This window comes from Mucilaginibacter gynuensis, assembly GCF_039541195.1.
GTDB classification, from domain to species: Bacteria; Bacteroidota; Bacteroidia; order Sphingobacteriales; family Sphingobacteriaceae; genus Mucilaginibacter; species Mucilaginibacter gynuensis.
This window is the reverse complement of record NZ_BAABFT010000004.1, coordinates 173,015-230,685: the sequence shown is the minus strand read 5'-3', so window position 1 is coordinate 230,685 and position 57,671 is coordinate 173,015. Positions and strand designations below refer to the sequence as shown.

The following is a 57,671-nucleotide window of genomic DNA, read 5'->3' as shown; positions in this document are numbered from 1 at the left end:
ACCCTTTATTGATCGTTTCTTTTTATGGATAAACTATCTGTTATGCGGCGCATTGCTTTTAAGTTACCTGGCGCCTGTTGTTAACCCATCAAGCAACTGGATCATCGCGTTTTTCGGGCTGGCTTACCCGCCGCTGTTGCTGCTCAATATCATCTTAATTATTTACTGGGTATTGCGCAAGCGCATATATTTCGCCCTGTCGCTCATTAGTATACTCGTTGGGTATAATGTATTGTTCAATAATATAGGCTTCCGTTTTTCGGGCGATAGTAAACCGCAGCCCGGTGCCATAAAGGTAATGACCTACAACGTGCACGATTTTAAACCCTTCGGCTACCAAAACGATGTAGTTACCAAGCACAACATGCTTAAGCTGATAGAAGCGCAACAGCCGGATATTATCACCTTTCAGGAGTTTTATACCCGCGCCCATGGGGAGTATGCCATGATAGACTCTATGAAGAAGCTGATGAACAGCAGCCATTATTATTTTGAGCCTTTCCGTTCAAGCGCCCAGGAGGCTATCGGTATGGCTATCTTCTCAAAATACCCTATAATAAAAACCGGCCTCATTAAGCTGGTGAACGATTTGAGCGATAACCAGTGCCTTTATGTAGATGTAAAAAGAAATAACCGGATATTCAGGGTATATAACGTGCACCTGCAATCCATCAGGTTTGATCCTGTCGATTATCGTTACCTCGATACCATATCGCAAAAAGGCAAAACCAGTTTACGCGCCAGCCGTCGCTTAGGCAGCAAACTAAAGCAGGCATTTATTAAACGCAGCAAGCAGGTATTTACCATACGCGAGCACACCGCGCAATGTACCTACCCGTTTTACATAGCCGGCGATTTTAACGATACGCCATCATCGTTCGCGGTAAATCAAATGTGTAAGGGCTTAAAAAACGCGTTCCGCGAAAAGGGAGCCGGTTTGGGGCGTACCTACAACGGGAATTTCCCTAACTACCAGATAGATTATATTATGGCGAGCCCGCAGTTTGAAGTGGCGGCTTACCGCATCATCGAGAAAAAATTATCAGACCATTATCCGTTATATACTGAATTATTGTTAAAGTAAACCTCCGGCCAACAGAAGGGCACTTTTATAATATGAGTATAAAAAGTAAGCACCCTTTGGCAAGATTTAGAGGGGGTTTCGTAAGTTTGCGCACATGAAACAAAATTTATTTGTTTATAATACCCTTACAAGAAAGAAAGAAGAATTTAAACCGCTGAACGCGCCACACGTGGGCATGTACGTTTGCGGTCCTACAGTTTACAGCGATGCCCACATGGGCAATTGTCGTACCTATATATCATTCGACCTTATTTTCCGTTACCTTACTCACCTGGAGTATAAGGTGCGTTACGTACGTAATATTACCGATGCCGGTCACCTTGAAGGTGATGCAGATGAAGGTGAAGATAAAATATCAAAGAAAGCCAAGCTGGCCAAACTGGAACCTATGGAGATTGTACAAAAGTACACCGTTGGTTTCCACGAGGTGATGGCGTTGCTTAATATTTTACCGCCAAGCATTGAACCTACCGCTACCGGCCACATTATTGAGCAGATAGAGCTGGTAAAACTTATACTGAAAAGCGGTTTTGGTTACGAAGTTGACGGTTCGGTTTACTTTGATGTGGAGAAATACAATTCTACACAAGATTATGGCATACTAAGCGGCCGTAACCTTGATGATATGCTGAACAATACCCGTGCGCTGGGCGGTCAGCAGGAAAAACATGGCAAGCTTGATTTTGCCCTTTGGATAAAAGCCAAGCCCGAGCACTTGATGCAATGGCCATCGCCATGGGGCAACGGCTTCCCGGGCTGGCATTTGGAATGTTCGGCCATGAGCCATAAATACCTGGGCGACCAGTTTGATATTCACGGCGGCGGGCTCGATCTGATCCCTACCCACCATACCAACGAGATAGCTCAAAACGTAGCATCGTGCGGTAAAAACCCGGCTAATTACTGGATCCATACCAACATGCTTACCGTTAACGGGCAAAAAATGTCGAAATCGTTAGGGAACAGTTTTTTGCCGCACGAGCTTTTTTCGGGTAATAACCATATCCTTAACAAGGCTTACAGCCCTATGATGGTGCGCTTCTTTATGTTGCAGGCGCATTACCGCAGTACGCTCGATTTTGGTAATGAGGCCATGGAAGCATCAGAAAAAGGCTTTAAAAGGCTGATGAACGCTTTCTCGTTACTTAATGAATTGCAACCATCGGGCAGTACCGAGGTGCAGATAGCACCGCTTATTGAACGTTGCTATGAGGCCATGAACGATGATTTTAACAGTCCGGTACTTATTGCCGAACTTTTTGAGGCTTCGCGTGTTATCAACTCCGTAAAAGATGGCAAGCTGAAAATAGATGCCGAAAATCTCGACTTGCTTAAAAGCATGATGAACACTTTTGTGTTGGATGTGCTGGGTTTAAAAGATGAGCAGGCCGGTAACGATGAGCTGCCAAACGTAATTGATTTTATAGTGAAACTGCGCAACGAAGCCAAAAGCAACCGCGACTATGCCACATCTGATAAGATACGTGATGGATTGCAAAAAGTAGGCATTCAGCTAAAGGATGGTAAAGAAGGCACCAGCTGGAGCAAAATTTAGAATGGATATGAATTAACACACCATATAATTAATATTACCTTAGTACGTTTAAAAACAGGTTAATCCCTAATACAACCAGGCAATAAATTTGATTTACATTGCCTTGCACACATCACTAACATGAAAAAAATATTATCCGCCGCTGTTATTTTAATAGGAGTAAGTACTGCAACCTTCGCGCAAAAAAAGGCTGCCGAAGTTAAAACTGTTGTTGACGCCGAAGAAAACTTCAACAAAATAGTTGCCCGTAAAGGTATTAAAGATGGTTTTTTAGCCGTTGCCGATGTTGAAGGTATTGTATTTAAACCCGACGCGGTTAAAATAGTAGACTTTTACGCCAACATAGCCAAGCAACCGGGTGTTTTAAAATCAGAGCCTAAGTTTGCCCGCATATCTGCCAATGGCGATCTGGGGTTTACTGCCGGCCCTTACACTTACCAAAACGGTAAAAAAGAAGAAGATAAGGTATATGGCGAGTACGTATCCGTATGGCGTGCCGATACCGAAGGCAAATTAAAGCTGTTACTTAACCTGGGTATACAACACCCTGAGCCGGAAAAAGAGGTTACTATAGATTTTAAAGAACCCGATTCAGCTAAAGTGATAGCGGCAAGTAAAGACCCTTTCAACGGTAAGAAGATCATTATTGATACCGATAAATCATTCAACGCGGCGCTTACCCGTTCTACCGTTGGCAGCTATAAAGAATTTTTAAGTCCGGAAGGCCGTTATTATTTCCCGGGTTTTGAGCCGATGACCGGTACAGACCGCATTATGCGTTTCGTAGCCAACGAAGCCATCAGCATCACCGCCGAAACCACCAACGCAGGCCGCTCAACCAGCAACGACTTAGCTTACAGCTACGGTAAAGCCCGCATCAAAAAAGGTAACATAGTAAGCAGCTTCAACTACGTACGCATTTGGGAAATAGACAAAGATTTCAAATGGAACATCCTGCTGGAAATATTCTCGGCAGTTGAAAATGAATAATTTGGTCATTGTGTCAATGGGGCATTATGTCATTGGCTTTGTTGGTCATTAGGCATTGACTATTGTTCGACGAGAAAGCCATAATAATTTATAACAAGAAAGGGTTCTGATCTTATCAGAACCCTTTCTCTATTTAGAACATTGCCAATGACTATATCCAATACCCCATTAATGACCTAATGCCACAATGACTAAAGTAATGACTAAAACAATGACTAATAAAGCTGTTGAATAATATCATTAGCCGATAATCCTTCGGCTTCGGCGTGGTAGCTGCGAACTATGCGGTGACTGAGGATGGGTTTGGCTACGGCCTGCACATCTTCTATATCAGGCGAATACTTGCCGTTGATCACCGCGTGGCATTTGGCGCCAAGCACCAAAAATTGCGATGCCCTCGGGCCCGCGCCCCAGTTAAGCAGCCTTTTTATTTGCGGTGTGGCAAACTCGCTGTCGGGACGGGTTTTTGAAACCAGTTTTACAGCGTATTCAAGCACATTATCGGCCACGGGGATATTGCGTACCAGTTGCTGAAAATAAATGATCTGCTGGGCGTTTAATACACGGTGTACTTCTGTTTGTAAAGTACTGGTGGTGTTTTTTACTACCTGTAATTCCTCGGCAAAGCTTGGGTAGTTTAGCGTTACGTTAAACATAAACCTGTCCAGTTGTGCTTCGGGCAGCGGATAAGTACCTTCCTGTTCTATCGGGTTTTGGGTAGCCAGTACAAAAAATGGCTGTGCCAGTTTATGAGTGACACCGGCCGCGGTAACCGCTTTCTCCTGCATGGCCTCTAACAAAGCGGCCTGTGTTTTAGGCGGTGTACGGTTTATTTCATCGGCCAGTATGATGTTTGAAAACACCGGGCCGGGTATAAATTTAAAGTTGCGGTCTTCACCCAATATCTCCGAACCTATAATGTCCGAAGGCATCAGGTCGGGAGTGAACTGTATGCGTTTAAAATCCAGATCGAGCGCCTGCGCTATAGTTTGTACCAGCAGCGTTTTAGCCAAACCCGGTACACCTACCAGCAGCGAGTGTCCGTTGCTGAATATCGATATCAGCACATATTTAATAACCTCATCCTGGCCAATAATTACTTTGCCAATTTCGGCACGTAGTTTCTTGTAGGCCTGCCCAAGGGCATCGGCCGCTTCCACATCAGAGGTATACTGCATATTGTATTATTACGGTTTGGTTTGCGCTGTAATGGCAGCCGATGGCCATCCTTTCAGCTGCGGACAAGATAAGTAGTTTTCGTCAACCCTGATGTAGGTTTCTTTACGTCTTTTTTCAAACCACTCGCTTATGGTGCGGTTCACCTTGGCATCGTAAGTAGCTTCTTTCAGTTTCGGGAAATCTGTTTCCAAACTGGCCTTGTGCGCGTCGGTAACCGATTTAAGGTATAAGATCTTGTATGATTTTTTACCGGTTTCTTTTTCGGTAAATACTTGCGGGGCAGCTGTAGCGCCAACCTTCATGGTATCAACCACCAGGGCTACCTGCGGGTCTAACTTATCGGTAGGGATATGGGTAGTACGGGTTTGAACGTTATCAAGGTTCAGCATCATACCGCCGTTGTATTTGGTTTCTTTATCGTCAGAGTAGTAAGCTGCCGCTGCCGAAAAATCTATCTTTTTATCTTTCTGTAAAATGGTGTAAACGCTATCGGCCATGTGCTTAGCCCTTTCCAAACTGGCCTCTGTAGTTACAGGGACTATCAGTATGTGGCGGGTGTGCACCTGCTCACCGCGGCGCTCCAGTACCTGTAAAAAGTGGAAACCGTAATCGCTTTCAAATACCGGTGAAATTTCGCCGGCCTTCAATTTAAACGCTACTGCCGAAAACTCTTTTACGAAGGAGCTGCGATCTGAAAAACCCAGATCACCACCTTCAGGCGCCGAACCCGGATCCTGCGAGTATAAACGTGCCAAAGCCGCGAAGTCTTCACCGTTTTTGATACGGGTACGCAGGTCTTCGGCTTTTTGCTTGTATAGTGATTTCTCTTCCTTGGTCAGCTTAGGCTGAAATACGATCTCGCCTACTTCAACTTCTTTGTTGTAAGTAGGTAAGCTATCTTTAGGGATGTTTTCGAAATAAGCCTTAACATCCTGCGGGGTAACATTCAGTTTTTCGATGATCTTACTACGCATGTTCTGCGCTATCATCTGCTCTTTAATATCACTGCGAATCTCGTCTTTATACTGAATAACGGTACGGCCCAGGAAACCTTCCAGCCTGTCTTGTCCGCCGGCGCGTTGTATCATACCGCGCATACGGCGATCAACCTCGTTATCAACATCTTCGTCTTTCACCTGCACACTATCAATAACGGCTTGTTGTACAAGCAATTTCTGGCTTAGTAAACTTTGCAGTATCTGGCATTTAACATCAGCATTAGGGGCGTTACCCTGTATTAAAAACTGCGCGTATTGCAGTTCAATATCTGATTGCAGTATGGGGCTGTTGCCCACTACGCCGGCAATATTATCCAGCATACGTACTTTCTCTTTAACCGCGGCAGGTTTAACGGTACTGTCCTGCTGTGCTTGCGCGCTGGCAGTGATGAATAAAATCAATGTTAAAACTACTGTCCCTATCTTTCTCATGTATCTTTAAAATGCTAATTATGTTACGGATAGCTGTTCCGTAAAAAGTCCGAATTTCGGTAAAATTTATCAATTATAGCAGCACAAATAAATTACCGGCTATATATTATGCGAATATGCCGATAAAGCATCAAACCGTTTAGTTACTTTTGTTAAAAATTGTTAAAGTGAAAGTTGAAAACCCGGCCGCTTTTCGTTTTATACTTGATGACGATATTTACCTGTTAAATACCGACAAGCAAGGCTATGTGCAAACTAAAAGCGAATCCATAACTGAGCCTGTTACCGAACCCGCGGCCGTTGCCCCTCCTGTTGCTGAAGAAGTTAAACAACCCATTGCAGTACCACAACCGGTAATTGAAACGCCTAAACCAGTGTTTAAGTACCTCGGCCGCAACAAACAACGCTTTTTAATACTGGTTAACTACGCCGATGCCGATTTTATGCAGGCCGAGCATTTATCCGCGCTGGAAAATACCATAAAACGCAAGGCCCTTACCATGGAAGACGTGATAGTGACCAACCTGGCCAAATATCCAGGGGTAACCATTACCGAACTCAGCGCGTTTTTTAAGCCTAAAAAGTTATTGGTACTTGGGCAAACGGCCATGCCGGCAGCAATTGCGCCGCTTACGCTGAACCAGCCGGAAACCATTAACGGCATACCTGCCCTTTTAACTTTTAGTTTTAACGAGATGATGACCAATAACGACTATAAAAAAGCGTTTTGGGAACAAGTGAAAAACTTCTAAATAATACTATGCAGCAATTAGTTTTTGCAACCAATAACCGCCACAAACTTGATGAAGTGGCCGCTAAAATCAACGGACAAATAGCACTGCTTACCCTTGATGATATTGGCTGCCACGATGATATTGAAGAAACCGGTACTACCTTCAGCGCAAATGCCTCAATAAAAAGCCACCACATTTATAACAAGTACCATGTTAACTGTTTCGGTGATGATAGCGGACTGGAAGTTGATGCCCTCAACCTTGAGCCCGGCGTATACTCGGCACGTTACGCGGGCGAACACGGCAATCATGCGGCCAACATAAAAAAGGTATTGGAAGGCCTTGGTGATACCCCTAACCGTAAAGCACGTTTCCGCACGGTGATTTCATTACTGTGGAACGGTGAGGAACATTTTTTTGAAGGAACGGTAGAAGGCACCATTCGTTATGAAGTAAGCGGCGAGGGCGGTTTTGGTTACGACCCTATTTTTCAACCCGATGGATACAACATCACCTTTGCCGAAATGACCATGGAAGAAAAGAACCGCATCAGCCACCGGGCAAAAGCGATGGATGGATTGATCGCGTTTTTGAATAAGGTGTAACTAAACTTACAATGTTTAAAAGATCATTACTCTTTTTAATTTTCATTGGTTTGATCTCCTGTTCAAATGGGTACAACAAAATACCTCAGGAATTAAGGGATGTTAATAGACTTGTTAAAAATATAATCCCATTTAAGAAATGTGACTATTGGTGTTATGCAGAGGGGCATTTTGCATCAAGCTCTGATAAAATTGATATTATATATCAAGTAGGAGAAAAACCAAAATCATTAAAATTCAAAGATCCGGGTCCGGGTTTATTTGTTGGATGCGCTCCTTTATTGTGTTATAAATATATTACTTATGTTAACGATGGGAAGGTAATCTACGTTAACAACGCTGATGATTTGAAAAAATTTATTGGCCCCGTTGATAATATTGAAGAAGCCCTGTTAATCGGCTTGTCAGATGGTCTTGAGATTGACAATGACACTCGTGGCGGCACTTACAAGGTAACAGATCAGGGATATGAACTATTGTTAACACACTTTATAAATTGCCCGATAACAAAAGAATCGGTATATCTTAAATTTAACAAAAGCGGATTAATTGAGAAAACTCCACAAAGCGTATTTCATAAAGAGAAAGGGTGCATTGTATATTGAGAAATCTAATAATTCATCTCATCCAGCGTAACCCCTCTTTTAAAGGTCATAACACAAAGGTGATATAACTTCAGCTAACAGAGCAACTATAACTGCAACGATGTTTGCGACTTAAAGCTATGTAAAGTATTACTTAAACCCGGAACCCCAAGCCTGAAACCTGGCAATTGAATCTCTTACATCTCCGCTTCAATATCCCGGTATAAATTTTCGGTGCTTGAGGGGCGCTTGAACTTGTTGATGATCTTGCCTTCTTTGGTTATAAAAATGTAGTGGGGAATACCGCTTACGTTGAATTCTTTAAATAGCGTGGCGTTTTGTTCGGTATTTAAAAAGTAATGTTCGGCTTTAAAAGGGAGCTTCGCTATTATTTCTTTAAAGGTTTGCTCGGGCGATCTGTTACACAGGAAAACAAAGGCCACCTTATCGCCAAACTTATCTATCAACTGCGGATAGTAAGTAAACTCATCGCGACATGGGGCGCACCAGGTTGCCCAAAGATCAATATAAATGCCTTTACCCGGATACTTTTTCACCAGCAGCTTTATCATATCTGATTCTGTTGCTTTGGTGTAAGATATATTAGCGGGTGTTTTTGCACGGAGCACGTTAGCTTTAACATAAGCCGCAACAGCCGGATTATTAATTTTTTTGAGCAATTGCGGTGCTTCCGCTTTTATGAAAGGAGAAAGGTAATATCCTTTAATGGTGTTCCCGATGGCAATATCGCTCAACTCGGGCGGCAGGGTAGCTTTATAGTAATTGCAGGTAATGGAGCAGGTGATAGAATCGGCCGCGTCCATCGCTTTCGGTTTTTTTCTGAACCGGTCTTCAATAACGGCCAGCTCTACCGAATCGCGCTTATCGGTTCTGTTCTCTAAAAACTTGTTAACAAGTTCTGTTTCGTAAGCGTTTAAAACGAGGTGCGGGTTGTTCATGATCCTGGCTTTCATGATCTCTTTTTCTACATATCCAGGTAAAAGATCCTGCATTCTTTCTGCCGCGTAAAAAAACTCGCTGCTCTGATAATTGCTATGCGGAAATTTGATCTTACGGTAATCCAAAGGCTTTCCGCTATTGTTGGCGTTTATAATAGCTTTGGCTATAAGCTTGTAAGATAAATAAGATACCGCCCAGTCGTGTAGGTTGATCTCCTGATTTCCAGCGTTATTGATGCCTGTATTTTTTAGCATTAGCGGGACATCCATAAGTCTCGCATCAGCATTACCTGCCTTAAGCGAGGGTTTTGCCGTTGCTGCCGGTTTGGCATTCGCACCACCTGTTTTAAACTGATCAATAGTTTTCAATAGTGCTGGCACTTCCGCCAATGCAGTGTTTAGCTTGTCCTCATCTATTCTTATCGTATCGGCAACTACCAGTTTGCCCAAGCTTTCGTAAAGCCGTGAAATCTCATTTTGTATCTCGGCCCCTTTGCCATAAAATGGCTTGGTAAAATCGGGCTGATAATGCGGGTTGGGATAACCCTCATAAGCCTGCGTGATTTTGCGAACCGGTAGCTTTAAATTTAAAGATGCCCCCGGCTCAACAACAGCCATGGTGTAGTATCCGCTCGCTCCCAAAGTGATATAAATACTTTGTGTTTTCAGCACATAAAACGAAAACTGAAACGAGCCATCGGGTTTTATTTTGGCATATACCTTGTCTTCTGAACCTGTTGGCAAATTGTACCGCAACGACAAAAACTTATCTATATAAACCTTCTTATCCAACTTTGTATAACCGGGGATATAACCCTTTATGATAACATTGTTAGATGTTTGAGCAAAGACGGAACCGATCGTCAGAATTAGTAACACCGCTGTAATGTTTAACTTGATCAGTAAAAAGAAGGGTTTATTTTGGGGCATTATAATAGGTTATTATGCCATAAAGATGGGGATTTAATGTGATGATGCAAGGATGTAGCGTTGATCTTTAAAGAAGTTGTTATTGATATATGCAAAACCATCTACTTAATTGTGGATTGTACTGGTATCAACGTAAGTCTGCTCTTGGGCGCAGTGCCCCATTACTTTTGAGGGCAAAAGTAACAGACTGAGCGAAGCGATCTCATGAGCACCTATAAAAAACAACAGCGAATAAACCCTTGTCCAGCAAAAGGCTTCTTGCCGCACATGGCCTCTGCGCTGCAAAGCGGGCAGAACTGAGGGCTGGAACTTTTGCCCCGCCGCTCATTCCTTCCCCACATGCAACAAGCTCCTATGCCCGCCTTTACGCTCTTGGCCGCCAAAAGTTCTGCCCGCTTTCGCCCGAAGCTATTTGCTGACGGAGAAGGAGGCATCTTAAAGCCCTCTCCCATGGAGAGGGTTGGGTGAGGCGAATAGTTTACTTCTGCTTCCCTGTAGTATCCTTTTTAACCGGCGGATTGGCGCCCGGTTGTTTTACGTTTGATGTGTCTTTCGGCTGTACCACCGCTGGTAATATTACCGGCGCGGTGTTCAGCGTGCCATCGGCAACACGGTTGCGGTTAACGTTGGCCTTTTCCGGATCAATGGTAATTACTTCTTCTTTATCGGCCGGGTCGGTTTTTGTGCTGTCGCGCAAGGCCGGTTTATTTCTTAAGGACGAATCACCGCTCATTTTACTGCCGCCTACCTGTTTCAGCGCGGTTTTACCCGGTGGTGGTAGTTTGGATGCCGCCGCGGCACGGGCAGCAGCCCTGTTGGCCGCCTTTCGCTTGTACGAGTTAATGATGGTTTCTTTGGAGAGAGGCCGCTCTTTAGGCTTCCATATAAAGTTTTTCAGCATCCGGTCGTCCTCCTTAAATAAGTGTGGCGGTGCGTAACGTGTTTCCGGTTTGTTCAGGAAAGCCAGTACCGACACCCCACCGTTCTTCATCTTCAGGCGCAGCCTCGTACTTAACGAGCGTTCTATACCCTTAATGCGTTTGGTGGTGCTATCGCGATTATAATAAATGGTTTCCGAGTTACCGTCGACAAACAATACATCCAGCTTACCCGATTTAAAGAAACCCCGCATCTTTTTACCACCCACCTGGTTAAAGTGCACAGAATCATCTTTCTCTACATTCACCGCGAAGGAGTTGTAGTAGATATCCATGTTGTCGAGCTTTTTATTCTTCATCTGCAAATCGATGGTATCGCCCGATAGTTGCGAACCCTGTGTCCACAGCATCGGGTTAATATAGCAGCGGATGGTTGAATCGCTGTAGCTAAAGAATATAGAGTCGGCCTTGGCTTGCAGGTCTGTTTTAAAGATCTTGGCATCATGGTAAGCCATAATGGTACGCACACGGGCAGTATCGCTTAGTGTTACCAAAGTTTTGGCATATACCGGGTCGGTTTTCATTTGCTCATTGGCACGGTTAATACTATCCTGCCTGGCCTTTTTAGGGTCAATCTTGGCAATATTCTTCAGGCCTTTTTTAGTGGTATCAATACCAACCGGTTTAGGTTTACCAAACAATAACGGATTAGTGGCACCGGTATCGCGGCGTATCCCTACCTGCAATGCAGGGTCGAGGTGTTTGGGCGATGTTTTATATACTATAGGGGCGGGCTTTTGTGGCTTTTTGGCGATGGTATCGCCCATGTTGGCCGTTCGCATCTTTTCCTTCAGTGCTTTGAGCTTACCGTAGGTCATTATCTGCGTTTCGAGAGTATCAGCACTCATATATACCGAATCTACCTTCATTTTTTGTTTTGGCGGCGCAATGGTAATGGTAGGTTTAGCTATCGCTTTGCTTTTGTCTGTGGTTTTCAGTTCTGGCTTTTTAACAGCCTTGGCGGCATCTTTAACCGCGGGTACAGCAGCTTTGGCCGCATCCGTTATCGCTTTGCCTGTACTGTCTTTTTTAAGCAGCGGTACATCTTTTACCGTGGTGTCAGTAGCAGTGGTGTCCTTTTCCTCGGTAATAAAAATAACGTAGGCATTTTCGGTTACCACGGCGCGTTCCTGGCTTTTATAATAAGTACCCAGATCGCCCTTCAGGGTAACCTTTTGTTCGGTATCGGTAAAGGTGATGTGCTTAACCGCCCTGCCAAAGCCCACCAGCCTGTCGTAAAACAAGCTATCGCCTTTTAACGATTTGGTGCCCTGTTTGTACAAGTTGTTCTTGCTAAAAAAGGCCTGCTCGGTAACGGTATTGTATAAACCTTTGTCAGTATACAATGTATCCTTATCTTTTGCCTTGCCATAAATATTGGTAGGCCCGTAAAAGTAGGCGATTCGGGTACCGCTATTATAACGAAGGGTATCGGTTTTAATCAGCGCGTCGATAGTATTCAGCACCACATCATACCTGAAATAAGCATCGCGCGATTGCGCGAAGTACCAGCCGTTCTTACTGGTAAGCGTATTATCTTTATTTACCAGCTTGCCCCCGCCGGTGTAAGTACCTATACGGGCTGCCGTATTATAAGTAAGGTAATTGGTGGTAAGCGTGGCGTCTTTATCTACCATTTTAACGTTGTCGGTTAATATGGCAATTTTGGTGTTCCCGTTATAGTTCAGCTTATCCGAAAAAATATTAAGCGTATCGCCCTGCGATATGTTCACATTGCTAAAGGCATCAAAGGCATTATCCTGCGGATAAAAATAGGCGCTATCCGACCGCAGGATGGAGTAATCCTGCTGAAAGGTGCCGTTGTAAACCTTTATTACATCTTTACCGTTACGTTTAATGCCCTCGCTGCGGTCGGACTTGATGAGCCGCACCTGCGACTTTTTTTGCTGGGCCATAACCGTCCCCATCACTAATATAAAACAGAAGCTTAAAAGGCATTTTTTCACGTAGGCAAAATTAGTTTTTTGTCGGGCTTATTTAAATTAATAGTTTTGATGTTATGCTCCCCGTTAAAAGCTTTACTGAATTTGTTGTACAAAATAGCCTGTTTACCGCTAACAGCAAAATTTTAGTTGCCGTAAGCGGTGGTATGGATTCGGTTGTATTAACGCATTTATTTAAAGCAGCCGGGTATAATTTCGGCATAGCGCATTGCAATTTTCAGCTGCGCGGGGCCGAAGCCATTTCCGATCAGCAGTTTTGTAATCACCTTGCCCAACAACTCGGGGTGCCTTTTCATACCACCAATTTTAACACCCAACAATACGCCAGCGATAATAAAATATCAATACAAATGGCTGCGAGGGAGTTAAGATACGAGTGGTTTGAGCAAATAAGGCAGCAATACAATTACGATGCAATAGCGCTTGGCCATCACCAAAACGATACTATTGAAACAATATTGTTGAATCTTACCCGCGGTACGGGCATTGCCGGCCTGCATGGTATTTTACCGCGCAACGGCGTACTGGTGCGCCCATTATTGTTTTTAGGGCGCGATGACATTAGTCGCATTATTACCGAACAAAATTTAGCTTATGTGGAAGACAGCTCAAACGCGTCTGTCAAGTATGCCCGCAACAAGCTGCGCCACGAGGTGATCCCTAAATTAAAGGAGCTGAACCCCAACCTCGAAAATACTTTTGATAATAACCTGCGCCACTTTCGCGAACTGGAGACAATACTGGAACAACGTGTAACGGAGCTAAAACAACAGGTGTTCCGCTATCACGATGATGAAGTTCACCTGTCGGTAGAGGCCGTAAAGGCACTGCACCCGCAGCATTTGTTACTGTATAAACTACTGCAACCCTATGGCTTTACAGAGGTTGTGGTTGATGATATTATTTCGTCGTTAAATAAACATGCCGGCAGGCAGTTTGAATCCACGGTGTTTAAGCTGATTCTTGACCGCGACAAGCTGATCATCGCCCCAAAAAGCAATACTACATTTAACCCTGTTCAGTTAAACATGGGTGATTCCGAACTCGATTTTGCGGGATATAAGTTGAATATATTGCATGATGATACGCCGCTGATTGTAAAAGACAACCCCTTGGCCGTATCCATCGATGCCGACCTGCTGCAATACCCTTTAACCATTCGCCCATGGCAGCAGGGGGATGTTTTTTACCCGCTGGGGATGAAAACGCGTAAAAAACTCAGCGACTTTTTTATTGGCGAGAAAGTGCCTCTGCATAAAAAAGATAGCATCCCGCTGATTGTTAATGGCAACGGTGATATTATATGGATAGGCGGCTACCGCCCCGATAACAGATATAAAGTAAGCCGTAACACTAAAAAAGTTACTATATTCGAATTGTATAAAGTATCATGAGCGCTAAAGTTGATAAAGCCGTATTTGTAGAGAAACAATACCTGGGCAGGGAGTTTATTCCGCTTACCATACGCCTTGTTTTGGCGATGTCGTGCTTTGCGGCTTATATTTTTACGGATGAGCGCGAACGCAACGGTGATCTGCTGATCGTGGTAGGTTTCGGCATTATCATCATCTCAATTATTATGGGCTTTTTACTGCATTTTCGTACCAGGGTGCAAAATAAAAGCGTTTACCTCGATGGCCTTTGGACCACCCGTATTGTAAAAATAGACCTCAACAGTATTATCAAGGTAGAAAAAGGCACCTACAGCCGCTACCTGTTCAACAACCCGGTATATAACCTGCACACGAAGGGCACCATCCGCTTTTATGCCGGCGGCAACGATGCCATTCACCTCACCGACCGCGACGGCCTGCTTTATATCATCGGCACCCAACACGCCAATGAGTTTTTACGGGCTATTGAAGGGGAAATGAGGTAGTTTTTTGAGTTGCCGGGATCGAGGTTTCAGGTTTCAGTAAGATCAGGTTTGACGGTTTTGGGTCGAGGGGCGTGTAATCACATCCTGAAAATTCATAACAATGACAATCTGACTATAGCAACACCATCCCTAACCTGAAAAAACAGGCCACCCGCGCCTGAAACCTCGAACCCAATTACTCCGGCCACCCGAACCTGAAACCCCGAACCTGAAAAAAAACTACTTCTTCAATCCGATCTCTCTCAACCTTTCATCAAGGTATTCGCCGGCGGTAATATCGGTGTATAGCTTAGGGTGCTCGGCGTCGATGCACGATTCGAGGCTTGTTAGGTCCATGTCTGATTTTGGGTGCAAAAAGAAGGGCACCGAGTAGCGTGAATTCTTCATCAGTTCGCGCGGCGGATTAACTACCCTGTGAGTGGTTGATTTCAGTTTGTTGTTAGTTAACCTTTGCAGCATATCGCCTACGTTAACTACCAAGTCTTCACCGTAAGCCTTCACCGGGAACCAGGTATTATCGCGGGTAAGCAGTTCCAGGCCATCTGCGCTGGCGCCTATCAGCAGGGTGATCAGGTTAATATCTTCATGCGCGCCGGCACGTACGGCATCGTCAGTCAAAGCATCCGGATCAGTTATCGGGAAATAGTGCAGCGTACGCAGTATGGAGTTGCCATTGTGCACTTTATCATCAAAATAAGTTTCGGGCAGGTTTAAATAAACCGCTATGGCACGCAGCAGGTATTTACCTACCGTTTCCAGCTTTTTATAAACTTCCAGTGTGGTGAGATTAAATTCGGGCAGTTCATCTACCTTAATATTATCGGGGTACAATTCTTTAACCGGGTCGTTATCTTCTACTGTTTGGCCTATCTGCCAAAATTCTTTCAGGTCGGGTTTGGTGAAGCCTTTAGCGGTTTCCTTCTCTTTGCCCGTATAACCACGCTGACCGGCAAGGCCTTCTATTTCATACTTATCTTTCACCTCATCGGGCAACGAAAATAACTCTTTTACCTGCTCGTACAGCTTGTCAATCAGTTGTTTGCTTAAACCATGATTAGTGATGGTTACAAAGCCCGTTTCGTTAAAAGCTTTGCCAATATCGTTAGAAAATTGCTCTTGCTGCGCAAGGCTTCCGTTCACATAATCGTTTAAATCAAGCCTTGGGATGTTTACTGTGCTCATGGTAATACGGTAAAATAGATGTGCGTAGAATGCTTTAAAGGTACAAGTTAAAGTAATTTTAGCAAAGGCATTTGTAACCTTTAAGTGATATAACTGTTAATAAGATATATTGATTTAAACGTTTTGAATTTTATTACGTCAAAACCGGTATAGAGCAATTATACTTACCATTATGAGAGTGTTTAATAAAATATGGGGCCTTGGTTTAATAGCGCTGATGATAGCGTTGGCCTCTCCGAATAAAAGCATGGCGCAGGGCGGATATGTGAGCGATCAGGAGTTTTACGATGAACTTGAACCCTATGGTACCTGGGTTGACGATGCCGACTACGGTAATGTTTGGGTACCCGATGTTGACCAGGGTTTTCAACCTTACGGCACTAACGGCCACTGGGTATTAACCGCCTACGGTAATACCTGGGTATCAGATTACGACTGGGGCTGGGCACCGTTTCACTACGGCCGCTGGAGGTTTGACAACTATTACGGCTGGACATGGATACCAGGCTACGAATGGGCACCTGCATGGGTGGCATGGCGCCAGGGTGGTGGTTACTACGGCTGGGCACCTTTATCACCGGGCTTAAGCATTGATATATCTTTCGGTAACTATAATATACCCGATAATTATTGGGTGTGCGCGCCGCAGGCTTATATTAACAGCCCTAATATTTACAACTATTACGTGCCTTACCGCAACAGGGTGACCATTATACACCAAACCACCTATATTAATAACGTTTATACTTATAATAACAGGAGGTACTACAGTGGTCCGCGTACCAGGGATATTGAACGTGCTACCGGCAGACCGGTGAGGGTTTATAATATTAACAATGTAAACCAGCCTACCATACGTGGTACCCGTGGCGAGAACAGCGTAAATATTTACAGGCCAACCATACGCCGTAATGATAACGCGCGCCCTGCAAGGGTGGTTGACGGCGCGGCTTACCAAAGGGAAAACCCTAACCAACGCATTGCCGACAGAACAAACGGCATTAACCGTAACAACGCGCAAAGGCTGGCCAACGTTGCCCGCAGCGAAAACCCTAACAGCAGCGTAGTACGTGTAAATAACGACAGGCCTGATATTCGGAACGGAAACCGTGGCGACAGGGGCGACCGTAATAATAACAACGGTAATAATAACGCAAGGCCGACCGATAACCGAAATGGCAGGGGCAATACCCCATCTGACCAAAACCCGGCCGCTGTAACTAACGAACGTGTACAACGCGACCAAGGCAATCAGATAAGGCAACAACGTCAGCAACAGAACGACGCGCAAGGGCAGCAAACCGATGCCCAACGTCAGCAGGCGCAACAACAGCGTGAGCAAGTAAGACAACAACGCCAACAGCAGAACGACGCGCAAGGGCAACAAACCGATGCCCAACGTCAGCAAGCACAGCAACAGCGCGAGCAAATAAGGCAGCAACGCCAGCAGCAGAACGATGCGCAAGGGCAACAAACCGATGCCCAACGCCAGCAGGCGCAGCAACAGCGTGAGCAAGTAAGACAGCAACGCCAACAGCAGAACGACGCGCAAGGGCAGCAAACCGATGCTCAACGTCAGCAGGCGCAACAGCAACGTGAGCAAATGAGGCAGCAACGTCAGCAACAAACTGAACAAGCCCAACAACAGCAGCGCCAGCAGCAAGCCGATCAACAAAAACAACAACGCGATCAGCAGTTGCAACAACAACGTCAGCAAGCCGAGCAGCAGAAACAGCAGCAGCAGGAACAACAAAAGCAACAGGCTCAGCAGCAACAAGAACAACAACGCCGTCAGCAGCAGGAGCAGCAGAAACAACAACAGGAGCAACAACGCCAGCAACAGCAGGAACAACAAAAACAACAGCAAGAGCAGCAACGTCAGCAACAGCAGCAGCGCCAACAGGAGCAGCAGCAAAAGCAGCAGGAACAACAACAGCGTCAGCAAGAGCAACGCCAACAGCAGCAGCAACAACAACGTGAGCAGCCTCGCGAAACCCGTCCGTCATCAGGTGGTGGCCGCAGGGGTTAATTGGCGGCAAACAAAAACAACATATTATACATTTATAAAAGCACAATTATCTTTCAGGTAATTGTGCTTACTTTTATATCATATATGAGAAGATCAGCATTAAAACTAATGGGCGGCTTATTTATGCTGCTATTAACAACAGCGCCGCTATTGAGCCGGGCGCAAAGCACAAAAGGGATAGTTTTTATGGAAGATGCCTGGACCGCAGCCCTTAAAAAAGCCGCTCAACAAAAGAAATACGTTTTTGTAGATGCTTACGCTACCTGGTGCGGACCATGCAAGATGCTAAAGAAAACCACGTTTGTAGATAAAACCGCCGCCGCCTTTTACAACAAGAACTTTGTAAACCTGGCCATGGATATGGAAAAAGGACAAGGCCCCGCCCTTGCCGCGCAATGGGCACTGGAAGCTTACCCAACATTGCTGATATTTGATTCGAAAGGTAAGCTGGTATTAAAATCCGTAGGGTTTATACAAGCGCCCGATCTTATAAAATTTGGCAAGCAAGCCTTAGCCGCTAAAAAATCATAGGTAAAGGTTCTTCACTATTCAATAAGGTGATTATCATTAAGAGAATCGGTGAAATCACTAAAAATCTGTGTAATCCAAAGAAATAAAATAAAAAAAGGCCAGAAAACTCTCGCAGTTTCTTGGCCTTACATCTACCTATGAAAAACAAACCCTTTGAGAAGGGATATTAAGATATAGCCAAATGCAGTGCCAAAATCCTAAACCTGCTTTAAACCTATAATTAAGGTGTTTTTAACTGGTAGCCCAAAAATGGATGTGTAATACATTCCCCATAGGTGGGTGATATTTCTTCGTTTGCGGTTTTTAAATGAAAGGTTAAATGGTATAGCGATGATTTAACCGCTGAGTTCGGGGAGTTTTTGCGCCGAGATACGCGGAGATTCTCTTTTCTGTCATGCTGAGGAACGAAGCATCTATCATCCCAGGACGAGAACAATGCATAATAGATCCTTCACTACGTTCAGGATGTCAGTGAAAGGGGATAGACTAAGATTATCTGTGAAATCATTCTCCCGATCGGTGGCATCCCACTCAATCGGTGAAATCCCCACTAAAAATCTGTGTAATCCAAAGCAAATAAAAAAAGGCCAGAAAACTCTCGCAGTCTCTTGGCCTTACATCTACCTATGAAAAACAAACCCTTTGAGAAGGGATATTAAGATATAGCCAAATGCAGTGCCAAATTCCTAAACCTGCGTTAAACCTATAATTAAGGCATTTTTAACTGATACCTCAAAGTTGTTGAGTAATCCACTCCCCATACCTGGGTAATATTTCTTCATTTACTATAGAGGCCTAATAAAACTTTTCCCGTTTAATGATGAGCAACTATAAATTTTCGGCCTTAATAAATATAGCTTGGTTAAGCGAACTACTTAACCAAGCCGACAGGTTTACTCATTCCTTACCTGATAAGTAATTAAATTGCTAATGGCGTAGTTAAAATAACTTCCCGAGCCTCAAGCAGCGGAATTATTTTGCCAATAACTATTGTTTGAAAATGATCTGAATTACGGTGTTCTGCAAGCGCTACTTCATCTTTATATCCTTCAAACAATATCAGTGTATTGGCATCCGAATTATCCTGAAGTAGGTTATAAAATAAGTTACCATCTTCTGAACTGCTTTTTTTAACAACTTCGGGCAGTAAATTTAATACAGTATCTAACTGGCCTTCTTTAACCTGCCATTTGGCAAATACATGAATGGGTTGTTTCATCTTTATATATTTTTATATAGTGTATGTAGTGTTCAACATTATGTTACTTAAGCGATATTTAAATCACTTATGCTTTAGCGGCTTCTAAAAGGGCGACTACCTTTTCGCCTACGCCTTTGGCAGAGGCCGGGTTTTGGCCTGTTACCAGGTTACCATCCTGAATACTATTATCAGACCATGGTGCGGCAACATGATATATGGCTCCTTGCGCGGCTAACGCGGTTTGCAGGTCAAAAGGCACATCGGGTCTGGCGTAATTATCTTCCTCTTCGGTAGTAAAAGAAGCTATGTTTTTACCGCTCACCAAGTAAGAGCCATCGCTCAGTTTTACATTAAGCAGCGATACCGGGCCATGACAAACGGCGCTTACTATGGCTCCGCGTTCGTAAGTTTCTTTTATTACTTGCTTTAGCAACGGAGCCTCGGGCATATCTACCATAGGTGCAAGTCCGCCGGGTATAAATATGGCATCATAAGCGCTTACATCTACACTGTCCAGCTTTACGGCCTTTTGCATATCTGCCCATCCGTTACCGGTAAGAAACTTCAGGTTGGCCGGGTCATCTACCAGGTTAAGCGCATCCAAATAAGGAGTATCGCCGGTTAAGCTGGCAAAATCAATTTGGAGGTTTGCTTTTTCAAACTCATAATAAGGATGAGCTACTTCCGGTAAAAAATTACCTGTTCTTCTGTTGTGCGGGCCAATAACATTAGCGTTTGAAACGATAATTAAAATTTTCTTTTTCATGGTTTTAAGATTTAATATGATTGTTAATGAATAATGTATTACTGTTTGATTTACATTACAAATTTGCATCGTTTGCTACCCCCGATACAAGGAGGCAAGTCACAGAAAAAGTGTGACCGAAATCACACTGCTTTATATTACTTAAAACTTTTAGATACAAGTTTGCCGGGAGCAGGCTACGGTATTGCAGGGTACAACACTTACTACTGCACTTGTGAGGAGAAGGTATGCAACAAAAAGAAATGATAAGAAATAACAGATTCCGGCTTACCTGGAGTACAACCTGCTTAGCGTTTCGCGGCTAACGCCAAGATATTCGGCAATATACTTTTTAGGGATCTTTTGCATCATATCAGGATACAACTTACCAAACTCTTCGTAACGTTGTTGGGGTGTGCTTGATAGCAATGAAATGATCCTTCGTTGTTGGGCTACATAGCCCTTAGTAAGTTTAACCCTAAAAAAGTGTTCCATTTTATGAATATCGGAAGAGAGGGTTTCCCTGCCGGGGAGCGTTGTACATAACACCTCGGCATCTTCCATGCATACAATATTTAAGGTAGCCTGTTTTTGGTTAAAGTAAGCCTGATAATCGGCCATCCACCAGTTTTCACCGGCAAATTGTACAATGTGCTCCTTCCCTTCGCTATCCAGGTAAAACATCCTGAAAATACCCGACAAGATAAGGTACTCATGAGTTGCCTGATCGCCCTCCTGAACTAAATATTGATGTTTTTTAACCCGTTTTAACGTGAAGAATGTTTTAACATGTTCAAATTCGTCATCGTTTACCGGCGTTATCTGCTCAATGTGTTTTCTTAATCTATCCATCAATATAGCCCATGTTTAACGGGCAATTAAAAGTAGATAAAAGTAATTTTATAGAGAATACGTCAACAAGATAAAATAATCAAATACACGCTGCTTAAAACAAAACTGTTAGTCTTTATTGGAAGTACTTTTCAGCATATACAGGGACCTTTTAATTTACGATTTTATCACTAAAGTTGATAGAAAACACCGCCCCGTTTCCTTCGCCACCTTTTAGTGAAAAAGCGAAACCGTGCTTAATCAAAATTTCCCTTACCAGGGTTAAGCCTATACCCTGCCCTTCTTTTTTGGTACTGAAGAATGGGGTAAACAATAATTCGCTTTCTGTTTCTGAAATTCCGCGGCCGTTGTCCTGAATACTGATACTGCGTGCATTAGTGTTTAAAACAATGTTGATCTCGCCGTTTTCTTCAATGGCCTCTATGGCATTTTTAATAATGTTAACGAATGCCTGCTCCATCAACTGTTCATCAGCCATGATGTAGAATGGCGTTTCCGGATGATCGAATTTTAATAAGATATGCCTGTCTGCCGCTGTAATTCCCATTAACGTTAGTACGTTTTGCAGCAGTTTACGCAGGTCTGTTTGGGTTTTACGGGGCTCGGGCAATTTCACGAGGTCGGCAAAATTGCGCATGAAAATATTAAGATTGTAATTGCGCTCCATGGCCACCTGTAACGCATCGTGTAATGGAGTTGTGCCCGGTACCTGCCACAGCGCATCGGTGGCCATTGCCGATTGTATAATGGAATTTACCGGCCCTATGGTATTATTTACTTCATGCGCCATCATTCGGATCACTTTGCCGTAAGCATTCTTTTCGGCAGCGATGATCTCGGCCGTCATTTCCTCCATCATCACAAAATGGCGCGGAAAGCCCCTGTCTATAAAATGTGAACGCTGCAGCTTAATAGTGGTATGCCCGGCAAGCCTTATGGTTTTTGTTTCTCCTGTTTTTAGTAAGGCAATATGCTGAAATATCGCGTCGGGCAGGTTGTCAATTTTATGCTTAAGTAATCCCCGCTCTTCCAACTGTAATAGTTGTAATGCCTTGGGATTTATTTGTTGTATATGGTTGTCAAAATCGAGTATTATGATGCCCGTAGGTGAAGTATTGATCAGCTTTTCGAGGAAGAAATGCTGTTGTTCCTGTATGGTTCGTTCGGCACGCAATTGGGTGATCATTTGGTTATAAACCCCAATCATCTGATCAACCTCGTACTTACCTGTGGGTAAAAACTCAATATTGAAATCCTGGTCCTTTATAGCCTCAATGCCTGTCATTAAAAACTTTAAAGGTTGTATCAACTGCCTATACAAACTCCACGAAATTACCAACGATAGAATAACGAATACTTCTGCAAGTATAAAGTAGGTTTTATTCTCCTTAAATATATAATAGGTGAGCGCCAGCGTAAGCACATGTATAATGCCTACAAAAAGGATAAACTTAGTCCTCAGTTTCATCATAAGGAATATTGTATTTATCCAGTCTGCGGTACAACGAGCTGCGGGTTAACCCCAGCGAACGCGCCGCTTTGCCAATTTTATTGTGATGATATTCCATTGCCTTCCTGATCATCTGCACTTCCATTTGTTCGAGAGTGAGGTCGCCAACACCCGGCAGGCGGGTACTATCCTTTTTAACGGGTGTGCCTTCTATTTGCGCGCTGATCACATCAATATCAAGTTCATCGCTTTTACTTACCAGTACCGAGCGTTCTACAATATTTTTAAGCTGACGAATGTTACCCGGCAACGGTAATTGCTGTAACCATTTCATGGCAGCCGGAGTAATAGTAAGGTTGGGCCGATTATATATTTCTTTCAGGTTGCTGATAAAGTAATTCACCAGCACAGGTATATCGCCGGATCGTTCGCGCAAGGCCGGCAGATAGATAGTGATGAGGTTGATACGGTACAACAGATCTTCCCTGAAACTGCCTTTAGCCACCATTTCATTAAGGTGTTTGTTAGTAGCGCATACCACACGTACATCAACCATTTTGGTGCGGCTGCTGCCCAAAACCTCGTAAGTACGGTCCTGCAAAACACGCAGTAGTTTTACCTGGCTTCCCTGGTCCAGGTCGCCTATTTCATCCAAAAAAATGGTGCCTTTATTGGCCAACTCAAACCGACCGGCACGGTCAAACCGGGCATCGGTAAACGCCCCGCGCACATGGCCAAACATCTCGCTTTCAAATACCGAGGTGGCTATACCGCCCAGGTTCACCTTAACAAAGGGTTTACCACGGCGCTTACTGTTCTGGTGTATGGCCTCGGCAATCAATTCTTTACCCGTACCACTTTCGCCCATAATTAATATAGAAGCATCGGTTGAGGCTACCCGGCCAATGGTTTCCAGTATGGCCAGCATTTTTTCATCGTGCCCTATAATGTGCTGAAAATTATACTGACTGTCTAACTGTCTGCGGGTATGTTTTTGCTTGCCCGCCCCTTTGAGCGACAAAAGCGTTTTAACCGACTGAAGCAGGTGATCATTATTCCAGGGTTTGTTAATGAAATCGCTTGCGCCCAGTTTCATGCCCTGTACGGCAAGCTCAATGCTGCCCCAGCCGGTTATTAATATTACAGGCAGGGCAGCATCAATTTTACGGATACGGCCAAGCAGGTCGAGCCCTTCCTCGCCGGAGGTATCTATGGAGAAATTAAGGTCGAGGATAACCAGTTGCGGCCTCTCTTTTTTAACAATAATTAATGCTTCAACAGGGGTAGCAGCCGCCTGCACATCATACTGTTCGCTTTTTAAAAGCAACAGCAGCGAGGTACGTACGGCTATATCATCATCAATTATCAATATCATAAGCAAAGGCTAAGGTCGTAATTATTCTTCGTGCAGGGCAACAGCAGGGTAAATATTAGCAGCTTGCCTGCCCGGATAAAGCGCGCAAATAAGCACCAGCAAATAAATAAAAAGCATGGCTAAAAGCAATGCTATAATATAAACCATTGCAGGCAAATCAAATACGTTAAGCAACGGAAATTGCACGGCAAAGAATGAACCTATCAGCAACGAAAAGGTAGCCAGTATTAATGATTCGGCAACCAACTGGCCCGATACCGAATTGCCCGATGCGCCAACTGCCCGTCGTAAACCAATTTCGCCGCGCCTTTTGCTAATGTTATACCAAAGTACGCCAAACAAGCCCAATGCCACATTGATAATAAGGAATGCCGCTATTATTGAGGCGATAATTAATGGCACCAGCGTTATTTTGTTCACGTTCACAATTTTATCAGTAAGGTGCTTTATCTCGATGTTTGAGTTCTTAAGTGAGTTGATCATGGTTTTGTACAGCTTACCTTCAAACGCGGCGTCAGATCCCGGCTTTACCTTTACCATCATGTTACCTGTCCATTTGTAGGCCGCGGTATCCAGCAAATAATACATTCCTTTTGCAGTAGGCAAAAAATCGCCGTTAAACTTAATATCATCAATTACGCCTATTACTTTTATTTTCTCTTTACCACCGTAATTGTGCAGGTATTTACCAATCGCCTGGCCCTTGCCGAACGAAACTTCTTTCAGGCTTTTGTTGATCACCATTTTCCGTTCGCCGGGTAAATAGTCGTCTTTGGTGTACCAACGCCCTTCCAGCATTTTGGCATTAAGTATTTTAATATAATCCAAATCGGCGTTAAACTGATTCACATTACTTATCGCTTTACCCTGGTAGCTTAGGCCGCTGCTCATCATATTGCCCGAAAACGGGAAGTTGTTGCTGCAATAGCCGGCCTCAATAACATTGGGCAATGCCTTAACGTTGCGTTTAAGAGTTTCATAAAAAAGGGTAACCGAATCGGCATTGGTGGAGTTTGCCGGATTGTTATAGTTGATTACCCACACATCTTCATAATCGATCCCCATGGGTTTCATGTAGTTCTTGTACGAAAATACACCGAAGCTAAATACGGCGAATATCACGATGAATGATATCAATATTTCGGTAAGCAATAAAAAGTTTTGTTTCTTTTTATTCCATATCAGTTTAAATAAATGCTTTACCATTTTATTTTTATTTTAGGTTGACAGATGTTATTGAGCTTTAAGCGCCGTTACCACGTTTAACCGCGACATACGCCAGGCCGGGTACACACCCGAAAGCAAGCCGAAGAATACGCACATGATGAGCGCGCAAAACAGTACCGTAAAGTTTAAACCCAGGTTGAGGTTGGCAATTAATTGCGCATCGTTAATTAATTTTAGGCTGATAACCGATAGTACAACACCGATAATACCGCCAATAAACGTGAGGATCATGTTCTCGATAATAAACTGGTAAACCAGCGTTTTTGACGATGCCCCGAAGGCCTTACGTACCCCTATCTCTGACGAACGCTCCATAATACGGGTAATATTGATATTCACCAGGTTAAGCGTAGGCAATATAGTTACCAGTAAGCCGAACGATACAAGCGCTATAATGGCATAGGCCATACCCGAACGCTGTTCATTACCGGTACGTACATAGCTCTCCAGGTAAGAATCGGCGTGGATATTCAGGTGATCGTACTGCTTATCAGACATCGGGATCTTTTTAGCCATCTGGTCAAACTCCTTTTTCATTTTGGGCACATCTTCTTTACTGGCAGCAAGCAAGATGACCGAAAAAGGGCCGCCATAATCTTTATTTTTATAGCTGGATTTTGATACGGTATAAGGCAGGTAAATATCACTGAAAAACTTATGCGCGGTTGAGGGCACGCTTTTCACCACACCGCTGATACGGTATTTTACGTTATCAGCCTCTATATATTTACCTACAACCGGTCCAGCATCAACGCCAAAGTACGCTTTCTTCAAATCGTCTGATATTACGGTTACGCGCTCGGCATTATCAATTTGCTGTTTGGTAAAGGCCTTACCTTCTAAAAAATCGTATTCCAGTATTTCCCAATACTCGTTGTTTACATATTTATAGCTGATGGCTATTTTTTTATCGTTAATATAAGTATTAGTACCATCAGACGATGTTGAGAAAGCCATTTTAACCGGAGTTTTTATACTGCCTATAAAGTGCGTAAGAAAATAATACGATAAGGAGCTGCCATTCATTGATTCTTTTCCTCGTTGTTCGAGGCCGCTGATGTACAGCGAACGCTCGCGTTTCCTGTCGGGGTAATTGTCGTTAACCAACTTATCAATAAAGGCGGCAGTCACCATTAAAATAGTTAGGGTGAAACTGATACCAAACAGACTGATGAAGGTGAAAAACTTTCTGCGCTTGAGCACAGCTATGGCTATTTTGAAATAATTTTTAAGCATGATTTAGGATTTAACCGATAAATTACTGAACCTGCGAACCATCAAACAGCCTCACCAAACGATGCGTTTTGCGGGCCATATTTTCATCGTGCGTAACCATTACTATGGTGGTGCCTTCGTTTTGGTTTAAGCCCATCAGTATATCCATAATTTCGTTACCCATAGCGCTGTCGAGGTTACCGGTAGGCTCGTCGGCCAAGATAATTTCGGGCCTCCCCACAATGGCACGTGCGATAGCCACACGCTGCCTTTGCCCGCCCGATAGCTGTGTAGGGAAATGCTTCATGCGGTTGCTCAATCCTACTTTCTCCAATGCTTCCGTAGCCAGTTCGCGGCGTTGTTTGGCGGTGGTATCCCGGTAAAGCAGCGGCAGTTCTACATTATCAAGCACCTGCAAATCGTTTATGAGGTGATAACTCTGAAAGATAAAGCCCAGCTTTTTATTTCGGAAACCGGCCAGCTGTTTATCGCTAAAACCACCGGTTTGCTGATCATCAATTTTAATGTTACCTTTTGATGGCGCATCAAGCAAGCCCATAATATTCAGCAGGGTGCTTTTGCCGCAGCCCGATGGCCCCATGATAGACAGGAACTCGCCCTTGCCTACTTCAAGGCTGATATTGTTTAAGGCCTTAGTTTGGATGGTATCTGTACGGTATACCTTTTCAATGTTTTGTAAAGAGATCATCATTATTGAATTTACTATTTAATAAGTTATTTTCTGTTTTTTTTCAAAGTCGTATAGCGAGAGGTAACGCAGTTGATAATAGGCTCCCCAAAAATCGCGCAGGGCATTCACGTAATCGCGCTTGGCACGGTCATTCTCCTGAAAAGCGATACTCAAATCGGTAATGCTCAAATTACCCAGCACATACCTTTCACGGGCTATATGGTATTTTTCGCCTGCAATACTGTCTGCCTCAGCTGTTAAGGAAATCTGCTCCTTAAGCATATTAAAAAGCGTTACCTGTGTGAGTATTTCCTGCCTGAAGGTTTGTTTATCCTGCTCAACGGCATACTCGGTAAACTGCTCGTTGGCCAGTGCCGTTTTTGTGCGCGATTTGGAGCGCCCCCAATCCAGCAAGGGTATGGCAAACTGCAATTGCAGTAACTGCTGGTTTTGCGGCGACCGGTAAACACCGCCTATATTACGGGCACTGTTTGAGAAACCAAGATTTGCCGTTAATGTAGCTGTTAAACCACTTTGGCCCTTCGCCTTGGCAACGTCGCGCTTAGCCTCGGCCAGCTTCCGTACAAAAGCAATAGCGTCCGATCGGTTGGCAAAGGCTTCGCTTAAAACCTTTTCGGCATCTACCTCCATACGGCTGATGGTTTGGGGCACAATCAATGCCAACTGACTATCAGTATCCAGGCCCATGTAACTGCGCAGCGTGAGCGTGGCAATTTCAATATCTCGCTTAGCCACCCCTACCGATTTACGGGCGTTCAGCAATTCCAACTGTAATTGCAGTAGCTCGTTCTTTGTGGTTTTGCCCAGTTCAAACCGCGTATTGGCAATGCGCAGTATGCGTTCGGTATTGGTTAAGTTGGTTTCGGCAACACGCAGGCTCACCTGGGCCAGTAACAGGTCGAAAAAATAGCCTTCAACTGTAACGGCAATTTGCTCCTGGGCTTCAATAAACGCCTGGGTACTTTCTTTATACTTAAGCGGCTCTATCTTTTTATCCCACTTAAGGCTGTTGTACTGAAACAGGGGCTGACTATAACCAACAGCATAAGGTACGCCGTTGTATAAAACCGTATTGCGGTCGAAATCACTAAAACGTTGCAACTCTGTGGTGCCATAAACGGTACCACCTGTTGCGGTGATGCTTTGGCTAAAATCCATCGTTAGTGATGAGTTGTCATTGTGGATCTGCTGGAAAATAATAGAGCCATTGGGTTGCATTATCGGGCTTGATGTTTTGCTGTAACCCGGCAAGTTGCCGCTAAGCGATAACTGTGGCTGATAGTTAGATTTAAACGTACGCCATTGCCAGTATTTGGTTTCCTTTTCTGATATGGCCTGTTTAGCCGCAATGGAATTTTTACGTGCCAGTTCTATTACCTCGGGCAGTGTAAGGCGGATGGTATCGCCCGGCGTTTTACAAAAACCGGCAGATGCCATCAGCATGAATACAAAAATGAGTAAGTATCTGTTGTTCATATCACTCAATCTTTAATTTGTATCTCTTTTGCGTTTTTGTACTCGCTCATGTCGGTTATGATCACTACGTCACCAGGTTTTAGTCCGTCAACAATTTCCACATAATCGAAATTGCTCATACCCAGTGTAACCGTACGGCGTGTGGCCTTGCCTTTGCTTACCACAAAAACATCTTGCTTGCCCACCCCTTTTACTGCCGCGCCATTTGGCAGGCGCATTATTTTGCTGTGCGCGTCGGTCACTAAATAGGCATCAACTTTCATGTTGGGGCGTAGTTGTTTATTGTTGCGCTCATCTAACTGCACATCAAAACTTACTATACCGTTTTGTACCGATGGATATACGTTGGCCACATGCCCGCGTAAAGGCATATCATTAACCCGGATAATAACAGGCATACCGGCGTGTAACTGGTTAAGGTAATTATCGCTAACGGTACCCGATACCTTAAAGCTACCCAGATCGGCAATACGCACCAGCACATCGCCCTCGTGTACCGAAGCGCCTATGTTTTTGTTGATGTAAGTAATAACCCCTTCGCGGGTTGCCGATACATTGGCCAGTTTCAGTTTACGCTCGAGTTCGGAAAGGTCATTTTGCTGAATAGCCGATGCCAGCTCGGCTTCCTTTACCTCTACCTGCATGGTTTGCTGTTTACTTTTAATTTCGTTTTCCAGCTGCTTTTTTTCCAGCAGGGCTACCTTGAGGTTTAATTCGGCCTGTTCAATATCTTCGCGGGTAGCACCGCCTGCCTTAAACAACCGTTTGGCATTTTCTACGGCATCCTGAAGGCTACTGATACGTAATTGCTTAATGGCGTTGTTTGATTGCATATCGAAAAAGCTTTTGTTCAGGTCGAGCTTTAGCTTTTTTATCTCGTTACGCTTGGTTTCCAGCTGAAATTTCAGTTTGGTATATTCATTTTCGGTAGACGATTTATCAAGTACGAGGATGGGTTGACCCGACTTTACCTTTTTACCGGCATCCATCAAGGCGGTTTTAATGGCGGCATTTACCGGACTGGTTATTACCTCTTCAAACTCGGGCAATACCTCACCGCTGGCGCTAATGGTATTTTCGATATTGCCTATCTCAACCGTACCTGTAGTAAAATCGGCCTTGCCTATAGTTGAGCCGAAAATGCTGCGTACCAGCAACAGGCATACAATGAGTAATACTATTGCTGACGCGACCAGGATGATATTCTTTTTGTTTCTTTTTTGTATGACTTCGGCCTCGATAAGGGTATCCATGTGTAATTGTGATTTGGATACCTTTTTGCAAGCACCATACCAAACACAAACATTTGAATATCAATAAATTAAATATTATTAGGATTTTAAAAATATCCGATATCGGACAAAACATCCGTTATGGAACAAAATGCTGTGAAGAATATAATCATGGTACAAATAAAGTAACTGATTTTTCGTTCAATGGCGGGAGGTCAACGTTAAAAATCCCGGCCTGTTTAAGGCCGGGATCAGTAATGTATGTAATCTTGTTTTCAGTACTGCCCGAAAAGCAGAAAAGCTTGATTCCTATTCTTTGAATGGACGTACCGGCAGAATTATGTGTTATAAGGCTGCATACGCTTGAATATGCAAGGTTAAGCTATTTCTATTTACAATTGTAAGTAAAAGCATTGGTGCCCACTCCGTTTATTGCCATGCTAACCGGTAAACCCTTATCGTTGTATTCATAAGTAAGCGTGGCATCAACGTTCGCAACTACAGTGCTGGCGGTAGTTATCAGTTTGCCGGTAATTTTAACAGGGTTATTCTTGCTCAGTATTGCGCAACGGCCTGCCCAAAAACGAACCTTGTCAAGGTTATATGCACCAAAACCATTAAAATCCGCGCCTATAAATTTCCAATATTTTGAAATGGCGACATATGGGGATATCTTATTGTCATAGGTAATGTTCAGCAATTCATCAGACTTCTGTATATAATCGAACCGGCTCTCACCAGAGGGGAGAACAGTTACCTTTCTTGAGAAATCGTAAACTATTTTTACCTGCGTAACGTTCTCATTAACATCGTAAGTAAATTGGAGTTCATACCTAAAAAAAATAAAGCCGTCGGCATCTGGGGTACCACCGCCACGTGGTATTAAAACATTGGTTAGGTGTTTTTTTGCGTCATACTTGAACTGAAACATTGAATCTGTTCTTAATGCAGTCCCGGAGATTGAACTGGTAAACAATTGATGCAGAAATTCAGGGTTACCATCATAAATGTTTCCGCTACCTCCGCTATAATTATAAGTAATGTCAATATTACCATAGTAATGATTCCCATTTCCATCAACCGATGAACTCGGATAGGTGTCAACAGCTTTAGTGGCTGTAATGGTTCTAACAAAAGGTCCATAATAGTAATTAGGCCCCTTCATTTTTATAAGCAGGCCTTTATCATCATACTCAAAATTACGAATTCCAAGTGCCTGATCTATATCACTCGCAATAACGCAACCTGTAGGATTTTCTACGGTGGGCGGCGTAGGGTTATCAGATGGTTTTCCGCAACCACATAAAGTAATTAACAAACCACATATAAAGAATATGGCGAGTTTGAAACTTTTTTCGGGCCATATAGAGGGAGTTGGCATCCGTTTAAATGTAAAGCGGTTTTGAAGAGTTTTCATTTCTGGTAGATTTTAAGGTAAATGATTGTGAGTTTATAAAATGCTTAAAAAATAAGGAGGGAAATATTTCTCTTCTCACTGCCGATATATCGGAATTAACTAAGCATGATTTTCATCACAAATAAACATCTACCTGCATGAAAAACACTTTCGCGTTTGTTGCAAATCCTTTCGTTTTTGTTGCATTTAGTGTTAAAAAGCAACAAATAAATCAAAAAGTTAAACTGGTAATTAAAATTTACACCTCAGGCACCTTGCTTGGCGTGAAACCAAAATGACGCGAGAAGCTGGCAGAAAAACTGGCGGGACTGCTGAAACCAATCATGTAAGCCACTTCGGCTACAGTAGCTACGCGACGTTCTAAAAGGTCGTGCGCGTACTGGAGGCGTACAATACGTATCAATTCGCCGGGGGCTTGTCCGGTAAGGGCCTTTAATTTGCGGTGTAATTGTGTTCGGCTTAAACTGAGCTCAGTGGCTAATTGGTCGGCACTATAACCCTCTTCATTCAGGTGACTTTCTACAGCCTGGCGTACACGGGTTATAAAATCCTGTTCGATTGACGGCAGCGATGAAGTTTCCTTAAACCAGGAATCATGCCGGCCATAAAGCTCACGTAATTGGGTGCGCACAGCCATCAGGTTTTCTATATGGGCAAATAGTTCGCGTTTGTCAAAGGGTTTGCCAAGGTAGGCATCGGCCCCGGTTTCAATACCTTGTACCCTGCTGTCAATATCGGCCTTCGCGGTTAATATAATGATGGGGATATGGCTGGTTCTTTCGTCGTGCTTTAGATTAGTGCTTACTTGGTAACCGTCGAGCCGGGGCATCATTAAATCGGTTATAATTAAATTGGGCACATGTTTAAGGGCGAGCGCTATTCCTTCTTCTCCGTCCTGTGCGCATAAAACACGGTATTCGGGAGCGAGCGATTGGCTAATAAAATCCCTTAATTCATGGTGGTCTTCTATCAGCAATATGAGCGGTTTGTTGTCATCGGGAATTGTTAAGGCAGCTTCATTGTCCTCAATAATTAAAGTATCCGGGCTTGCCGGTTCGGGCAAAGCTTCTGGCGGAATGGCCGCTGCCTGGTATGGCAACTGAATATTGATCTCGGTAAACAAGCCTTCCATACTCTTCGCATTCACGCTTCCGCCGAGTACCTCCACCAGTTCTTTTACAATGGCCAGCCCTATGCCGGTACCTTCTGCCGAACGGGTATCGGAAGGATCGGCCTGGTAAAAGCGGCTAAAAATATAGGGTAGTTTTTCAGTAGGTATGCCCTGCCCTGTATCGCGAATGGTGAAGCTTAAAGCAGAACCTTTTTGTTGGATAAATATTTCAATGCGACCGTTATCGGTAAACTTTATAGCGTTCGAAATAAGGTTAAGGATAATCTTATCCAACTTATCCTTGTCGCTAAGTATCCAAAGTTGATCCATATCCGCTATTAACTTCAGCACTATACCCTTTTGTATAATTATTGAATTGTAAGCATGAATATGGCTTTTTACAAGCGCTATCAGGTTAAAGGACTCTGCGGTAACTTCCATCAGTCCGTTTTCCAATTTACTTAAATCGAGTAACTGATTGATGAGCTGAAGCAGGCGATTAGCATTGTTAAGTATCAGGTTAAGATAACCCGGTACATTTTTATTGGCCGGATCATTTAACAACTCCCTCGCCGGGTTAATAATTAACGTAAGAGGCGTTTTAAACTCATGGGTAATATTGGTGAAAAAGCGCGATTTTGCAGCATCCATTTCCTGGAGTTTGCTGGCCTTTTCACTGAGTTCAGCTGTGCGTAATTGTACAAGCTCTTCTAATCGTTTGGCCTCGGCGGCTATTAAAGCACTTTTTTCTGCCTCTTGCGCAAGGTTTTGAGCAGACAATTGCTCCACCTCTGCCAATTTTTTACTGAGGTTTTGGTTGGTTCGTGCAAAATCGAGCGCAAGGTATAAAGAGAGGCAAATTGGTAGTAGAAGATTGCCGGCACTCATCACAAATACACGCATGGCGTTGAGTTCGTATGGCCAAATACCAAACACATCGCCCCAGGCAAAAAAGTACACTAAAATTACGGCTGCTTCTCCCGCTACAATCAGCCACACTCCTTTATGCCTCCGTTTTACCAAATGATAGGCCGATAAAAGACCATCCAACACACAAATAAAAAACACTACCGCGAAATAATCATTTGGAGGCAGAATAAGTCCGGCGAAAGATCTTAAAAAATAAAGGATCAGGTAAAATGCGCTTACAATACTTAAAGCAATGAAGCGCCAGCGCGGTATGCGGCCATAATCAAGTATATACAGTAGCGCTACACCCGACCACATCAGCGATACCTTGCATGTAAACGTTAACAATTCTGCCCAAAATTGTACCGTAGGGAAACTGGTGAGGTAAAACAAATACGCGCCAATACCATTAATGCCTACCAGCAACACAAATGCCGCGGAATATAAATTGAGCTTTTGCTTTGGATAAAAAAGGAAAAGCAGGAAATGTAAAAGTCCTAATATGATTTCGGCGGCAGCGAATATGGGTACAAAACCCAGCAACTGTTTACCGCTTGTTAACTGTTTGGCACGGTCGGTATAATCGCTTATCCAAACCTGGAAACCCAAAAAATCCGGAAAGACACCAAAAAAGTTTGAGTAATGTATGGCGATCAAATGCGGGCGCGTATCATTGAACCACAAAGGGATCAGTTCTCGCGGGGCGCGGATGGCTTCCATTTCCTGTGCCGAGTTACCTACTTTTCCGTAACCACCGACAGGTCTGCCGTCTACAAAGATCTCGGATGCGCCATCGTGATTGATGCGGAGCGCCAGTTTTTTATTCACAAGGTTGGTATCAACCTTCACCCATAAAGCAAACCAACCAATCCCCTGCCAGCCCGGCGGCGATTTAAGTTTTGAGAACGAAGTATTGCGTATGGTATCCCAGCCTGTGGTGCTTAGTAAAGATCGACTGTCTTTAGGTAACTCACCGGCATGGAAATACCAAAGCGAATCAATTAAGGTAATCTGAAATAGTTTATCGAACTTATGGCCATCAATCTCACTAACCACGGCCTGCCCGTACGACCGGTTATAGCTGCACAAAAACAGGCAGCCTAATATTACGAACCGTACGAATTTGTTTGAAAGCATATTTTTGATACAGGTACCAAATCAAAAATAACCCATTCATTATCAAATTCAAAGGTTTATTCACACAATCGGATTTATAACAAAACGAATTACAATTCGCATCACATTTATGCCGTATTATGTTTTGCGCTTATTGGCAGTTCTTTTATCGCGTTATCAACACACGTTGCCATACTAATTTATTTAGCTAAATTTGACCCACACGCCCAATTTAAGCTTGCATATGTCAAACGTTAATATCACTTCTAAAGGAATAAAAAGAATACTTAAACGCTATAATGCAGAGCAAGCCATAGCCGAATATATATGGAACGGGTTTGACGCAAGGGCAAATACAATAAATATTCGTTATAAGGCCAACGCATTAGGCAAGCTGGATTTTTTAGAAGTTAATGATAATGGCTATGGGATAGATTTTAATGAATTAAAGTCGAAGTTTGAACCATTTTACGAATCTGAAAAAACAATTGAAATTGCCGTCCCCGCAAACACCTCGGTTATGCATGGTAAAAACGGTGTCGGCCGGATGACCTTTTTTACCTTTGCACATGATGCAGCGTGGCTTACCACGTTTTCATCACCGGAGGGTTTACGCAGCGGCGAAATACGGATGTCGGCCGAGCGATTAAACCATTACGAACCATCACAACTTACTGTGCCAATGGCTGAAGAAACCGGCACATCAGTCACTTTTCGTAATTTACTCATCAGTGAAGCGTATATGCAAGATGTGGTAATTCCTTTTTTGGTAGAAGAGTTTTGCTGGTTCCTTGAATTAAACAGCCCAAAAGAGTATCGCATACTCATAAATGGCGAAGCTTTGGATCATACCATAAACATTGCCGAAAAAGAAAGCCTGATCATCCCCGACGAAACATCTGATACAGTGTTCAGGGTTGTTTATATACAGTGGAAAAAGGCTTTACACAGGGAGCTATCGAAATATTATTTTATTGACAGCCGGTATAACGAAGTTTATAAAGATTTTACAACCCTGAATAAAAAGGCCGATGACTTTTTTCACAGTGTGTACATTACATCCGATTTTTTTGATGATTTCAGTTTCAAAAACGGAGATAATGACCAGCAGGAAGTCTTATTCGGAAGATCAAAAGCGGCGCCCGAATACCGTCATCTTATTAAAGAACTGGGGAAATACATTCAGGCCAGGCGGCGGCCATACCTGCGTGCCTTTGGTGCGAAAATGGTTGACCGTTTTGAAGCAGACGGGATTTTCCCGACCTATCCAAATGATTCGGAAAAGCTGCGCAAACCTGTATTGGAAGAAATGCTGATCAGTTTATACGAAAAGGAACCAAAATTATTTACTAACCTCAATACTGATCAGCGTAAACTATTTGTACGTATGTTCGATCTCTTGCTAATCTCCGGCGAAGCAGATAAACTGGTGACTTTGTTAGAAGGTATTACCGAGTTAGATGATGAAGAGCGCATAGAGCTTACGGCCCTGTTTGTAAAAACGGCATAACCATTTGTAAAAAGCAAATAGTCTCGATGCATAACTGATCGGTCACAATTACGTTATAGGTTTTACTCGACTTTGAACTTAATAGTCAATTTATATGACCTTTATTGTACAATATGCTCCTTTATAATTTTCTACTTTTGCCGCATTCATGCTCAAATTATCAATGGAAAAAACCAAAGCTATAAAAGTACCTGCCGACATGACCTGTTCGCCGCATTTTAACCGCGACCTTAAACTGAATGGTTTAAGCATTGTAGAATCGTGCACGCAAACAAGCCGTAAGCAGGGCACCATGTTTTTGCAAAACCACATGCTTTTGGTTGTAATGGAAGGCACCAATAAGATAACCTATTGCAATAACGAGTTTGTTGTAAACAAAAATGAAATGGTTTTCCTGAAAAAAGCCATACAGATAGGTTATGATAAAACAGGCAATCCCGAAAAGGGCAATGTGTATGAGAGCATGATGTTTTTTTTGAAGGATGAGTTTCTGATAGAGTTCATGAAGATGGCCAACATCCAATCGGTAGAAACGGATGAAATGGTGAAGGTGGTGGTAAAGCCCGTTAAGCCGCTCCTGCAAAAATTCTTCGATTCGGTAGTGCCTTACTTTGAAAACCCCGAAGCCATTGACGGCAACCTGCTCAAACTGAAAATGATGGAATTGCTGTATGATCTGGCCAGTACCGATAAAAACCTTTTACAGCAACTATTACAGCTAAAGCAACAGGTTTACGGCGATATACCCACCATAGTGATGGAGCATTATGCCACACCGGCCACACTTACCGAACTGGCTTATCTTTCGGGAAGGAGCTTATCCAGCTTTAAGCGCGATTTTCATGCCATATATAAAACTACCCCTGCACTGTGGATCAGGGAAAAACGCTTAACCAAAGCTGCCGAACTGCTGCGCGCCGATATGGCGGTGAAGGATGTTTGCTATTCGCTCGGTTTTGAAAGCGTGGCCCACTTTTCGCGCCTTTATAAATCGCATTACGGTTGTTCGCCATCGGCACATAAAACAGAATTACAAAGCGCCTGAGCAATTGAACGCCAAAGTCAATTTATTTGAACGTTAAAGACTAACTACAGGCTTATAAATGCCACACCTTTGTATCAATTAAACACTTAAACAAGTAATTAAATGATACCAGTAAAAGGATACGCGGCACAAAACGCGCAAACAGACCTCGCTCCGTGGAATTTTGAACGCCGTGAGGTTGGTCCGCACGATGTGCAATTTGAAATTTTATATTGCGGCGTTTGCCACTCCGATCTGCACCAGATAAAAGACGAATGGGGCGGCTCCATCTTCCCGATGGTACCCGGCCACGAAATTGTAGGCAAAGTGGTAAAAGTTGGCGACCATGTAAAAAAATTCAAGATCGGCGATCTGGCCGGTACAGGTTGTTTGGTTGATTCGTGCAGGGTTTGTAAAAACTGCCAGGATGGTTTAGAGCAATATTGCACCAATGGCCACTCACAAACTTACAACGGCGTTGAGCAGGATAAAGTAACCCCAACCTACGGCGGCTACTCAAACAGCATTGTAGTACATGAAGATTTTGTGCTGCAAATTTCAGAAAAATTAGATCTTGCCGCCGTTGCACCATTGCTATGCGCAGGCATCACTACCTATTCGCCGTTAAAACACTGGAAGGTTGGCAAGGGCCACAAATTGGCAGTTTTAGGGTTAGGCGGTTTAGGCCACATGGCTGTTAAATTTGGTGTTGCTTTCGGTGCCGAAGTTACCGTGTTAAGCACATCGCCTAAAAAAGAAGAAGACGCTAAAAAACTGGGCGCGCATCATTTTGTTGTAACCAGTGATGAAGAGCAGGTGAAAGCCGTTGCCGGTACATTCGATTTTATTTTAGATACCGTTTCTGCCGATCACGATTTGAACCTTTACCTGTCTTTACTGGCTACCAATGGCGTACATATTTGCGTTGGCGTACCTCCTACACCGGCACAGCTTTATGCTTTCAGCCTGATTGGCGGTCGTAAAAGTTTGGTTGGTTCGATGATAGGCGGCTTGCCTGAAACCCAGGAAATGCTGGATTATTGTGCCGAACATAACATCGTGTCAGATATTGAGCTGATCGATATTAAAGATATTTATGCGGCCTACGAGCGCATGACGAAAGGCGATGTTCGCTACCGTTTCGTGATTGATCTGGCTACGTTGTAATCAGCCGGTCGACTGCTAAAAAACAGGGTGCCGGTTACTGGCACCCTTAAATTGATAAACAATGAAATACAGAAAATTAGGTAATACCGATGTTGAACTATCTGCCATTGGCTTAGGCTGCATGAGTATGAACCATGCCTACGGCGAACCGGACGATGCCGAATCGATAGCAACGCTGGAGAAAGCCATAGAGCTGGGCATCAACTTTTGGGATACCGCCGATATTTATGCCAACGGTGCCAATGAAGAACTGGTAGCCAAAGTATTAAAACCTAACCGTCAGAAGATATTTATCGCTACCAAGTTTGGGTTCGAACTGAATATTAAAGGCTACACTGCATTTAACGGCTCACCTGCTTATATTAAAACCGCGGTTGAAGCAAGTTTGAAACGCCTGCAAACCGATGTGATCGACCTGTACTACGCCCACCGTATAGACCCAAATATACCGGTTGAAGAAATGGTTGGCGCTATGGCCGATTTGGTAAAGGAAGGCAAAGTACGTTACCTTGGCCTATCTGAAGCATCGGCAAACTCAATTAAACGTGCCCATGCCGTTCACCCGATTAGTGCCCTGCAAAGTGAATACTCTTTATTAACCCGCGAGGTAGAGAACGAAATATTGCCGCTTTGCAAAGAGTTGGGAATTTCTTTTATACCGTTTAGTCCGCTGGCGAGGGGTTTGGTAACCAATACGCTTGATGTAACTACTTTAAAAGATGGCGATTTCCGCAAAACCCTGCCGCGCTTTCAGGGAGAACATGTGGATAATAATCGCGGTTTAACACAGAAATTTGCCGACCTGGCGGCCACTAAAAATTGCTCGCCGGCACAACTTGCCATTGCCTGGGTGCTGGCACAGGGCGAAAACATTATCCCTATCCCTGGTACAAAACGCCGCAAATACCTGGTTGAAAATGCCGGATCAGTTGATGTAAACCTATCTGATACCGACATAACCACTATTGAAGCGATACTGACCAAGTACCCCGATACAGGTGCCCGTTATAATGAAGCCAATAACAAGTTTGTAGATAAGAACTAAGCTACCGGCTATTTATACAAAAGAGCGGAATACGATATTATGTCGTGTTCCGCTCTTTTTTTGCTTTTTTACTATCTCTGTAAATGAGTTAGTGTAGTAATGAAAGTGTATCAGTAACTAAAATATTGGGCGACAAATTGGTTGGTGTTTGAATACCAAATTCAGCTTCCTTGGTACCCGATCCTCTCGTCAATGGCTCTTTAAACAATTCATAATAAAATAAAAAGTTACAATTTGATTTATATTGGTTGTGCATCAGGGTTAAGAAACCGCCTTTTCCCAAACCATTAGGGTTAATGCCGGGGCTTGGCGTGCCGCCAAATGATATACCTGTTTCGGTGATACCAACCTGTGTCACCAGGCTCGAATCTATAAACTTCAGCTTAAGCCTTACTATGGCCTTATTAGCCATAGGTGTGTCAATCGGGCTCACATTATGGCTCCTGTCTGTTCCGTATTCACTATCATTATACCAGTCTAAACCCATAAAATCCAATTTTTTATTAATGGCTTTCATATCCAGAGCAAATCTCCTGAACAGACCGTAGTGAATCCAACCGTAATTCATCCCTACACGAATGTTACTATTCGCGGCTTTTGCCCCCGAATACATACCGCTCAGATATTGTAGATAGGCCTTGTACTTAGCCATGTTGTATTTAAGGTTCACCTCGGTATCAGTAGGCGTAGCGGTACCGTGATAGGTTGACCTCAATAAATCAGCATTATTATCCAGTTCTAGTTCATTATAAACCTGGAGAAAACCAATTTTTCCGGGGAACCGGTTTATAAAACCGTACCCTTTGTTGTAACCTTTTTGATAAAAAGCATTTAACTCTGATGTAGTGTAACCCGAAGCAGGCGCAGCAGGTGCTGCTAAATTAGGGTTGCTAAGTACGGCAAATACGCCAAAACCGGCATTATACGCCGAATCGACAAAAACGGCAAAATTAGCATTGGACGGATTACCGAGACTATCTGTTGAGGCATCAGCGCGAAAGTAATTCCAGTGCATCATGCGGGCCAGTTTCATGGCATAGCCGATCTTATTGCCGAGGTAATCCTGATTATTGGCGGTACCAAAGTGAACGGATCCACCGTACAGGCTATCGGTACGGGTAGTGCCCGCAAAGGTGCGTAGTTTCCCATTATTCAGTTTGCCCGATGCTGTACCGGGATCAACAAGTGGTTTGTTTTGACAGGCGGCCAATAACAGCAGCGCCGGGATAAGGAGTTTTTTCATAATGATAAGGCTTTTGTTTAACGATATAAATATCGTATTAAAAATCAAACGATTACGAATAAACCAACGTAACATATACGTGATACGCTACTTTTTTACCAACACTTATTAATAAGATATTCCCAGCGAAATCTATTCGTTATCCTTTAAGTTCACCGGCAAAGATTGTTCAGCGGCCGCGCTGCTTTTAGCGCCTTTAAAACCATACCAGTATGTGGTAGCGGCAAAATCGGCCGTTCCATTTTCCCAACCTAATGTTTCCAAACTATATCGAAAAGATTCTTTAAACGGGATAGCATCTAGGTTACGTGTTCGGGTAAAGGTATTGTAGCCGAAAGAATCTGCATTATCGGCACGCGGGGCATTGGCAAACGGGGTTTGGTACAATACTACAGGGGCCCATGAGGTATTGTAATAATCTTCGGCACCGGTACCAAATTCATCGGGAAAGGTAGCGCCGTCTGTCCAGATCTTTTGATCCCCTTCACCATACCATTTGTGCATGTGGTTGTATATGGCAAAGGTATCGCCCAAAAACAATCCTTTTCCTTTAATGCTGTTAAATACCCATTCGGTAGGTTTATCTTCCTCGCCTTTTTTAATGGCCACGTTGTTTTGCGCCTTCCAGTCTGCATGAAAATACATGCTGTTGGCCGTCCATTTCCGGCTTTCGGTTGTGGCGATAATGTTAACCTTTATCTCCGCGCTGCCTGTATTAACTATGGAAACCTCTGCCGACCGCTGATAAGGCATTACCCACCTGCTGATGATGAGACCATCGGCATCAACCGTGCGGTACCAGCTATTTATGGCCTTGCCGCCAACCCCACTGCCCGAAAAATCGCCCACCGGGCACCAAACGGTTTGGTGTCCGTCGAAACTGATTTTTAAAATGGCCGAGCGTAAAGCCTGCTGATAATCCTCCGGTTTAGCGGTGGTAATTTTTATGGTAAGCAAACGTATGGCAGATGAAGCACCCGCCACACGCAGCATAAGTGTAGTTTGCGGGAATAAATTTCCGTTTGCCCGTGCCACGCTGCCTTTAAAATCGTCGGGGTGCAGCAGGCTGTTATTCACTTTTTCAACCAAAGGTTTTAGCGCGGTAAACTCTGCAACCGTAAATGTTTTAACCTTTGTACCGGGTTGATAGGTACGGTAATTTACCTGGTAATATCTCGGCTGGTTATCGGTGTCATTATCTTCCCAGGTTATTTTACAGTGTTTGGCATAAGGCATGGGCAGGTATAAATTGCTACCGCCTTTTTCGGCCGGTTCGTAGCTCGAATGCGGTTGCAGTAAACCTTTGCCTAAATCCAATCCGCTTTTGGTAAGATCATACGCCGGGATGGTTATCTCCGGTTTTGTCTGTCCATCAAAATAGATCCTTAATTTACCATTCCGTCGAAAGGTGGTCAGCCAAAAGCGCACTATAGCACCCGGACCGTCAACATCCAGCATTACATTTTCTTTATGGCCGTCAACCTCTTCGGTGCGGATGTAATGCGAGCGGTCGTCGTTGGCAAACCAGCCCGGCTTATCGGGCGAAACGGAGTTGCGGTCGTAACTGCTGCTCTGCATTTGTTTATAATATGGGTCGGGCCAGCTGGCTACCGAAGTATTGTCTGCCAGTTCGGTAAGCAAGCTTTTAAGGTCCACTTCTTTTTGGCCAAAGCAATTAATGCCGGCAATTAACAACACAGCGGTTAGCAATAATCTATTATACATTGGCAGACTGTTTTTTTAGCCCCAGTTACTTATTCAGTTTATAACTTTCTTTTATTACGGCCTCGTTAACGGCTTTTATACGTTCAACTTCCATTTTTTCATAAGCACGGTCGTAGGTTAATACGCCGTTCACTTCGTGCTCCACATCGGTAGTTTGGGTATACACGGCTACGCTGAGCCCTTTATATTTCATCAGTTGTTCTACCTGGTCGAGCAGGAAAACATAACGATCTGTTAAAGCGGCTTTGGTAGGCTCATAATCATAAGCGTTGTTTTCAACAGGCCACATGTGGTCGCGTACAAAAAGCCCTACACCGCCAAACTCACCCAGCGATGCCGCGCGACGCGCGTCCGGTTCGGATGCATCCCGCGGACCGACATAGATATGCGTATCCACAAAATCGCCATTGCCGGGATCGCCATAAGCTTTTTGATAACCCGGGTTATTATTAAAGCCCGAGTTACCATTCACCAGGCGCGAAGGATCATATTGCTTAACCCAATCGGTGATGTTTTTAACATCGAAAGCGCCCCAGTTCTCATTAAAAGGCACCCACGTAATTATCGATGGCGAATTGTAATGGTCGTCTATTATCGCCTTCAACTCATGGCGGAAAACCTTGCGGGTTTTCAGTGTATCTTCGTTTTGGTACCATATAGCCGGCATATCCTGCCAAACCAGTAAACCCAGTTTATCTGCCCAGTAGTAAAAGCGTTGAGGCTCGGTTTTCATGTGTTTACGTATGAGGTTGAAACCCGCTTTTTTGGTAAACTCCACATCAAACTTTAAAGCGGCTTCGGTAGGCGCGGTTAAAATACCATCGGGCCAGTAACCCTGATCCAGCAAACCTACCTGCATTACAAATTTGCCGTTAAGCAATGGGCGTATTACACCGTTAAGCTTACCCAGTTTAATATCGCGCATACCAAAATAGCTGTTCACCTCGTCGGCAACGCTGCCATCATTATTGGTAAGGGAGATTTTCAGGTTATACAAAAACGGCTCATCGGGCGACCATAATTTGGCATCCTTAATGGGCAGGTAAAAAGCCGTACCGGCCACACCTTTTGCCTGCGAAACCACCTTGCTGCCATCAAGCGCGGAGGCTGATAGTTTGGCGTTGGCATCGGCATTTACGGTAAGTATTAAACGGCTGTTAGCCAAATCGGGCAATAGTTTAATGCCTTTAATATGGGCTTTGTTCACCGGCTCCAGCCATACGGTTTGCCATATACCTGATGAAAAAGTATAATCGCCACGCGGACCGTTCTTACCCGAAGGTGCCCGGCCATCATTAGGATCATAAGCGGCAACTACAATGGTATTGCTGCCCTTTTTTAAGTATGGGCTGATGTTAAAACTGAAAGCATCGTACCCGCCTGCATGTGTACCTGCTTTTTGGCCGTTAACAAACAAGGTAGCGTCATGGTCAACACCATCAAAGTGGATAATTACCTGTTTGTTACCCCAGTTTGCAGGCACCTCGAATGTGCGCCTGTACCACATGTTGATCTCCTGCTTACGCTGGATCCCCGATATTACCGATTCCGGACAATAAGGCACCAAAATCTTATCCACCTTGCCATCAAAAGCTACAGGTTTTGCAGGGTTAAGCGCGTTGGCCACATCTTTTCCGCCCTGGTAATCCCATTTGCCGTTCAGGCACAGCCATTGCTCGCGTTGCAGCTGCGGGCGTGGGTATTCGGGGAAAGGGATGTCGGCTTCCATGGCCGCTTTCGTCCACGGGGTTGGTAACTTGGGGGCTTGCGCAAAAGCGTTGGTACAACAGTTTGCAGCAAGCAATAACGACAGGGAAAAAAGTTTGAGGTAGTTGGTCATATCAAGATGAATGTTGGTTTTTAATATTTATGATCGGAAACCCCAATATTATAAATAAAAAATTAACAGCACTGTCTTTCTGCATAATATGTAGAATAAAAACGTCATCGCTTAGCGAAGTGATGACGTTTTTATTATTTAGTCATTCGGCATTTTGTCATTGGTCATTGACTTTTCTGCTTTTACCTTTCGGCTTTCAGCTTTAACATACAATTATTTCCAAATGGATTTTACGGTATATACCTCCAGGTTCTTAACATCTATATTGGTTCCCCAGAAATGGAAACCCTCGGTATTTTTCGAATCCGGTTTTCTTTCTATTGAATATGAGTAAGCGCCGCCATCAATAAATACTTCTATTGAAGTACGGTCGATATAAATATCGGCGGTCAGTTCCATGCTCGTCATATCCTGCGGCGAATAAAACTTACCGTTAATAAGGTTGAAGTTCATATCGTAATCAATAATATGCTGACCAAACAGGTTTAAGCCCGCGCTGGTAGCATGCGATAGTTTGATGGTTGTTTTGATACGCAGGCGGTCGCTGTTATTATATTCCTTCAGCTTATCGTTGGCATCACCTTCTTTAAGGTTACTCCATTGGTTTACCTTATCAAACAGTTGCTCGGTTTCTTTAACCGGCACGCTGAACAGCCTTACACCATCCTTAGTGGTTTTCAGGGTAAGTTCGGTAGGCAACAGCATCATTCCGTTAAAAGGCATATCGGGGTGACTAACCCTTCCCCAGCCTATCTGTATCCTGCGGCCATCGGCTTCGGGCATATTGGTAATGGTTTGGGCTGCGTAAATTGTACCGGTAACGTAGTAGTATTTACCAGTTTCAGGCTTGAAGGTTTTACCATCGAACGAGCCTATCATATACGTGTTAGACGCGCCGTATATTACCCATTTTGTTTTGCTTTTATCGCCATCAATAGGTAGCTCAAACAGATCGGGGCATTCCCAAAAGCCGGTCACGTGGCTTTGAAAGGTCCAGTCTTTAAGGTTGGTTGAGTTGTAGATGGAATGGCCATCACGCTCGTTCAATACCAGCACCCAGTGTTTGCCCGGTTTGTACCAAAATACGCGTGGGTCGCGGGTATCCTGGCTGTTCCATTTTGCTTTCGAATCAATCAGCGGGTTCTTGCTGTACTTTGTCCAGGTGCGGCCTTTATCTAAACTGTAAGCCATGCACTGTACCTGTTTAGCATCTGAATTGGCTGTGTAAGTGGCTATCATGGCCGGGGTGTTGCCTTTATTAAAACCGGCAGTATTATCATAGTCAATTACGGCCGAACCCGAGAACATGGTACCCAGGTTATCCGGAGTTAAGGCTGTAGGCAACTCTTCCCAATGAATCATGTCTTTACTTACCGCGTGCCCCCACGACATGTTTTCCCACTCCCTTTCATAAGGGTTATGCTGGTAGAACAGGTGGTATTCGCCCTCGAAAAAGATTAAACCGTTAGGGTCGTTGATCCAGCCGCGGCGGGTGGTGAAATGGAACTGCGGACGGTTCTTTTCGTGGTACATGGAATCCTGCCCGGCTATTTTATCGTCCTGGTAGATTTTACTGAGGCCCGCGCCGTCGCCGTCATAACTGATATTGATGGTTTTACCTTTTAAAGCGGTTACATCGCAAAACACCCAATATTGAGGCTCATCCTTAGCCAGCCTGATCTTGAAAGAGCGCTCTTCCTTGCCGCCTATTTTAAACTGCATGGTGCCGCGGGCCTGCGCCTGCGATACCGGGAGGTTAAGGTACCGTTTGCTGATCTTGATATTAATATCAGCCGCCAGTAACGGTACCGAAATACATAGCAGTAAACAGGCTGCCATGATTGCTTTAAATTGGATTTTCATAATAGTTATATAAAGTATGAATTTTATTATTCCTGTATGTGTTCTTAGCTTGTTAATTATTCGGCTTACCGGCATTTATATTTATCAGTTGTGCCCGCCATGTAAATAATGGCAGGCACCGCTGATTTTTAATATTTTAACAGCATAGTTTACCAACCGCTATTCTGTTTGTACAATCCTTTACTAAAGTTAATTTGGTTTAATGGTATTGGTAAGTACTCATCCCTGTTCTTCTTAAATAAAGCGTCGTTAAGGTGCGTTACTCTCGATTTCTCTTTTGCAAAATAGGTATTTAAGTATTCTGCGGCAATGCCCCAGCGCACTAAATCAAAGAAACGGTAACCTTCCATGGCAAATTCCAAACGCCTTTCGTAACGCAGGGCTTGCCTTGCGTAATCATTTGTCCAGGTGCAGTTAACGCCCGGTTTGTAGGTGTCAATCTTGTAATTCGATGTAGCGGTACCATCCGTCATTTTCAGTTTAGCGGTACTGTTGCCCGCGCGGGTACGTATGGAGTTGATGAGCGGCAGGGCTTCCTGTTCGCGGCCCAGCTCTATCAGGGCTTCGGCCTTCATCAGTATCACATCGGCCAGGCGTATCACCATCCAGTTTTTGGCGCTCGACATAAATGGCGGGAAGCGTTTAAATGCCGGATCGTCATAAAGTACGGCTTCTTTCAGGCTCAGCATAGGCCCGTAAATTTGCGGCGCGCGCGACCAAGTAGTTTGATAAATAAAATCGGGTTTGTATTTGTACGGGTGCCCCGGGATAGCCGCTGTATGATCCAAACGGGGGTCGAAAGATTTGGTTTTGTAATCGCCGTTCTTACCTATCTCATTATTGTTAAAGCCGTCAAAATCCGGGATACCCTGCCCTGTGGTAACAAACGAGTTGATAAGGTTATAACTTGGCACATGGAAACCGCAGCAACCGTACTCCTTGTTCATGGGGTAATTTAACGAGTGCCCGTTATCAACCCGGCCGAAAGGCGTTCCGTCATCCAACGAATACTGGATAGCGAATACCGATTCGGAACCATTATCAAACTGCGACAGGAAGTTGTTGGCATAATCAGTATACAACGAGTACGGGCCGGCTATTACCTCTCCGGTTAAGGTATTTACTTCTTCCAGTTTTGGTTTATCAATACCGGTTACGTTGTTATTGTCATCCTGCGTGTAGGCCTGGTAAAGCAGCGTTTTAGCCAGGTAAGCTTTAGCCGCGTATTTATTGATACGCCCCTTATCGGTTTGCGTGGCAGGCAGGTTATCAGCCGCGAACCTGAAATCGGCCGCTATTTTTGACCATAGCTGATCGCTCGAAAAGCTCCTGTTCGATACTGTATCATAACCCGGCTTATCGATGGTTTCATCAATATAAGGGATGCGTTTGTACAGCATTTTAAGCAAGAAATAAAAATGCGCCCTTAAAAAACGGGCTTCGGCCTGGCGCGATACCTTGTTAGGATACTCAGCCTCAGATATAGCATTGATACGCCCCAAAGCATCATTTGCACGGCCAACACCAATGTACAGCCTGAACCACATATTATCAGTAGCACCCAAGTCTACACGGTTAAGCGCAAAGGTTTCGTAGGCATGAAAATCGCCCACATCGCCCGGGCCATCGCCGCCTTTATAAGCATCGCCGCTGCGGATGCTGCCCAACGACCACATATCCGAATACGGCGTGATCCAGGCATCGTTACCTAATGCCGAATAGGCAGCTATCAGCATTTTATCAACATTTTCGGGGGTATTCAGGGTTTCGCCCGAAACTGAGCCTTGCGGCTGTTCATCGAGGTATTTTTTGCAGGATGTGAAAAGCAGGCAAAGCATTGCCGCTATTAATATATTCTTTTTCATCGCTTTGATCTTCTTTAAACTTTAAAATGAAATGTTAACACCTAATGAAGTAATTACCGGTATAGGGAACCCATTGCCCGGGTTTTCAGGATCGGGCCCGGTAAATGATTTTGACTTAAGGGTAACCAGGTTATTAGCCTGTATAAATACGCGGGCATTTTGAACCTTGTATTTGCTTAATAAGCCCTTAAAGTTATACCCCAACTGAATGTTCCTTAACTTCAGGTATGAGCCGCTTTCAATAAAGTAGGTTGAAAAACGACCTTCGTTATTCCTGTCAACCGTGGTTAGTGCAGGTATGGTTGAGCCGGTGTTTTGCGGTGTCCAGGCGTTTAGCACCCTCGAACCCCAGTTAGCCCCCGGTGCCAGTGAAGAAAAATCGGTAAGGTATTTATTACCGTTGTTTACATCATTGCCTTTTATCCCCTGGATAAAGAAAGCGAAATCGAAGTTTTTGTAAGTGATATTGGCGTTTAAACCATAAACAAAATCAGGGTCGCCGCTGCCTATATAATCCCTGTCTTTATCATCAATAATGTTATCGCCGTTTAGGTCTTTATAGCGTATGCGGCCAATGCCTTTACCCGGCTGTGTTGCCGAACCATCTACTTCGCCCTGGTTTTGGAAAATACCATCGGCCACGTACCCGAACATTGAATTTACCGAGCGGCCTAAAATGGTTTTATCTGTTCCGTTACCCGGATACGAGGTTAACACTTCCGAAGGCAGATCGGTAATTTTATTACGATAGGTAGATATATTACCCGAAAGGTCGATATTCCAGTCGCGGTTTATGGTAGTAGAGTAGTTGAGCACAAACTCCAAACCTTTATTATATACCGATGCACCGTTGGCAAAGCGTTTACCGCCATCGCCTTTTACAGCCAGATAAGCTGGGCTGATCAATATACCGGTGGTATTTTTGGTAAAGTAATCTATCGACCCTGATACTTTATTATTGAACAAGCCAAAGTCAATACCGTAGTTATTTTCGGTTTTATCTTCCCATCTTATATCGGGGTTACCGGTTTGTATCAGCACAAAGCCTGATGGCAGCTGACCTGTACCATTTCCGCCAATATCATACGCCGTACCGCCATCGTAACTACCTGTTGGGTTAGTACCATATATTGGTGTGTATAATGAATAGTTGGCGTAGTTATCAATCTCCTGATTACCGGTTTTACCCCAGCCGTATCTTAGTTTCAAATCGGATATAAAGGGCAGGTTATCTTTTATAAAAGACTCCTCGCTCACACGCCAGCCTACCGATGCTGCCGGGAACGTACCGAAGCGGTTGTTGCTACCAAAGCGCGATGAACCATCACGGCGTAAGGTTACCGAGGCGATATAACGATCGTTAAACGAGTAGTTAACCCTGCCGAAGTATGACAGCAAGGCATTGCCTGAACCGCCGCCGCCGTTATCCTTATTGGTTGAGCCCGAGCTCAGGTAAGCGTAGTCTAATGTTTCCAAAGCGTAGCCTTGCCTGCTGCCAAAAAAGTTACGGTTCATTACCTTGATCTGCTCGTGGGCTACCAGCACATCAATTTTATGCTTGTTTAAAGCCAGGTTATAGGTAAGCTGGTTCTTCCATATCAGGTTACCATCGTAAGAGGCCGATGTACCTACCTGGTTAGATGGATCGACCAGATAACCCGATACGTAAGATTTACGGATGGTGCGGTTAAATCCTGCGGCATAGTCAATACCGTAATTGGTTGATAAGCTTAGGTTTGGTAATATTTTAAGATCAGCGTAAGCGTTACCGAATACCCGGCCAAGGTGATCTTTATTTTGTTTATTATCTTCAATTAACCTTACCGGGTTTTGCCTGTCGGCCATACCAGCCGCCGGGCCGCCCCAGCCACCATCAATAGTATGCACCGGGATGATCGAGAAATCGATCACCGAAAGGCCTGTAATATCGCCTATAGGCAATAAGGTATTACGTACGTAAGAAGCCGAAAAGTTTTCGCCGATCTTTAAACGCCCGTTAAACAGTGTATAATCTGAATTGAAACGCGCTGTTATTTTTTTGTTTTGCGATTCCTTGATGATCCCCTTATTATCATAATAACTTACCGAGAAGAATGAATTACTTTTTTCGGTACCGTTAGATATATCGAGGTTATACTGCTGCACTACCGATGTTTGCGAAATTTCATCAAACCAGCGTGTATCGGCAGGTTTCATGGTTTTGGCAGCATCCAAAAACTCGGGCAAAATCACCCTGTTGAGTGTAGGGCTGTCGAAATTATTATTCCAATCGTACTGATAGGTGGAGTTAAGGTTAGGGTTTTGCTTATCGTTAACAGCGGCTTGCCAGTAAGCGCGGCCACGCTGATCGGTATTCAGCACATCCAGTTTAGAGGTATTGAACTGTAACGATGTGGAAGCGCCAAAGTTGATGCGGCTTACCCCGTTCTTAGCGCGTTTGGTGGTTACAATGATAACCCCGTTAGCCGCCCGCGAACCATAAATGGATGCCGCCGACGCGTCTTTCAGTACCTGTATCGATTCCACGTCATTAGGGTTCAGTTCCTGCAACCCGCGTTTGGTAGGCACACCATCAATTACATAAAGCGGATCGTTATTACCCAAAGTACCTATACCCCTTATACGCACGGTAGCGCCGCCGCCCGGATTACCATCCGTACTTACCGTTACACCGGCTACCCTGCCCTGTAAGGCCTTCATGGGGTTACCCAGCGGGATATCCTTAATGTCTCTCACTTTTACTACAGATACCGCGCCGGTTAAATCTTTCTTACGCTCTTTCTGGTAACCGGTAACTACAATCTCGTTCAGGTTAATATTGCTCGATTCCATTTGCACGGAGAGCGCCTTACCATCGGTAATTTTACGGGTAACGCTTTGCGCGCCCACAAAATTAAATTGCAGGCTTTGCCCAATTTCGGCCTGAATAGTGAATTTACCTTTGGCATCGGTAACCGTGGCCTTTTGGGTTTCGATAATGGTTACGGTTACGCCCTCAAAGGGGGCCGAGGTTGACTTATCAGTCACCACACCCGAAATGGTCTGGGTTTGTGCAAACCCGCTTCGTGCCATCGCTATCAGCAAACAGCAAAAAAGTATTAGTTTTCTCATTTAATTTATTGGTTTTGGTAATTTATTGGTTTAAAAAAAGCTGGTAATCATTAAGGTTATAATCCGGACAACCTCCCTTTTTTGTAGCTATAAAGCAGCCCATTGCCATAGCTTTACGAAGTGTTGTACCGGGGTTTTCGCCTTTGCTGTGGTTAGCAATAAAGGCAGCTAAAAAGGAGTCGCCGCTGCCAATGGTATCGGCAACGCTTATCTGGAAAGAGCTTACATGCCATGCACCACCGGCATTATAATACGATGCGCCATGCGCGCCCTTGGTAACCAGTACTTCGGCAATGGCAAATTCGCTCATTATGAAAGCTACTTTTGCAGACTCATCGGCATCCTCATTAAAATAGAAACCGTAAACAATGCCCAATTCGTCCTGGTTAAACTTTACTATATCGGCAGCAGTTAGCAGTTTCTCCAGTATATCGCGGGTATAGTGCGGCGCACGCAGGTTTACATCAAACACATTGGTGTTGCCAATGCTCAGCAGTTCAAACAAGCTATCGCGCGATACTTCGTTCCTTGATGCCAGGCTGCCATAAATAAGGTAAGGTGCTGCCTTAACTTCTTTTTTAATAGCGGCATTGGTTTCAATAAAATCCCAGGCAACGTTTTGCAGTATATCGTAGGTTACCTCGGTTCCGTTCATTTTTGCAACGGCCTTGCTGGTGTCTTTTAAATCGTCGGTTTGAATAAAGTCGGCATTCAGCCCCCATTGGGTTGCCAGCTCAATCAGCGAGGTTCCGTTATCGTCGGCACCAACCCTGCTGATAATACCTGCCGCGATGCCCATTTTACTCAGGTGATAGGCTACATTCAGTGGCGCGCCGCCGGGCTGCGGGCCATCGGGCAGCATATCCCACAACATTTCGCCATAACAAAAAACAGTGTTCATCTTTTTTATATTGATAATTAGTGCATAACCAGGTTACTTTCAATCTGCTCCAGCGAGCGGCCTTTGGTTTCGGGCATAAACTTCCATACGAAGATGAGCTGGCAAACCATCATAAAACCGAAGAAGGAAAAGGTGATGGCCCCGCCAAGCGATTCGGCCAGGTACGGAAAACAAAAGGCGATAATTGCCGCCATTACCCAGTGGGTTGAGCTGCCAAGTGTTTGTCCTTTGGCACGCACCTGGTTCGGGAAAATTTCGGAGATGAACACCCAGATCACCGCGCCCTGTGAAAAAGCGAAGAAAGCGATGAAGATCATCATGTAAACCGGGATAGCGAATCCGCTGAAATTACCCGTTTGAAAAGTGAACGCCACCATAAACAGCGAAGCGATCAGCCCCATCGAACCAACGAACATCAGCTTGCGCCTACCCACTTTATCAATAATATTGATGCCCAGCAGCGTGAATATAAAGTTGATAATACCAATACCCACGGTTGACAGCAAAGAGGAATGCGCCCCCAAACCCGCCATTTCAAATATGCGTGGGGCGTAATAAATTATGGCGTTAATGCCCGATACCTGGTTGAAAAACGCGAAGAGCACCGCCAGTATAATAGGCGTTTTATACTGGCCCGAGAAAAGACCGGTACTTGATTTTTCTTCCCGCAAATTAGCGCTGGTAATGGCGGCCAGTTCCTGCTCGCAGTTAAGCGGGTTGATGATCTTTAAAATGGCCAGCGCGGTAACGGTATCTTTCTTTTTAAGTATAAGCCAGCGCGGACTTTCGGGTATAAAATAAATAAGCACCAAAAACAGCAACGAAGGGAAGGCCTGTACACCCAGCATCCAGCGCCATGAGGCTTCGCCACCCTGACTGATAAGGTAGTTAGACAGGTAGGACACCAGTATGCCCAGCACCACATTAAACTGGAATAAACCAACCAAGCGCCCGCGCCTGTCGGCCGGTGAAACCTCTGATATGTAGATTGGCGCGGTAACCGATGAAATGCCTACACCTAAGCCACCCAGCAGCCTGAAGAGTAAAAAGAACGTCCAGTTTTCGGCCAGCGCGGTACCTATTGATGACAACAGGTAAGCAGCGGCAACAAAATACAAGGTGTTTTTACGACCGAACATATCCGACGGCTTAGCGCCCAACAGCGAACCTATAACGGTACCGAATAACGCGATAGAAATGGTAAGCCCGTGCTCGACTACAGAAAGTTGCCAATATTGCTGAATTGCTTTTTCGGCACCGGATATAACAGCGGTATCGAAACCGAACAGAAAGCCACCAAGGGCAACGACCATTGACCAGGCCAGTACGGAATGTTTCTTCATAAATAATAAAAATGGAGTTGGTTTACTGATCGCAAATTAGGCAGATGGGCTACCGTGCAACATTGAATCTATACCAAAAACCTTTAGATTTATGACAGTTTACAATTTCCTGATTATTAATACTATACAATTTAAATATTTCATACAGCAACGCAGATATTCGTTTCTGTTACATCATTTCTCTGTTTATGTTACATCAGCCAAGGGTGTGTATTTTACACTCTGTATTTATTGATTTGCCATTTTACCGCCCGTTTATGAGGGTATGTTACTACACAGGGGGATTTGTATTGACATTAAAAGGGAAGTGCTATTTTGTTTTTAGATGCTATGCAATAATCCAAGTCAGTCTGCCCCTGGGCGCAATGGCCTTGTTCTTTTTCTTCGACAAAAGGTATACGGTCGTGCTTCTTCGTCAGCAAACAGCTTCGGGCGAAAGCGGGTAGAACTGTGGTGGGGTGGTGCGCAAAGGCGGGCATAGGAACTTGTTGCATGTGGGTAAGGATTGCGCAGCGGGGCAAAAGTTCCAGCCCAAGTTCTGCCCGCTTTGCAGGGCATAGGCCTCGTGCGGCAAAGAAGCCTTTTGCTGGACTTGCGTTTTTGCTACTTTTGGGGCATAGCCAAAAGTAGTAGCCACTGCGGCAATGAGCAGACTAACGTTGATTACAGCACAAGCTTAGCCTACGTAGAGATTGCTTCGTGCCTCGCAATGACGCGATTTATATACGAAGCACAAAATGCGACAAGATTGCTTCGTTCGCAATGACAAAAGATTAAGAAACAGCCTTCCTTTTATACTCTGTAGGCGTACAATCATACTTAGCTTTAAACACCGTGGCGAAATAATTAGGGTTTGAAAAACCAACCATATAGGTAATTTCGGCGATGGTAAGGTTTTCGTTATTGAGCAGGTAGGTTGCCTTTTTCAGACGACGGTTAAGTATATAATCGGTAATGCTGCAACCCAGCAGGGCTTTTACCTTGCGATACAGCTGTATGCGCGATACACCTATCAGTTTACAAATATCATCAACGCTGAATTTATCGTTAGATAGGTTTTGCTCCACAATACCGGCAAAATCATTAATGAATTTCTTGTCGATACTTTTTGATACCGATACCTTTTCCAGCGGACTGATATCGCTTGTAAAGTGATCTTTCAGTATACGGCGGTTTTTTATGAGGTTGCGTACGTTGGCCAGCAAAAAATCGAAGTTGAAAGGCTTGGTGATATACAGATCGGCCATGGCATTAATACCCGAGATCTGCTGATCAACACTGCCCTGCGCGGTAAGCAAAATGATAGGAATATGCGAGGTACGGATATCTGACTTTAAACCTTTAGAAAGTTCCTTGCCCGATGCGCCGGGCAGTACCACGTCGGATATGATGAGATCGGGCACATGTTCGTAGGCTTGCGATATAGCATCGGCACCATTACCGGCACAATAAACCTCAAAATATTCACTAAATTTTTCTTCGAGGTAATGCAGCAGGTCGGTGTTATCTTCAATAATTAAAATGGAAAACTCCTTTGGGGCGCTTAAAGGATCTCTCTCCTTCAGCATCGGAATCTTTTTCAGGTCGGAATTAAACACTTTCGACCGCTCATCAAGATCGGCCCAATTACCCGACTGGCTGCTCTTTTCTTCGGGCAACAGGTGTGTTTCGCCCAGTGGTAAGGTTACAGTAAATCGGCTGCCTTTCCACTTTTCGCTTTCTACCTGTATGTTACCATGATGCAGGTTGACTATCTCGCGCGAAAGCGATAAACCAATGCCCGAACCATTTAAAGGCATGTGCGCCGCCTGGTAAAACTGGTCGAAAACCTGCCTAAGTTCTTCAGCATCCATACCCACGCCGGTATCCTGCACCTGTATAACTACGTTACTGTCTTCACGGGTAACGGTTACCTTGATTTTGCCGCGTTCGTTATTAAACTTTATGGCGTTGGCAATCAGGTTAAAAAACACCTTATCCAGCATATTAACATCAAACCAGCAGCGAATATCGTTCTCGGTGGTTGAAAAGCTAAGGTGGATATTCTGCTTTTGCGCATGCATCCTAAAATTTTCGACCACGTCGCGCACAAAGGCGACAATGTTATTTTCGGATGCCTTGATGATCTGTTTATCGTACTCAATTTTGCGGTAATCAATCAGTTGGTTCACCAGTCTTAACAGGCGGTAACTGTTCTGATGGATCATCCGGATGTTTTTGCCTGCCAGTGATACCAGTTTCTCATTGGCCATCATATCCTGCAATGGCGAAAGTATGAGCGTTAACGGCGTACGAAACTCGTGTGATACATTGGTAAAGAAGTTCAGCTTGGCTTCGGTAGCAGCCTCCGCCTTTACCGACATTTCTATCAGCTGGTTACGCTGCGACAAGATCTCGTCGTTTTTGGCGGCCAGGCTTTTGTTGATCTTGCGGTTTTCCATTAACGAAAAGAACGCCAGTCCGCCGAATATGATGGTAAGCACCAGTGTGATCACCGTAATGTTCAGTATCACCTGCTGGCTGTTGTAAATACCTTGCTGTTCCTCAATGAGTTCCTGCTGCCTTTCAATATCTTTTTGCTGACTGTTTACGCGCGCCCATTGCATTTTCATCAACTGCACATTGGCCGAATCAATAATTAACGATTGCAGAATATTCTCGCGCGAAAAAGGCTCCTTATTCAAGATGCGGAAAGCGGTAACAATGGCTTCCTTACCACCTGTAGGGTATAACACGCTGGCATCAATCACCTTATCGCTCACTTTTTGCAAACCGCCGCCGGGACCGGGCAGGGCGTCAACCCCAACAATTTTTAAACCGGGCGATAATTTAAGACTATTAAACACTTCGCGCACTCCTGATGCCATTACATCGTTATGCGCAAATACGGCGGTAATACCAGGCAGTTCGGTCTTTATTTTATGCAGCTGGCGTTGCGTATTGGGTTTAAGCCAGTCGCCATATACTTTTGCCGCTATGCGGATGTTGCTGAATTTCTTTATGCCATCGTAAAAGCCCCTGTCGCGCTCAATAGCCGGCGATGAACCGGGTAAGCCCATTACTTCCAGCACCGATGCATCGCCTTTTAAGGTACTTCCGAGATACTCCCCTGCCATTTTACCAAGTTGGTAATTATCGGCACCCACATAAGCGGTGTAAAGGGTTGAAGATGTTTTACGGTCGATTACGATTACGGGGATACCCTTATTATAGGCCTCCTCTACCACAGCGGTAAGCGGTTGCGCCTCGTTTGGCGAAATAACCAACAGATCTATCCCCTTCCGCAGCATTACCCGCACCTGCGATATTTGCCGGGCGCTGCTGTTTTGGGCATCGCTGTATAAGAACTTTACACCGGGGTGTAAAGAGAGCTCCATCTTCATCTCATCCAGCATGGTTTTGCGCCACAAATCGGTACCCACGCATTGCGAAAAACCAATGGTATAGGTCGATTTAACCTTTTCCCGGTGGCAGGCCGTAACAGTTACCGCTACCAGCAGCCAAAGCAATACTCTTTTTACAAAACCCATGTACGATGGATAGCTGAACATAATTGATACAAGTTAAAGCCGGACAGGTTTAATTAACGATACTATAATTGGTATGCCGCAAACTTAATCTCTAAAGTTATATAAAAGAAATTAGTATAGCCAATTAAGATGTGTTTATGCAGGGAAATCGCTTTTGAAACATTGCGCAACGGAATTGTGCGATTCCCCTCTTGAGAGGGGTGGAGGGGTGTGTCTTTTGAAGAGAAATGTTCAAATACACACCCCTGCCAACACTCAATCTCTCCCGCCCCCTCTCAAGAGGGGATAAAACTTTCAAAAGCGATTTCTCTGTGTGTTATGCAAAAACATACAGGTAAAATATCAAATCCCGTAAAAACACCCTTCGTTATAAATATTTGTATTAATTTAACTTATGCGTAACTTAAACACCTAAATTATAACCAATTACCTGCCGCATGATCAAAGCTCAACGATTAAAAAAAGTTTGGAAAAACTGCGTCGACCTTCAGGTAGGGCATCCTTTGGGCTACTTTCAGCCAAGTACGCCGCAGGAGGTGATCACCATTATTCGCGAAGCCGAAAGAAAGGGGTACAAGGTAAAGGCGGTAGGCTCGGGGCACTCATTTTCTGACATTGCGCTCACACGCGATTTTTTGATCAACACGCATAAATTAAACAAAATATTAAGTACCGATCTGCTTAGCCCATTGCCGGCTATGGATACCGCGCACCTATTTGTATGCGAATGCGGCGTATTGATAAAGCAGTTGAATGCCGCGCTTGATGCCCGCAAACTGGCGCTGCCCAACATGGGTGCCTACACCGGGCAAACCATTGCCGGGGCCATTTCAACGGCTACACATGGCTCGGGTATTACGCTGGGTTCGCTGGCGAGTTTGGTGGAGGCGGTG

The 57,671-nt window shown here is 44.3% G+C and carries 42 protein-coding genes (2 of these 42 running past the window's edge); 15 read left to right on the top strand and 27 right to left on the bottom strand.

What is annotated here, in order from left to right; genetic code table 11:
- The 3 genes from ABD894_RS10050 to ABD894_RS10040 all read left to right on the top strand — a co-directional run.
- A protein-coding gene (locus tag ABD894_RS10050) for an endonuclease/exonuclease/phosphatase family protein (RefSeq protein WP_345210890.1) crosses the window boundary here: on the top strand, window positions 1–1,084 show its 3' portion. Its footprint begins 23 nt before the window's first position; the window shows 1,084 of its 1,107 coding nt (coding positions 24–1,107); its start codon lies off the left edge, out of view; the stop codon is at window positions 1,082–1,084.
- Between the two features lie 94 nt (window positions 1,085–1,178).
- Window positions 1,179–2,639 (top strand): cysteine--tRNA ligase, encoded by a 1,461-nt coding sequence (gene cysS, locus ABD894_RS10045; protein WP_345210889.1) that lies wholly within the window; start codon window positions 1,179–1,181, stop codon window positions 2,637–2,639.
- A gap of 120 nt (window positions 2,640–2,759) precedes the next feature.
- Window positions 2,760–3,629, top strand: coding sequence for a hypothetical protein (locus ABD894_RS10040; protein WP_345210888.1), 870 nt, complete (start codon window positions 2,760–2,762; stop codon window positions 3,627–3,629).
- Window positions 3,630–3,844: 215 nt separating this feature from the next.
- Here ABD894_RS10040 and ABD894_RS10035 read toward each other — a convergent pair whose 3' ends face one another.
- Together ABD894_RS10035 and ABD894_RS10030 are read right to left on the bottom strand one after the other, a co-directional pair.
- A complete protein-coding gene (locus tag ABD894_RS10035; protein ID WP_345210887.1) occupies window positions 3,845–4,807 on the bottom strand; it encodes an AAA family ATPase in 963 nt (320 codons plus the stop codon).
- A 9-nt stretch (window positions 4,808–4,816) separates the two neighbouring features.
- On the bottom strand, window positions 4,817–6,238 hold the full coding sequence (locus ABD894_RS10030; RefSeq protein WP_345210886.1) for a peptidylprolyl isomerase: 1,422 nt from the start codon (window positions 6,236–6,238) through the stop codon (window positions 4,817–4,819).
- 167 nt (window positions 6,239–6,405) lie between these two features.
- On the opposite strand from ABD894_RS10030, the gene ABD894_RS10025 reads away from it, so the two are divergent.
- Genes ABD894_RS10025 through ABD894_RS10015 form a run of 3 tightly spaced genes read left to right on the top strand, consistent with a single transcriptional unit; the run spans window position 6,406 to window position 8,182 of the window.
- The gene (locus tag ABD894_RS10025; RefSeq protein WP_345210885.1) at window positions 6,406–6,990 is read left to right on the top strand and encodes a hypothetical protein; all 585 of its coding nucleotides are present in this window, start codon (window positions 6,406–6,408) and stop codon (window positions 6,988–6,990) included.
- An 8-nt stretch (window positions 6,991–6,998) separates the two neighbouring features.
- Window positions 6,999–7,577 (top strand): non-canonical purine NTP diphosphatase, encoded by a 579-nt coding sequence (locus ABD894_RS10020; RefSeq protein ID WP_345210884.1) that lies wholly within the window; start codon window positions 6,999–7,001, stop codon window positions 7,575–7,577.
- A gap of 11 nt (window positions 7,578–7,588) precedes the next feature.
- The gene (locus ABD894_RS10015; RefSeq protein ID WP_345210883.1) at window positions 7,589–8,182 is read left to right on the top strand and encodes a hypothetical protein; all 594 of its coding nucleotides are present in this window, start codon (window positions 7,589–7,591) and stop codon (window positions 8,180–8,182) included.
- Window positions 8,183–8,358: 176 nt separating this feature from the next.
- Here the strand turns inward: ABD894_RS10015 and ABD894_RS10010 are convergent, their stop codons facing one another.
- Entirely contained in the window at window positions 8,359–10,050 is a 1,692-nt protein-coding gene (locus tag ABD894_RS10010; RefSeq protein WP_345210882.1) for a TlpA family protein disulfide reductase, read from the bottom strand.
- A gap of 478 nt (window positions 10,051–10,528) precedes the next feature.
- On the bottom strand, window positions 10,529–12,904 hold the full coding sequence (locus tag ABD894_RS10005) for an OstA-like protein (RefSeq protein WP_345210881.1): 2,376 nt from the start codon (window positions 12,902–12,904) through the stop codon (window positions 10,529–10,531).
- A gap of 104 nt (window positions 12,905–13,008) precedes the next feature.
- Between ABD894_RS10005 and tilS the strand changes: the two genes are divergently transcribed.
- Both tilS and ABD894_RS09995 read left to right on the top strand, forming a co-directional pair.
- Window positions 13,009–14,346 (top strand): tRNA lysidine(34) synthetase TilS, encoded by a 1,338-nt coding sequence (gene tilS / locus ABD894_RS10000; RefSeq protein WP_345210880.1) that lies wholly within the window; start codon window positions 13,009–13,011, stop codon window positions 14,344–14,346.
- A complete protein-coding gene (locus tag ABD894_RS09995; RefSeq protein ID WP_345210879.1) occupies window positions 14,343–14,831 on the top strand; it encodes a hypothetical protein in 489 nt (162 codons plus the stop codon). The genes tilS and ABD894_RS09995 overlap by 4 nt, the downstream gene beginning before the upstream one ends.
- 219 nt (window positions 14,832–15,050) lie before the next feature.
- Here ABD894_RS09995 and ABD894_RS09990 read toward each other — a convergent pair whose 3' ends face one another.
- Complete coding sequence (locus ABD894_RS09990; protein ID WP_345210878.1) at window positions 15,051–16,013, bottom strand: isopenicillin N synthase family dioxygenase; 963 nt, start codon at window positions 16,011–16,013, stop codon at window positions 15,051–15,053.
- Window positions 16,014–16,185: 172 nt separating this feature from the next.
- Between ABD894_RS09990 and ABD894_RS09985 the strand changes: the two genes are divergently transcribed.
- Both ABD894_RS09985 and ABD894_RS09980 read left to right on the top strand, forming a co-directional pair.
- On the top strand, window positions 16,186–18,042 hold the full coding sequence (locus ABD894_RS09985; protein ID WP_345210877.1) for a DUF6600 domain-containing protein: 1,857 nt from the start codon (window positions 16,186–16,188) through the stop codon (window positions 18,040–18,042).
- A gap of 84 nt (window positions 18,043–18,126) precedes the next feature.
- Window positions 18,127–18,573 carry a thioredoxin family protein gene (locus ABD894_RS09980; RefSeq protein ID WP_345210876.1) on the top strand — a complete coding sequence of 149 codons (447 nt, stop codon included), beginning with the start codon at window positions 18,127–18,129 and terminating at the stop codon, window positions 18,571–18,573.
- A gap of 919 nt (window positions 18,574–19,492) precedes the next feature.
- Here ABD894_RS09980 and ABD894_RS09975 read toward each other — a convergent pair.
- The 12 genes from ABD894_RS09975 to ABD894_RS09920 form a co-directional block, all read right to left on the bottom strand.
- Window positions 19,493–19,792, bottom strand: coding sequence for a putative quinol monooxygenase (locus ABD894_RS09975; protein ID WP_345210875.1), 300 nt, complete (start codon window positions 19,790–19,792; stop codon window positions 19,493–19,495).
- Between the two features lie 67 nt (window positions 19,793–19,859).
- A complete protein-coding gene (locus ABD894_RS09970) occupies window positions 19,860–20,540 on the bottom strand; it encodes a type 1 glutamine amidotransferase domain-containing protein (RefSeq protein ID WP_345210874.1) in 681 nt (226 codons plus the stop codon).
- Between the two features lie 267 nt (window positions 20,541–20,807).
- Window positions 20,808–21,371: a Crp/Fnr family transcriptional regulator gene (locus tag ABD894_RS09965; RefSeq protein ID WP_345210873.1), complete on the bottom strand. Its 564-nt coding sequence runs from the start codon at window positions 21,369–21,371 to the stop codon at window positions 20,808–20,810.
- Window positions 21,372–21,522: 151 nt separating this feature from the next.
- Window positions 21,523–22,842, bottom strand: a complete 1,320-nt coding sequence (locus tag ABD894_RS09960) for a sensor histidine kinase (RefSeq protein ID WP_345210872.1) — start codon at window positions 22,840–22,842, stop codon at window positions 21,523–21,525.
- Window positions 22,823–24,196: a sigma-54-dependent transcriptional regulator gene (locus ABD894_RS09955; protein WP_345210871.1), complete on the bottom strand. Its 1,374-nt coding sequence runs from the start codon at window positions 24,194–24,196 to the stop codon at window positions 22,823–22,825. The genes ABD894_RS09960 and ABD894_RS09955 overlap by 20 nt, the downstream gene beginning before the upstream one ends.
- A gap of 21 nt (window positions 24,197–24,217) precedes the next feature.
- On the bottom strand, window positions 24,218–25,402 hold the full coding sequence (locus tag ABD894_RS09950; RefSeq protein WP_345210870.1) for an ABC transporter permease: 1,185 nt from the start codon (window positions 25,400–25,402) through the stop codon (window positions 24,218–24,220).
- A 27-nt stretch (window positions 25,403–25,429) separates the two neighbouring features.
- Window positions 25,430–26,659: an ABC transporter permease gene (locus ABD894_RS09945; protein WP_345210869.1), complete on the bottom strand. Its 1,230-nt coding sequence runs from the start codon at window positions 26,657–26,659 to the stop codon at window positions 25,430–25,432.
- Window positions 26,660–26,681: 22 nt separating this feature from the next.
- Window positions 26,682–27,350: an ABC transporter ATP-binding protein gene (locus tag ABD894_RS09940; RefSeq protein WP_345210868.1), complete on the bottom strand. Its 669-nt coding sequence runs from the start codon at window positions 27,348–27,350 to the stop codon at window positions 26,682–26,684.
- Window positions 27,351–27,365: 15 nt separating this feature from the next.
- Window positions 27,366–28,826, bottom strand: a complete 1,461-nt coding sequence (locus ABD894_RS09935; protein WP_345210867.1) for a TolC family protein — start codon at window positions 28,824–28,826, stop codon at window positions 27,366–27,368.
- 5 nt (window positions 28,827–28,831) lie between these two features.
- Window positions 28,832–30,079: an efflux RND transporter periplasmic adaptor subunit gene (locus tag ABD894_RS09930; protein WP_345210866.1), complete on the bottom strand. Its 1,248-nt coding sequence runs from the start codon at window positions 30,077–30,079 to the stop codon at window positions 28,832–28,834.
- A gap of 367 nt (window positions 30,080–30,446) precedes the next feature.
- Window positions 30,447–31,475 (bottom strand): hypothetical protein, encoded by a 1,029-nt coding sequence (locus ABD894_RS09925; protein WP_345210865.1) that lies wholly within the window; start codon window positions 31,473–31,475, stop codon window positions 30,447–30,449.
- 238 nt (window positions 31,476–31,713) lie between these two features.
- Window positions 31,714–34,632 carry an ATP-binding protein gene (locus ABD894_RS09920; protein ID WP_345210864.1) on the bottom strand — a complete coding sequence of 973 codons (2,919 nt, stop codon included), beginning with the start codon at window positions 34,630–34,632 and terminating at the stop codon, window positions 31,714–31,716.
- 223 nt (window positions 34,633–34,855) lie between these two features.
- Between ABD894_RS09920 and ABD894_RS09915 the strand changes: the two genes are divergently transcribed.
- The 4 genes from ABD894_RS09915 (at window position 34,856) to ABD894_RS09900 (ending at window position 39,357) form a co-directional block, all read left to right on the top strand.
- On the top strand, window positions 34,856–36,121 hold the full coding sequence (locus ABD894_RS09915) for an ATP-binding protein (RefSeq protein ID WP_345210863.1): 1,266 nt from the start codon (window positions 34,856–34,858) through the stop codon (window positions 36,119–36,121).
- Window positions 36,122–36,284: 163 nt separating this feature from the next.
- Complete coding sequence (locus ABD894_RS09910) at window positions 36,285–37,166, top strand: helix-turn-helix domain-containing protein (RefSeq protein WP_345210862.1); 882 nt, start codon at window positions 36,285–36,287, stop codon at window positions 37,164–37,166.
- Between the two features lie 102 nt (window positions 37,167–37,268).
- On the top strand, window positions 37,269–38,312 hold the full coding sequence (locus ABD894_RS09905) for an NAD(P)-dependent alcohol dehydrogenase (RefSeq protein ID WP_345210861.1): 1,044 nt from the start codon (window positions 37,269–37,271) through the stop codon (window positions 38,310–38,312).
- 61 nt (window positions 38,313–38,373) lie between these two features.
- On the top strand, window positions 38,374–39,357 hold the full coding sequence (locus ABD894_RS09900; RefSeq protein ID WP_345210860.1) for an aldo/keto reductase: 984 nt from the start codon (window positions 38,374–38,376) through the stop codon (window positions 39,355–39,357).
- Window positions 39,358–39,445: 88 nt separating this feature from the next.
- Here ABD894_RS09900 and ABD894_RS09895 read toward each other — a convergent pair whose 3' ends face one another.
- The 10 genes from ABD894_RS09895 to ABD894_RS09850 all read right to left on the bottom strand — a co-directional run bounded on the left by ABD894_RS09895 (window position 39,446) and on the right by ABD894_RS09850 (window position 56,799).
- Complete coding sequence (locus ABD894_RS09895) at window positions 39,446–40,600, bottom strand: hypothetical protein (protein ID WP_345210859.1); 1,155 nt, start codon at window positions 40,598–40,600, stop codon at window positions 39,446–39,448.
- Window positions 40,601–40,732: 132 nt separating this feature from the next.
- Window positions 40,733–42,325 (bottom strand): glycoside hydrolase family 172 protein, encoded by a 1,593-nt coding sequence (locus ABD894_RS09890; protein ID WP_345210858.1) that lies wholly within the window; start codon window positions 42,323–42,325, stop codon window positions 40,733–40,735.
- Between the two features lie 25 nt (window positions 42,326–42,350).
- The gene (locus ABD894_RS09885; RefSeq protein WP_345210857.1) at window positions 42,351–44,165 is read right to left on the bottom strand and encodes a glycoside hydrolase family 2 protein; all 1,815 of its coding nucleotides are present in this window, start codon (window positions 44,163–44,165) and stop codon (window positions 42,351–42,353) included.
- Window positions 44,166–44,378: 213 nt separating this feature from the next.
- The gene (locus tag ABD894_RS09880) at window positions 44,379–46,028 is read right to left on the bottom strand and encodes a glycoside hydrolase family 32 protein (protein WP_345210856.1); all 1,650 of its coding nucleotides are present in this window, start codon (window positions 46,026–46,028) and stop codon (window positions 44,379–44,381) included.
- A 149-nt stretch (window positions 46,029–46,177) separates the two neighbouring features.
- Window positions 46,178–47,893, bottom strand: coding sequence for a RagB/SusD family nutrient uptake outer membrane protein (locus tag ABD894_RS09875; protein WP_345210855.1), 1,716 nt, complete (start codon window positions 47,891–47,893; stop codon window positions 46,178–46,180).
- 21 nt (window positions 47,894–47,914) lie between these two features.
- Complete coding sequence (locus tag ABD894_RS09870; RefSeq protein WP_345210854.1) at window positions 47,915–51,004, bottom strand: SusC/RagA family TonB-linked outer membrane protein; 3,090 nt, start codon at window positions 51,002–51,004, stop codon at window positions 47,915–47,917.
- Between the two features lie 22 nt (window positions 51,005–51,026).
- Window positions 51,027–51,905 (bottom strand): carbohydrate kinase family protein, encoded by an 879-nt coding sequence (locus ABD894_RS09865; RefSeq protein WP_345210853.1) that lies wholly within the window; start codon window positions 51,903–51,905, stop codon window positions 51,027–51,029.
- A 17-nt stretch (window positions 51,906–51,922) separates the two neighbouring features.
- A complete protein-coding gene (locus tag ABD894_RS09860) occupies window positions 51,923–53,248 on the bottom strand; it encodes a sugar porter family MFS transporter (protein ID WP_345210852.1) in 1,326 nt (441 codons plus the stop codon).
- Window positions 53,249–53,663: 415 nt separating this feature from the next.
- Window positions 53,664–53,885 carry a hypothetical protein gene (locus ABD894_RS09855; RefSeq protein ID WP_345210851.1) on the bottom strand — a complete coding sequence of 74 codons (222 nt, stop codon included), beginning with the start codon at window positions 53,883–53,885 and terminating at the stop codon, window positions 53,664–53,666.
- A 136-nt stretch (window positions 53,886–54,021) separates the two neighbouring features.
- A complete protein-coding gene (locus tag ABD894_RS09850) occupies window positions 54,022–56,799 on the bottom strand; it encodes a substrate-binding domain-containing protein (RefSeq protein ID WP_345210850.1) in 2,778 nt (925 codons plus the stop codon).
- A gap of 416 nt (window positions 56,800–57,215) precedes the next feature.
- Here ABD894_RS09850 and ABD894_RS09845 point away from each other — a divergent pair, with 416 nt between their 5' ends.
- Window positions 57,216–57,671, top strand: the start of a protein-coding gene (locus ABD894_RS09845; RefSeq protein WP_345210849.1) for an FAD-binding protein. Its footprint extends 1,020 nt past the window's final position; only the first 456 of its 1,476 coding nucleotides appear in the window; it begins with the start codon at window positions 57,216–57,218; its stop codon lies off the right edge, out of view.

Excerpts from the sequence above, each read along its gene's own strand:
- cysS (WP_345210889.1), top strand. The coding sequence starts at position 1,179 with ATGAAACAAAATTTATTTGTTTATAATACCCTTACAAGAAAGAAAGAA.
- ABD894_RS10040 (WP_345210888.1), top strand. The coding sequence starts at position 2,760 with ATGAAAAAAATATTATCCGCCGCTGTTATTTTAATAGGAGTAAGTACT.
- ABD894_RS10035 (WP_345210887.1), bottom strand. The coding sequence starts at position 4,807 with ATGCAGTATACCTCTGATGTGGAAGCGGCCGATGCCCTTGGGCAGGCC.
- ABD894_RS10030 (WP_345210886.1), bottom strand. The coding sequence starts at position 6,238 with ATGAGAAAGATAGGGACAGTAGTTTTAACATTGATTTTATTCATCACT.
- ABD894_RS10020 (WP_345210884.1), top strand. The coding sequence starts at position 6,999 with ATGCAGCAATTAGTTTTTGCAACCAATAACCGCCACAAACTTGATGAA.
- ABD894_RS10015 (WP_345210883.1), top strand. The coding sequence starts at position 7,589 with ATGTTTAAAAGATCATTACTCTTTTTAATTTTCATTGGTTTGATCTCC.
- ABD894_RS10010 (WP_345210882.1), bottom strand. The coding sequence starts at position 10,050 with ATGCCCCAAAATAAACCCTTCTTTTTACTGATCAAGTTAAACATTACA.
- ABD894_RS10005 (WP_345210881.1), bottom strand. The coding sequence starts at position 12,904 with ATGGCCCAGCAAAAAAAGTCGCAGGTGCGGCTCATCAAGTCCGACCGC.
- tilS (WP_345210880.1), top strand. The coding sequence starts at position 13,009 with ATGCTCCCCGTTAAAAGCTTTACTGAATTTGTTGTACAAAATAGCCTG.
- ABD894_RS09995 (WP_345210879.1), top strand. The coding sequence starts at position 14,343 with ATGAGCGCTAAAGTTGATAAAGCCGTATTTGTAGAGAAACAATACCTG.
- ABD894_RS09990 (WP_345210878.1), bottom strand. The coding sequence starts at position 16,013 with ATGAGCACAGTAAACATCCCAAGGCTTGATTTAAACGATTATGTGAAC.
- ABD894_RS09985 (WP_345210877.1), top strand. The coding sequence starts at position 16,186 with ATGAGAGTGTTTAATAAAATATGGGGCCTTGGTTTAATAGCGCTGATG.
- ABD894_RS09980 (WP_345210876.1), top strand. The coding sequence starts at position 18,127 with ATGAGAAGATCAGCATTAAAACTAATGGGCGGCTTATTTATGCTGCTA.
- ABD894_RS09975 (WP_345210875.1), bottom strand. The coding sequence starts at position 19,792 with ATGAAACAACCCATTCATGTATTTGCCAAATGGCAGGTTAAAGAAGGC.
- ABD894_RS09970 (WP_345210874.1), bottom strand. The coding sequence starts at position 20,540 with ATGAAAAAGAAAATTTTAATTATCGTTTCAAACGCTAATGTTATTGGC.
- ABD894_RS09965 (WP_345210873.1), bottom strand. The coding sequence starts at position 21,371 with ATGGATAGATTAAGAAAACACATTGAGCAGATAACGCCGGTAAACGAT.
- ABD894_RS09960 (WP_345210872.1), bottom strand. The coding sequence starts at position 22,842 with ATGATGAAACTGAGGACTAAGTTTATCCTTTTTGTAGGCATTATACAT.
- ABD894_RS09955 (WP_345210871.1), bottom strand. The coding sequence starts at position 24,196 with ATGATATTGATAATTGATGATGATATAGCCGTACGTACCTCGCTGCTG.
- ABD894_RS09950 (WP_345210870.1), bottom strand. The coding sequence starts at position 25,402 with ATGGTAAAGCATTTATTTAAACTGATATGGAATAAAAAGAAACAAAAC.
- ABD894_RS09945 (WP_345210869.1), bottom strand. The coding sequence starts at position 26,659 with ATGCTTAAAAATTATTTCAAAATAGCCATAGCTGTGCTCAAGCGCAGA.
- ABD894_RS09940 (WP_345210868.1), bottom strand. The coding sequence starts at position 27,350 with ATGATGATCTCTTTACAAAACATTGAAAAGGTATACCGTACAGATACC.
- ABD894_RS09935 (WP_345210867.1), bottom strand. The coding sequence starts at position 28,826 with ATGAACAACAGATACTTACTCATTTTTGTATTCATGCTGATGGCATCT.
- ABD894_RS09930 (WP_345210866.1), bottom strand. The coding sequence starts at position 30,079 with ATGGATACCCTTATCGAGGCCGAAGTCATACAAAAAAGAAACAAAAAG.
- ABD894_RS09925 (WP_345210865.1), bottom strand. The coding sequence starts at position 31,475 with ATGAAAACTCTTCAAAACCGCTTTACATTTAAACGGATGCCAACTCCC.
- ABD894_RS09920 (WP_345210864.1), bottom strand. The coding sequence starts at position 34,632 with ATGCTTTCAAACAAATTCGTACGGTTCGTAATATTAGGCTGCCTGTTT.
- ABD894_RS09915 (WP_345210863.1), top strand. The coding sequence starts at position 34,856 with ATGTCAAACGTTAATATCACTTCTAAAGGAATAAAAAGAATACTTAAA.
- ABD894_RS09910 (WP_345210862.1), top strand. The coding sequence starts at position 36,285 with ATGGAAAAAACCAAAGCTATAAAAGTACCTGCCGACATGACCTGTTCG.
- ABD894_RS09905 (WP_345210861.1), top strand. The coding sequence starts at position 37,269 with ATGATACCAGTAAAAGGATACGCGGCACAAAACGCGCAAACAGACCTC.
- ABD894_RS09900 (WP_345210860.1), top strand. The coding sequence starts at position 38,374 with ATGAAATACAGAAAATTAGGTAATACCGATGTTGAACTATCTGCCATT.
- ABD894_RS09895 (WP_345210859.1), bottom strand. The coding sequence starts at position 40,600 with ATGAAAAAACTCCTTATCCCGGCGCTGCTGTTATTGGCCGCCTGTCAA.
- ABD894_RS09890 (WP_345210858.1), bottom strand. The coding sequence starts at position 42,325 with ATGTATAATAGATTATTGCTAACCGCTGTGTTGTTAATTGCCGGCATT.
- ABD894_RS09885 (WP_345210857.1), bottom strand. The coding sequence starts at position 44,165 with ATGACCAACTACCTCAAACTTTTTTCCCTGTCGTTATTGCTTGCTGCA.
- ABD894_RS09880 (WP_345210856.1), bottom strand. The coding sequence starts at position 46,028 with ATGAAAATCCAATTTAAAGCAATCATGGCAGCCTGTTTACTGCTATGT.
- ABD894_RS09875 (WP_345210855.1), bottom strand. The coding sequence starts at position 47,893 with ATGAAAAAGAATATATTAATAGCGGCAATGCTTTGCCTGCTTTTCACA.
- ABD894_RS09870 (WP_345210854.1), bottom strand. The coding sequence starts at position 51,004 with ATGAGAAAACTAATACTTTTTTGCTGTTTGCTGATAGCGATGGCACGA.
- ABD894_RS09865 (WP_345210853.1), bottom strand. The coding sequence starts at position 51,905 with ATGAACACTGTTTTTTGTTATGGCGAAATGTTGTGGGATATGCTGCCC.
- ABD894_RS09860 (WP_345210852.1), bottom strand. The coding sequence starts at position 53,248 with ATGAAGAAACATTCCGTACTGGCCTGGTCAATGGTCGTTGCCCTTGGT.
- ABD894_RS09850 (WP_345210850.1), bottom strand. The coding sequence starts at position 56,799 with ATGTTCAGCTATCCATCGTACATGGGTTTTGTAAAAAGAGTATTGCTT.